At 44.5% G+C, this 57,671-nt stretch carries 55 protein-coding genes and 2 pseudogenes (1 of these 57 running past the window's edge); 36 read left to right on the top strand and 21 right to left on the bottom strand.

Annotation, left to right across the window (positions count from 1 at the left end; genetic code table 11):
• From E4665_RS08645 to E4665_RS08630, 4 genes are all read left to right on the top strand, one after another.
• On the top strand, window positions 1-455 hold the 3' portion of the coding sequence (locus E4665_RS08645; protein WP_135348393.1) for an ABC transporter ATP-binding protein. The gene continues 331 nt to the left of window position 1, outside the view; only the last 455 of its 786 coding nucleotides appear in the window; its start codon lies beyond the left edge, outside the window; it ends in the stop codon at window positions 453-455.
• 22 nt (window positions 456-477) lie between these two features.
• Entirely contained in the window at window positions 478-1,485 is a 1,008-nt protein-coding gene (locus tag E4665_RS08640) for an ABC transporter substrate-binding protein (RefSeq protein ID WP_135348392.1), read from the top strand.
• A 118-nt stretch (window positions 1,486-1,603) separates the two neighbouring features.
• Window positions 1,604-2,188, top strand: a complete 585-nt coding sequence (locus E4665_RS08635) for a cysteine hydrolase family protein (protein WP_241654766.1) — start codon at window positions 1,604-1,606, stop codon at window positions 2,186-2,188.
• The gene (locus tag E4665_RS08630; RefSeq protein ID WP_135348390.1) at window positions 2,185-3,012 is read left to right on the top strand and encodes an MBL fold metallo-hydrolase; all 828 of its coding nucleotides are present in this window, start codon (window positions 2,185-2,187) and stop codon (window positions 3,010-3,012) included. The genes E4665_RS08635 and E4665_RS08630 overlap by 4 nt, the downstream gene beginning before the upstream one ends.
• A gap of 79 nt (window positions 3,013-3,091) precedes the next feature.
• Here the strand turns inward: E4665_RS08630 and E4665_RS08625 are convergent, their stop codons facing one another.
• Window positions 3,092-3,991, bottom strand: coding sequence for a GNAT family N-acetyltransferase (locus E4665_RS08625; protein WP_135348389.1), 900 nt, complete (start codon window positions 3,989-3,991; stop codon window positions 3,092-3,094).
• 222 nt (window positions 3,992-4,213) lie between these two features.
• Between E4665_RS08625 and E4665_RS08620 the strand changes: the two genes are divergently transcribed.
• On the top strand, window positions 4,214-4,393 hold the full coding sequence (locus tag E4665_RS08620; protein ID WP_135348388.1) for a MarR family transcriptional regulator: 180 nt from the start codon (window positions 4,214-4,216) through the stop codon (window positions 4,391-4,393).
• A 76-nt stretch (window positions 4,394-4,469) separates the two neighbouring features.
• Here the strand turns inward: E4665_RS08620 and E4665_RS18130 are convergent, their stop codons facing one another.
• The 5 genes from E4665_RS18130 to E4665_RS08595 all read right to left on the bottom strand — a co-directional run bounded on the left by E4665_RS18130 (window position 4,470) and on the right by E4665_RS08595 (window position 11,169).
• The gene (locus E4665_RS18130) at window positions 4,470-5,594 is read right to left on the bottom strand and encodes a GGDEF domain-containing protein (protein ID WP_167815163.1); all 1,125 of its coding nucleotides are present in this window, start codon (window positions 5,592-5,594) and stop codon (window positions 4,470-4,472) included.
• Between the two features lie 39 nt (window positions 5,595-5,633).
• Window positions 5,634-7,682 (bottom strand): putative bifunctional diguanylate cyclase/phosphodiesterase, encoded by a 2,049-nt coding sequence (locus tag E4665_RS08610; RefSeq protein WP_135348387.1) that lies wholly within the window; start codon window positions 7,680-7,682, stop codon window positions 5,634-5,636.
• 191 nt (window positions 7,683-7,873) lie between these two features.
• Window positions 7,874-8,284 (bottom strand): hypothetical protein, encoded by a 411-nt coding sequence (locus tag E4665_RS08605; protein ID WP_135348386.1) that lies wholly within the window; start codon window positions 8,282-8,284, stop codon window positions 7,874-7,876.
• 139 nt (window positions 8,285-8,423) lie between these two features.
• The gene (locus tag E4665_RS18495; protein ID WP_422067250.1) at window positions 8,424-9,866 is read right to left on the bottom strand and encodes an MFS transporter; all 1,443 of its coding nucleotides are present in this window, start codon (window positions 9,864-9,866) and stop codon (window positions 8,424-8,426) included.
• Window positions 9,867-9,945: 79 nt separating this feature from the next.
• Window positions 9,946-11,169, bottom strand: a complete 1,224-nt coding sequence (locus E4665_RS08595) for an alkaline phosphatase family protein (protein WP_135348385.1) — start codon at window positions 11,167-11,169, stop codon at window positions 9,946-9,948.
• 265 nt (window positions 11,170-11,434) lie between these two features.
• Here E4665_RS08595 and E4665_RS08590 point away from each other — a divergent pair, with 265 nt between their 5' ends.
• From E4665_RS08590 to E4665_RS08575, 4 genes are all read left to right on the top strand, one after another.
• Window positions 11,435-11,986, top strand: a complete 552-nt coding sequence (locus E4665_RS08590; RefSeq protein ID WP_135348384.1) for a DUF1697 domain-containing protein — start codon at window positions 11,435-11,437, stop codon at window positions 11,984-11,986.
• A 78-nt stretch (window positions 11,987-12,064) separates the two neighbouring features.
• Window positions 12,065-12,541 (top strand): flavin reductase family protein, encoded by a 477-nt coding sequence (locus E4665_RS08585; protein WP_135348383.1) that lies wholly within the window; start codon window positions 12,065-12,067, stop codon window positions 12,539-12,541.
• 216 nt (window positions 12,542-12,757) lie between these two features.
• Window positions 12,758-13,801 (top strand): threonine aldolase family protein, encoded by a 1,044-nt coding sequence (locus E4665_RS08580; protein WP_135348382.1) that lies wholly within the window; start codon window positions 12,758-12,760, stop codon window positions 13,799-13,801.
• A 135-nt stretch (window positions 13,802-13,936) separates the two neighbouring features.
• Complete coding sequence (locus E4665_RS08575; RefSeq protein WP_135348381.1) at window positions 13,937-14,725, top strand: class I SAM-dependent methyltransferase; 789 nt, start codon at window positions 13,937-13,939, stop codon at window positions 14,723-14,725.
• Window positions 14,726-14,925: 200 nt separating this feature from the next.
• On the opposite strand, the gene E4665_RS08570 is transcribed toward E4665_RS08575, so the two are convergent.
• From E4665_RS08570 to E4665_RS08560, 3 genes are all read right to left on the bottom strand, one after another.
• Window positions 14,926-15,432, bottom strand: coding sequence for an O-acetyl-ADP-ribose deacetylase (locus tag E4665_RS08570; protein WP_135348380.1), 507 nt, complete (start codon window positions 15,430-15,432; stop codon window positions 14,926-14,928).
• Window positions 15,433-15,690: 258 nt separating this feature from the next.
• Entirely contained in the window at window positions 15,691-17,034 is a 1,344-nt protein-coding gene (locus E4665_RS08565; protein ID WP_135348379.1) for a serine hydroxymethyltransferase, read from the bottom strand.
• A 154-nt stretch (window positions 17,035-17,188) separates the two neighbouring features.
• Entirely contained in the window at window positions 17,189-17,836 is a 648-nt protein-coding gene (locus tag E4665_RS08560; RefSeq protein WP_135348378.1) for a GntR family transcriptional regulator, read from the bottom strand.
• 153 nt (window positions 17,837-17,989) lie between these two features.
• Between E4665_RS08560 and E4665_RS08555 the strand changes: the two genes are divergently transcribed.
• From E4665_RS08555 to E4665_RS08540, 4 genes are all read left to right on the top strand, one after another.
• The gene (locus E4665_RS08555; RefSeq protein ID WP_135348377.1) at window positions 17,990-18,415 is read left to right on the top strand and encodes an SRPBCC domain-containing protein; all 426 of its coding nucleotides are present in this window, start codon (window positions 17,990-17,992) and stop codon (window positions 18,413-18,415) included.
• A gap of 15 nt (window positions 18,416-18,430) precedes the next feature.
• Window positions 18,431-18,757 (top strand): ArsR/SmtB family transcription factor, encoded by a 327-nt coding sequence (locus E4665_RS08550; protein ID WP_135348376.1) that lies wholly within the window; start codon window positions 18,431-18,433, stop codon window positions 18,755-18,757.
• 55 nt (window positions 18,758-18,812) lie between these two features.
• The gene (locus E4665_RS08545) at window positions 18,813-19,712 is read left to right on the top strand and encodes a DMT family transporter (RefSeq protein ID WP_135348375.1); all 900 of its coding nucleotides are present in this window, start codon (window positions 18,813-18,815) and stop codon (window positions 19,710-19,712) included.
• Between the two features lie 150 nt (window positions 19,713-19,862).
• A complete protein-coding gene (locus E4665_RS08540) occupies window positions 19,863-20,348 on the top strand; it encodes a Dps family protein (RefSeq protein WP_241654760.1) in 486 nt (161 codons plus the stop codon).
• A 469-nt stretch (window positions 20,349-20,817) separates the two neighbouring features.
• Here E4665_RS08540 and E4665_RS08535 read toward each other — a convergent pair whose 3' ends face one another.
• On the bottom strand, window positions 20,818-22,062 hold the full coding sequence (locus E4665_RS08535; RefSeq protein WP_135348374.1) for an MDR family MFS transporter: 1,245 nt from the start codon (window positions 22,060-22,062) through the stop codon (window positions 20,818-20,820).
• Between the two features lie 542 nt (window positions 22,063-22,604).
• On the bottom strand, window positions 22,605-23,534 hold the full coding sequence (locus E4665_RS08530; RefSeq protein ID WP_135348373.1) for an aldo/keto reductase: 930 nt from the start codon (window positions 23,532-23,534) through the stop codon (window positions 22,605-22,607).
• Between the two features lie 256 nt (window positions 23,535-23,790).
• Here E4665_RS08530 and E4665_RS08525 point away from each other — a divergent pair, with 256 nt between their 5' ends.
• The 6 genes from E4665_RS08525 to E4665_RS08500 all read left to right on the top strand — a co-directional run bounded on the left by E4665_RS08525 (window position 23,791) and on the right by E4665_RS08500 (window position 28,680).
• Window positions 23,791-24,018 (top strand): AbrB/MazE/SpoVT family DNA-binding domain-containing protein, encoded by a 228-nt coding sequence (locus tag E4665_RS08525; RefSeq protein WP_135348372.1) that lies wholly within the window; start codon window positions 23,791-23,793, stop codon window positions 24,016-24,018.
• Entirely contained in the window at window positions 24,015-24,749 is a 735-nt protein-coding gene (locus E4665_RS08520) for an ABC transporter ATP-binding protein (protein ID WP_135348371.1), read from the top strand. The genes E4665_RS08525 and E4665_RS08520 overlap by 4 nt, the downstream gene beginning before the upstream one ends.
• On the top strand, window positions 24,746-25,483 hold the full coding sequence (locus tag E4665_RS08515; protein ID WP_135348370.1) for an ABC transporter permease: 738 nt from the start codon (window positions 24,746-24,748) through the stop codon (window positions 25,481-25,483). Before E4665_RS08520 ends, E4665_RS08515 begins: the two co-directional genes overlap by 4 nt.
• Before the next feature lie 157 nt (window positions 25,484-25,640).
• Window positions 25,641-27,581, top strand: coding sequence for an ABC transporter ATP-binding protein/permease (locus tag E4665_RS08510; protein ID WP_135348369.1), 1,941 nt, complete (start codon window positions 25,641-25,643; stop codon window positions 27,579-27,581).
• A 160-nt stretch (window positions 27,582-27,741) separates the two neighbouring features.
• Window positions 27,742-28,293 carry a GNAT family N-acetyltransferase gene (locus E4665_RS08505; RefSeq protein WP_135348368.1) on the top strand — a complete coding sequence of 184 codons (552 nt, stop codon included), beginning with the start codon at window positions 27,742-27,744 and terminating at the stop codon, window positions 28,291-28,293.
• 60 nt (window positions 28,294-28,353) lie between these two features.
• Window positions 28,354-28,680: a DsrE family protein gene (locus E4665_RS08500; protein WP_206663571.1), complete on the top strand. Its 327-nt coding sequence runs from the start codon at window positions 28,354-28,356 to the stop codon at window positions 28,678-28,680.
• 117 nt (window positions 28,681-28,797) lie between these two features.
• Here the strand turns inward: E4665_RS08500 and E4665_RS08495 are convergent, their stop codons facing one another.
• Window positions 28,798-29,673: a helix-turn-helix domain-containing protein gene (locus E4665_RS08495; RefSeq protein ID WP_135348366.1), complete on the bottom strand. Its 876-nt coding sequence runs from the start codon at window positions 29,671-29,673 to the stop codon at window positions 28,798-28,800.
• A 128-nt stretch (window positions 29,674-29,801) separates the two neighbouring features.
• Here E4665_RS08495 and E4665_RS08490 point away from each other — a divergent pair, with 128 nt between their 5' ends.
• The 6 genes from E4665_RS08490 to E4665_RS08465 all read left to right on the top strand — a co-directional run bounded on the left by E4665_RS08490 (window position 29,802) and on the right by E4665_RS08465 (window position 34,398).
• The gene (locus E4665_RS08490) at window positions 29,802-30,290 is read left to right on the top strand and encodes an NUDIX hydrolase (RefSeq protein ID WP_422067249.1); all 489 of its coding nucleotides are present in this window, start codon (window positions 29,802-29,804) and stop codon (window positions 30,288-30,290) included.
• A 38-nt stretch (window positions 30,291-30,328) separates the two neighbouring features.
• Window positions 30,329-31,540, top strand: coding sequence for an MFS transporter (locus E4665_RS08485; protein ID WP_135348365.1), 1,212 nt, complete (start codon window positions 30,329-30,331; stop codon window positions 31,538-31,540).
• Between the two features lie 139 nt (window positions 31,541-31,679).
• A complete protein-coding gene (locus tag E4665_RS08480) occupies window positions 31,680-32,303 on the top strand; it encodes an HD domain-containing protein (RefSeq protein WP_135348364.1) in 624 nt (207 codons plus the stop codon).
• Between the two features lie 63 nt (window positions 32,304-32,366).
• Window positions 32,367-32,822 (top strand): HIT family protein, encoded by a 456-nt coding sequence (locus E4665_RS08475; RefSeq protein WP_135348363.1) that lies wholly within the window; start codon window positions 32,367-32,369, stop codon window positions 32,820-32,822.
• A 48-nt stretch (window positions 32,823-32,870) separates the two neighbouring features.
• On the top strand, window positions 32,871-33,536 hold the full coding sequence (locus tag E4665_RS08470; RefSeq protein WP_167815162.1) for an HAD family hydrolase: 666 nt from the start codon (window positions 32,871-32,873) through the stop codon (window positions 33,534-33,536).
• 88 nt (window positions 33,537-33,624) lie between these two features.
• The gene (locus E4665_RS08465; RefSeq protein WP_135348361.1) at window positions 33,625-34,398 is read left to right on the top strand and encodes an SDR family oxidoreductase; all 774 of its coding nucleotides are present in this window, start codon (window positions 33,625-33,627) and stop codon (window positions 34,396-34,398) included.
• Window positions 34,399-34,955: 557 nt separating this feature from the next.
• On the opposite strand, the gene E4665_RS08460 is transcribed toward E4665_RS08465, so the two are convergent.
• On the bottom strand, window positions 34,956-35,972 hold the full coding sequence (locus E4665_RS08460) for an alpha/beta fold hydrolase (RefSeq protein WP_167815161.1): 1,017 nt from the start codon (window positions 35,970-35,972) through the stop codon (window positions 34,956-34,958).
• A gap of 471 nt (window positions 35,973-36,443) precedes the next feature.
• On the opposite strand from E4665_RS08460, the gene E4665_RS08455 reads away from it, so the two are divergent.
• Window positions 36,444-37,346, top strand: a complete 903-nt coding sequence (locus E4665_RS08455) for a LysR family transcriptional regulator (protein ID WP_135348359.1) — start codon at window positions 36,444-36,446, stop codon at window positions 37,344-37,346.
• A gap of 529 nt (window positions 37,347-37,875) precedes the next feature.
• Here the strand turns inward: E4665_RS08455 and E4665_RS08445 are convergent.
• Window positions 37,876-39,636 (bottom strand): GGDEF domain-containing protein, encoded by a 1,761-nt coding sequence (locus E4665_RS08445; protein ID WP_167815160.1) that lies wholly within the window; start codon window positions 39,634-39,636, stop codon window positions 37,876-37,878.
• Window positions 39,637-39,906: 270 nt separating this feature from the next.
• Between E4665_RS08445 and E4665_RS08440 the strand changes: the two genes are divergently transcribed.
• The 3 genes from E4665_RS08440 (at window position 39,907) to E4665_RS08430 (ending at window position 42,130) form a co-directional block, all read left to right on the top strand.
• Window positions 39,907-40,815 (top strand): aminoglycoside phosphotransferase family protein, encoded by a 909-nt coding sequence (locus E4665_RS08440; RefSeq protein WP_135348356.1) that lies wholly within the window; start codon window positions 39,907-39,909, stop codon window positions 40,813-40,815.
• 96 nt (window positions 40,816-40,911) lie between these two features.
• The gene (locus tag E4665_RS08435) at window positions 40,912-41,424 is read left to right on the top strand and encodes an RNA polymerase sigma factor (RefSeq protein ID WP_241654758.1); all 513 of its coding nucleotides are present in this window, start codon (window positions 40,912-40,914) and stop codon (window positions 41,422-41,424) included.
• Window positions 41,417-42,130: a hypothetical protein gene (locus tag E4665_RS08430; RefSeq protein WP_135348355.1), complete on the top strand. Its 714-nt coding sequence runs from the start codon at window positions 41,417-41,419 to the stop codon at window positions 42,128-42,130. Before E4665_RS08435 ends, E4665_RS08430 begins: the two co-directional genes overlap by 8 nt.
• Before the next feature lie 317 nt (window positions 42,131-42,447).
• On the opposite strand, the gene E4665_RS08425 is transcribed toward E4665_RS08430, so the two are convergent.
• From E4665_RS08425 to E4665_RS08400, 6 genes are read right to left on the bottom strand one after another with little or no spacing between them, the layout of a single operon-like run.
• Window positions 42,448-42,969: a shikimate kinase gene (locus E4665_RS08425; protein WP_135348354.1), complete on the bottom strand. Its 522-nt coding sequence runs from the start codon at window positions 42,967-42,969 to the stop codon at window positions 42,448-42,450.
• A 3-nt stretch (window positions 42,970-42,972) separates the two neighbouring features.
• Window positions 42,973-44,073, bottom strand: coding sequence for a prephenate dehydrogenase (locus E4665_RS08420; RefSeq protein ID WP_135348353.1), 1,101 nt, complete (start codon window positions 44,071-44,073; stop codon window positions 42,973-42,975).
• Window positions 44,070-45,383, bottom strand: a complete 1,314-nt coding sequence (aroA, locus tag E4665_RS08415; RefSeq protein WP_135348352.1) for a 3-phosphoshikimate 1-carboxyvinyltransferase — start codon at window positions 45,381-45,383, stop codon at window positions 44,070-44,072. The genes E4665_RS08420 and aroA overlap by 4 nt, the downstream gene beginning before the upstream one ends.
• A gap of 19 nt (window positions 45,384-45,402) precedes the next feature.
• Window positions 45,403-45,939 (bottom strand): hypothetical protein, encoded by a 537-nt coding sequence (locus E4665_RS08410; protein WP_135348351.1) that lies wholly within the window; start codon window positions 45,937-45,939, stop codon window positions 45,403-45,405.
• Window positions 45,940-45,953: 14 nt separating this feature from the next.
• The gene (gene aroC, locus E4665_RS08405) at window positions 45,954-47,120 is read right to left on the bottom strand and encodes a chorismate synthase (protein ID WP_135348350.1); all 1,167 of its coding nucleotides are present in this window, start codon (window positions 47,118-47,120) and stop codon (window positions 45,954-45,956) included.
• Complete coding sequence (locus E4665_RS08400; RefSeq protein WP_135348349.1) at window positions 47,117-48,583, bottom strand: MFS transporter; 1,467 nt, start codon at window positions 48,581-48,583, stop codon at window positions 47,117-47,119. The genes aroC and E4665_RS08400 overlap by 4 nt, the downstream gene beginning before the upstream one ends.
• A gap of 662 nt (window positions 48,584-49,245) precedes the next feature.
• Here E4665_RS08400 and E4665_RS08395 point away from each other — a divergent pair.
• The 3 genes from E4665_RS08395 to E4665_RS08385 all read left to right on the top strand — a co-directional run bounded on the left by E4665_RS08395 (window position 49,246) and on the right by E4665_RS08385 (window position 51,237).
• On the top strand, window positions 49,246-50,016 hold the full coding sequence (locus tag E4665_RS08395) for an acetoin reductase (protein ID WP_135348348.1): 771 nt from the start codon (window positions 49,246-49,248) through the stop codon (window positions 50,014-50,016).
• A gap of 149 nt (window positions 50,017-50,165) precedes the next feature.
• Entirely contained in the window at window positions 50,166-50,711 is a 546-nt protein-coding gene (locus tag E4665_RS08390) for an RDD family protein (protein WP_241654756.1), read from the top strand.
• Window positions 50,692-51,237, top strand: coding sequence for a GNAT family N-acetyltransferase (locus E4665_RS08385; RefSeq protein WP_241654754.1), 546 nt, complete (start codon window positions 50,692-50,694; stop codon window positions 51,235-51,237). The genes E4665_RS08390 and E4665_RS08385 overlap by 20 nt, the downstream gene beginning before the upstream one ends.
• A gap of 186 nt (window positions 51,238-51,423) precedes the next feature.
• Here E4665_RS08385 and E4665_RS08380 read toward each other — a convergent pair whose 3' ends face one another.
• The gene (locus E4665_RS08380; RefSeq protein WP_135348347.1) at window positions 51,424-52,539 is read right to left on the bottom strand and encodes a low temperature requirement protein A; all 1,116 of its coding nucleotides are present in this window, start codon (window positions 52,537-52,539) and stop codon (window positions 51,424-51,426) included.
• Window positions 52,540-52,865: 326 nt separating this feature from the next.
• Here E4665_RS08380 and E4665_RS08375 point away from each other — a divergent pair, with 326 nt between their 5' ends.
• From E4665_RS08375 to E4665_RS08365, 4 genes and pseudogenes are all read left to right on the top strand, one after another.
• The gene (locus tag E4665_RS08375; RefSeq protein ID WP_135348346.1) at window positions 52,866-53,822 is read left to right on the top strand and encodes a nuclease-related domain-containing protein; all 957 of its coding nucleotides are present in this window, start codon (window positions 52,866-52,868) and stop codon (window positions 53,820-53,822) included.
• 41 nt (window positions 53,823-53,863) lie between these two features.
• Window positions 53,864-54,286: pseudogene (locus E4665_RS18825) on the top strand (DUF6978 family protein); the annotation flags it as partial.
• Between the two features lie 12 nt (window positions 54,287-54,298).
• Window positions 54,299-55,015 (top strand): annotated as a pseudogene (locus tag E4665_RS18820) (DUF3387 domain-containing protein); the annotation flags it as partial.
• Window positions 55,005-57,584, top strand: coding sequence for an SIR2 family NAD-dependent protein deacylase (locus E4665_RS08365; protein WP_135348345.1), 2,580 nt, complete (start codon window positions 55,005-55,007; stop codon window positions 57,582-57,584). The pseudogene E4665_RS18820 and the gene E4665_RS08365, both read left to right, overlap by 11 nt.
• The last annotated feature ends 87 nt before the right edge of the window (window positions 57,585-57,671 follow it).

Genomic DNA, 57,671 nt, shown 5'->3' with positions numbered 1-57,671 from the left:
GTTTGCGGCTTAAAAAAATGTCAGCCAAACAAAAAAAGGAAACCTCCGATTATTTTCTGAAGATGGTTGATCTGGAAAGGTTCGCCAATGCCTATCCCAAGGAACTTTCCGGTGGTATGAAGCAGCGTGTGGCCATAGCCAGGGCGCTTGCGAATAATCCAAAGGTTCTGCTGATGGACGAACCATTCGGTGCGTTGGATGCCCAGACCCGGTCGGACATGCAGCAATTGCTGCTGGAAATTTGGAAGCGGGAGAAGACGACCATTGTCTTTATCACACACGATATTGAGGAAGCGATCTTTCTTTCACAGCGAATCTATGTGATGCATTCACATCCTGGAAGACTGGCGGAAGAGATGAACGCCGATCTGGGATTATTCGAGGGCAGTGAGCTGGTGAGGCCTAATGAGTTCCTTCAAATGAAGGATCACATAGTTTCTTTATTGAAAAAATAAACAATCAGGGGGGCATTTTAAAATGAAGCATTTAAAGCTTACAAAAGTGTTAAGCGTGTTAATGGCGTGTTTTATGGTTCTGGCATTGACGGCCTGCGGTTCTTCTTCGAGCAAAGGTTCAGGATCTCCTTCCTCTAGCGGGCCGATCAAACTTGCGTTCAGTCCGTTGCCGACATGGTATTTCTGGTATCTGGTACAGGATAAAGGCTTTTTCAAAAAACACCATGTCAATGTCAAACTAGTCTACTTCCCGACTTACAGTGATTCCATATCGGCACTGAATACAGGCAAGGTGGATGGGAACAGTGAAGCCCTTATTGATTGCATCTCACCGCTGTCCAAGGGTATTCCTATTAAATCCGTTTTTGCGACGGACTACTCAGCCGGCGGTGACGGAATTGTGGCTAAACCGGGGATCAAAACGGTTAAAGATCTGAAAGGTAAAAAAGTAGCCACCGAAGTCGGCACTATCGAGCATTTCTTCCTTCTTACCGTATTAAAAGATAATGGTATGACCGAAAAAGATATTAATTTAACAAACATGACAGTGCAGGATTCAGGAAACGCGTTTATCGCCAATAAGCTGGACGCTGCGGCACTTTGGGAACCATTCCTTTCCGAAGCGCAGACTAAGGGTAATGGAACAAAAATTGCATCGTCTAAAAGCTACCCAGGATTGATTCCAGACATGTTTGTTATGAATAGTAAGGTGATGCAGCAAAGACCAGAGGATGTAAAGAATATTGCTGCTGCATGGTTCGATGCGATGAACTATTATAAAGCGCACCCGGCTGAATCCATTAAAATTGTTGCCAAGGCTGCCGGTATTACCCCTGCCGAGCTGAAACAAGGCCTTGACGGATTCCACTTGCTTTCGCCTTCAGCTAACAAACAGTATTACAAAAAAGGAAACACATTCCAATCTTTCTATTATAGCGGCGAACAGAATGGCAAGTTTTTGAAGAGCCTGGGCTATATACAGAAGGTTCCAAGTTTCAATGATTTCCTGAACAGTCCTTATATCAAATAATTGAATAATAATGCAAATAACCTATGCCTGTTTCCTGAAGCTGAATATCAGCCTAGATTTGGGAAGACATGGGTTTTTGTTTTTCCCGTACTTTAAAAAATAACGGGGAGAGATGAAAATGGTTGAATTTATCGGGAGACCTGCCCTTCTGATCATTGATGCACAGAAGGAATTCCTGTCTTCAGTCACCGACTCGGTACACTCTGTTCAGATAATCGGTGAGGTGCTTCAGGCCGCAAGAAAGAATCAGATTCCAGTCATTTTTTCAAAAGAGATACATCGCCGGACAAAAGTGGATTTTGGCAGAGAATTGGATGGGGATGAATCCATTCACTGTCTCGAGAAGACAGAAGGCGTAGAGATCGTGGATCCCCTTCAGCCGATTGAAGGAGAGTATGTTATAACAAAGCGGCGGTACAGCTGCTTTGTTGGCACGGATCTACAGATTCTCCTGCAGGGACTGCATGTTCAGACACTTATCGTCTGCGGTTTTCTGACGGATGTGTGTGTCCATTATACTTGTGCTGACGCGCACCAGTACGATTATTTTGTCAGGGTAATCTATGACGGGGTCAGCGGATCCTCAGAAGAAGCGCACGCGGCAGCTCTGAAAGCAATCAAGTATCTGCAGCATGACTCCGAAACAGATTCAGAAGAGGTCATTGCGTTTTTAAATGATGCTCGAAACAGGGAGGTCGGATGAATTTGCTCATTTATTCAGATGAGAATATTAGTATTTTTCGCAGCAGTCTGCAGGAAACAGCCAGCACCGTCATAAAATCACAAGACTCGGTTATCGTTGTCGATCCGACCTGGCTTCCTTTAGAGATTGAAGAAATTAAGGAATATGTCGGTAGCCTTCTGGGCCGGAGAAAGCTTTATCTGTTGTTCACACATTCAGATTCTGACCATATAGTCGGCTACAAGGCTTTTCCCGAAGCTAAAGTGATTGCCAGCCGTGCTTTTGCGGTCAGCAGTGTTCAAAAGAAAAAACGGATTATGGAGCAAATCAGCACTTTCGACAGTGAGAATTATCTGACAAGACCCTACGAACCCTCTTTTCCGAAAGTCGATTATGCGATAGAAAACGAGGGGGATACATTGACTCTCGGGGATCTTCAATTAATTTTCTATAACGCCCCGGGCCATAACGACGATGGTATGTTCACCATCATAGAGCCGTTCGGCATCATGCTGTCAGGCGATTACTTCTGCAGCGTCGAATTTCCATATATTTATTACAGCGGAGAACTCTATGAAGAAACATTGGCGAAACTTGATCAGATTATGAATTTGTATGATCTACAGCTGCTGATCCCCGGACATGGAGATTTCACGAGGGACAAGTGGGAGATGAAAAAGAGAAAATCAGATTCTGTAAATTATATAAAATCCATGCGACAACTGATTAAGGAACATAATCCGGATGCTATTGACCGTCTGATTGACGGTTACAAGTTTCCTGATTTTATGAAAAAAATGAACAAAAATAATATGCTTTTACTCGAAAAAGAGATGGGACTATAGTGTACGTGAATTGTCCCGAATGAAAAAAAAGCAGGGCTGTTTATGGGTCAAACCATGAACAGCCCTGCCTGTTTCCATCTTATTTTTCCAGATCATACGTATACGCGGCGACTTCTTCAACTTCTTTGAACCCCTCATGTTTGTAGAGCGTTTTTGCCCGATCGTTTTCGCCGTTGACGCATAGGATGGTCCGGGTGTAGCCCTGCTGCTTCGCAAAATTGATTGATGCTCGGAGCATCATGCGGCCGAGTCCCCGTCCTTGATATTCGGGTATAATAGCCAGAGGGCCGATACACATAATCGGTGCGTTGTCATATTCGTCATCCAGGCCCTGAACAACACCGACGGGGCGCTCCCCGTGATAAAGGATCAAAGCACCGTTTTCAAGGTAATCGGAAGCAAGTGTCCGTTCATGGATAATTTCCTCGGTCATCGGCGTCTCGCTGCCGAGCAGTTTTGCAAAAGCTTCGTTGCGAACCGCACACCACACGGATTCGTCTTTTCCCGGAACCATAGGCCGAATCGTGTAACCTTCCGGAAGACTCAGAGGATATTCTGAAATATTTTCTTTGACCAGTAAAAAAGAGTAGCGCCAGAGCTTGAAATCCAGGCTTTTCACGATACCCAGCATCTCTTTATTGACAAGTTGGACAAACACAAATACATTCTCCATGCCTCGCGCATGCTTCGAAACAGCCTGCAGCAGGTTCCGGTAATCTGATACGTCCCCTGTTTCTGTGTGGAAAATTCTGAAACGGATTTTCTTCCCCGCCCGGTGATAGTCATCCATGATTAGAGAAGCCGCGCCTTTCATTTTTCCCACATCATCCGTCAGAATATAGGTCGGATTCTCATCGTCCGGCACAAATTTTTCAAGATCATCACCATACAGATAGGAGTCATCCACTTCGCTGCGATGCTTCGTACAATAGTTCACAAAATCGTTGATTCTATCTTTCTCCAATTTTACGATGTCCATCGATGCCGTCACCTGTTTCTATGCTCATTCAAGAGACTGTTAAATCGTTGATATAACCGCTTTTTCCGAATGGTCGGATGCTGAAAGAACATCTGTCTCAGACTCATCTTACATGATATTCGCCTGAAACGCCAGATGGCACAGCCTTGAATGTGTCGGCGCAATTTGTATAATGAAGGTGTTTCTTAATGCACCGAAAAAAAGGTAGAGAAGGTGATTTATATGGCAAGTTATGATGCAGTTCTTGACTTTTTTACAAAAGCGGATGAGCCGGCAAATGCGGGTAAAGTGGCTGAAACAACAGGTATTGACAAAAAGGAAGTCAATAAGGTTATGACGCAGCTGAAGAAGGAAGAAAAAATTGTTTCCCCAAAGCGCTGCTACTGGGAATTGAAAAAATAACAGCGGCAAAGGGTAAGAAAGTGCATAGGGACCGGATCAGAAAGCCTGCGGGTTTTCCGATCCGGTCCTTATTCTTCTAGATGTCCATGTCCGGACGCCAGACAAAGTGAGTGTTTTTGCCCGGCGTGCGTTTGGCTTTATACAGAGCTTTATCTGCGGCGGCAAAAAATTCATGTTTTCCGAAAAATACTTTTGAGTCAAATTCGCAGATGCCGGCACTTGCCGTCAGATGAATCGGGAGATCGAAGTATTTGCCCTGTTTCTCAAAGACACTTCTGATCTTCCGGGTCAGGAGCTCCGCTGAGGTTGCATTCTTATGGGTGAGGATCGCAAACTCTTCCCCACCGTAACGGAAGGCTGTTTCGTATTCATTCAGGCAGCTTTTCAGTGACGTGACAAAACAGAGGAGCACTCGATCGCCGATGATATGCCCGAATTGGTCGTTAATTTGTTTGAATCCGTCGATGTCCCAGATAATCAATGAAAAGCCAGTTTCTTTTTCTTTGTAAATTTTGATCAAGTCATCCAACTGGTCGTAAAAAGATGCATGGTTCAGAAGCTTTGTCAGGGAATCCTGTTTTACCTGTATGTTTGTCGCAATAATACGGTTGGCCAGATCAGACAGACAGGCAAGAACAATGCTCGCCAGAAAAAACAGAACCATAAGCACGATCATGATGACAACAATCTCCATGTAGCCCTGGTCTGCGAGCACTCTTCCTGAGCGGTGGGGCAGGATGATAAAGCAGAAAGAAAGGTAAGATGCCAGACTTGCGAGCGTTGAAAATATGAGAGGCTTCATATCAATATAAAACAGGGAGATCATGATCGGAATACAGAATACAAAGTAGATGGAACTGATCACATAGTGGACATAAACGACATTAAAGCAAACGGATAATGTGGCCGTAAGCAGGATAATGGCTTGCATATACAGAAGCTCGCGCCTGATAAAATATTCGATCAAGAGCGATGCGGCACTCATAATCAGAACATTAATGATGCTGGGGGTAATGATGTAATTCATAATATAGCTGCGGACGGGCGGCTCGGAGGCCGGGAAACCGATCGCAAAATACTTAATACAAAAAACAACAAGTTCGCCAAGAAAAATGGCGAGCAGACAAAACCACAGATAGAAATAGAGCGAACGGCTCCACTTGGATAAGTTCATGACATGTTCATATTTCAGATGAAGCACTGGCTGATCCCCCTGGAAATAGTTGAGCATTTGACGCATTTACCCATTCTCTGATAAATGATCATCTTTCTGTGAAACTACGAATTGGTTGACGGCGTTTTCCGGCATCGGTTGGCCAATCAGAAAGCCCTGAATGATATCGCATGAACGGCTCTTCAGATAATCCAGCTGCTCCTGATTCTCTACCCCTTCTGACACAACCAAAATTCCCAAATCATGCGTCAGTGCAATAATGGAACCGACAATTTTCTTTTCGACTGTACCAACATCCAGCCCCTTGATCAGCGACATATCGATTTTCAGTGTGTCAATCGGGAGAACTTTCAAATAATTAAGTGAAGAATAGCCCTTTCCGAAATCATCGAGAGAGATGTGCACCCCTGTTTCCTTCAGCGCTTTGATCGAAGCGACGGCCTGATCAATATTCTCGATTAATATGGACTCTGTTATTTCGAGCTCGATCAGGTCAGACCGAATCCCTTCATCGGCAAGAATATCTTTGACCTGCGAAGAGAAATTCACGTCACGCATTTGTACAGGTGAAACATTGACCGCGATATTAATCTCCTGATGAACCTTCTCTTTCACATCCCTGATCTTTCTGCAGGCTTCTTTCAGCACCCATTGGCCAATATCCGAGATCAGGCCAGTCCGCTCGGCGATGGGGATAAAAACCGAAGGGCTGATGATTTCGTGATCCGGACGCTCCCACCGGATCAGTGCTTCAAAACCGCTGATCCTGTTCCGGCTGATATCAAACTGGGGCTGATACTGAAGAAAAAATTCACCGCGCTCGAGAGCTGTTTTGAGTGCGGACTCAATTTTTGTCACATAGATTAGTTCTTCCTGCATCTGATCATCGAAAAACTGAATCTTGCTTTTCCCGATTTCTTTTACTTTGTATAAGGCTGTATCCGCGGCCTTAAGAAGCTCGGCGGCGTTGACGGCATGATGCGGGAAGATAGAGATGCCGAAACTGGCACTTGAGGTAATCTTGTATTTGTCAATCTGAAAGGGTTGTTCCAGAATATTCAGCAGATGATTGACTTTTTCAAGAAGGGATTCTTTACCGGAATAATCGGGGACAATCAAGGCGAACTCGTCTCCGCCCAGCCGGCCCAGAATATCTTTTTCGCCGATCACTGCGGTTGCCCGCTTGGCAGCTGTCTTGAGGAAACGGTCGCCGATATAGTGACCCATCGTGTCGTTAATTGCTTTAAACTTATCCAGATCAATGAAGATAACTGCGAAAGCAGAGGATGCCTTTCTGCATAGCCGGACGAGCGACTCCATGAACAATTTTCGGTTTGGGAGATCGGTGAGATTATCAAAATTTGCAAGATGGATCAGTTTTTTCTCATTTTCCTTGATTTGTATAAAAGATTTGGAAAGCTGGCTGTTTTTTGATTTCAGCGCTTCCTTTGACTGAAGCAGATCCTGATTCAATTGGGTGATTTCTTCATTCCGGGCATGTAACATGGTGACTTGGTGAAGATCTCTTTTCAGAAGATCCGCATAGATCTTCTGAACGATGATGCCGACAATGAAAACAACGCCTACCAGAATAAATCGAAGGACATTGATGGGAGTATCTGCAGATCCATTCAGGAAAAACTGCTGGACTGAAGAAAGGACGCAGAAACTGATTGCCGTGATACCTGTATAGATTAGAAGAATCCTATCCACTCGGGTGACAGCAATCAGTGTCATGATGAAAAGGAAAAACCAGCCGGGCATACTTCCGATTGTACTGAAGTCAGGGAAAATTCTCAGCAAAACAAACAGAGAGCCAAATGAGCAGAGGAGGTGGATACGCATCCGGTCGGTCAGGTTCAGTGCGATGGTCATTATTGAGGCAAAACCGAGCGCCGCCATGAGTAAGGTTGTGGTCCAGGTTAACAACCACGGCTCCCGCTCTGTCAGGCGAAAGTAAAAATTGGTCGCACTCCCGATCAGTTCAATCGGGAAGACACAGCAGGCGGTCAGAATCGTTTCATAATGAATGAGTTCATGAAGATCAATTGTGCTTCTGATTTTTTGAACTAAAGACCGGACCTCGCCCCAGGGATGAAAAATCTGATCTTTCATGCCGCTCACTTCCTCCCGAATGATGGCGAAATCAACTTTACTATTATTATCGTTTTACGTCTATCAATCTTCAACCCTTTTAACCTGAAAATAGGATGATATACCGCTTACAATTGACTTATTTTAAAAAAAGCCGGGTTTTATCCCGGCTTCGGATATCTGCTGATTTGCTTTTGCTGAAAAAATGCCCTTTACTCCTGACTGACCAGCTCTTTCCTGTTCTTTGCGTTTCGTCGTGCAACGATGGCGGATGCCACGAGTCCGGCAACAGAAAGAATCAACGCGATGATATTTGCGATCAGGCCATACACGGTAGTTTGAAAGTTCCTTGCACGCCTCATGTTTCCAAATTGCCTGAAACGCTGGCCACCGTTCTGAAAGTTGCCGCTGCCCCCATAGGGCGACTGGCTGTTATTGCTGCCGGAGCCGCTTCCCTGGAAACCGCCCTGGAACCCATTGGGCATATTCTGGGCAAATGACCTTTGGGCATTCTGTTGATCACTCCCCAGAACATACATATAAATTCCGGCCGCCGATTCAGCAAGCAAGCCTATTGCGATAATGATGCCTAACCAGAAATGGATTCGATTCATACGCTGCATTACTTTATTTCTCCTTTCAAATCCCTATTGGGTTCACTTGGTCTCATTGTAGCGGGCAATTCTTAAAGAATGATTAAAAAAGAGTGAAAAAAAAGCCCGGGCATAGGGAGCATGCTCGGACTCAGCATTATTAAGAATATTATTGGGCCTGCTTCTTGCTTCTGGAAAGTGCGGCGAAGCCGATACCGAACAGCAGCAGCAGACTCAGGATACCGATTGAGGACCGGCCGGTGACCGCCGCAAAAAAGGAGTAGAGGAAGGGCCCAATCACCGAAGCAAATTTTCCGAAAATATCAAAGAAGCCAAAACTCTCATTGGATCGCTCGGGCGGTATCATTTTACTGAAATACGAGCGGGAAAGTGCCTGGACGCCGCCCTGGGAAGTGCTCACAAGGATCGCAAGCATCCAGAAGAGGATTGTGGAAAAATTAATCGCGTCTGTAAAGCCTTTCGCCTGCTGTTCATCTTTCAGAAAAACGGTGACGGAGGACTTCAGCTTTTCCAGACGGGCCTTTTCAGTCGGATTTTTTCCAAGGGACAGGTCATCGATCATAGAGGCAAACGCTTCGGCGCGGTCCGGACGAGATAAAAGTGCCGAACCTTTTACTTTAATCGCGCTAAGCGTCGCCTGATCCAGTGGAACATCGGCCTGTGTGACAGCATTATTATAGGCATTCTCGTAAGCGCGCTGATGCGGTTCCAAGGAAAAACCCATGTAAAAGCCCAGAAGGCAGATGATCATATAGATCAGGACGCCGCCCTGAATCATTTTCAGCGTGCCGATTTTGCCTGACAGCCGGCCGAAGAGTATGGAAAAAGGAACGGCAAGAAGCTGAGTCAGCATCAGAGCGAGAATCATACCCGTGCTTCCCAGCCCGAGCGTACTCCCGTAAGAAGTGGACATCGTGATGACCGTCCCCACCCCGTCGATATAGAAAAAATAAGCGATCATGAAAAACAGAAGTTTTTTGTTATGGAAAATTTCCGATATGGTTTTTCTGAGATTGGTCAGCGAATGGCGGACCAGACGGGCCGGAGGGGTATCCACATAGTGAATCTGCTTCACATGGCGAAGGAGCGGCAGGCTGAATAAGGCCCACCAGACAGCGGTCATAACGACGGATATTTTGACCGCGAGCGCGCCGCCGATACCGAAATGTCCGCCGAACAGGATCAGGGCGATTGAAATAATAAAAGGAATCGTGCTGCCGCCTATGTACCCCATCGCATAGCCGTAGGAAGAAACTCTGTCCATCCGATCACGCGTCGTGACGTCGGTCAGGAAGCTGTCATAAAAAAGGATGGAGCCCTCAAAACCAATAAAAGAAAAAATGTAGCCGACCAGCATCAGCACCGGGTGATCGGTTATGGCCATAAGCAAAGTGAAGATAACGCCGACAGTCAGGAAAAAAGCCAGAAGGCGTTTCTTCATGCCTCTGAAATCACCGATTGCGCCGATAAAGGGGGAGAGTGCCGCGATCAGCAGTGAAGCCGCGGAAGTCGCGTAGCCCCACCAGACATCGCCGGCGATGCCGCTTGATTTTGCGACACCGGCAAAGTATATCGGGTAGACGGCCGACATGATGATCGTCGCGTAGACCGAGTTGGCCCAGTCGTACATAATCCAGCTTTTTTCCGTTTTTGTAAATCGGTTCACGGTTTCATCTCCCAGTCAGTCTGTCCTGTCCGTCCATTGCCCAAAGCGGGAGGTCGAGAATATTCGCCGCGAGCGGACAGATATCGGTCACACATCCGCCCTTTATCACTTTGTTTTTCGCGATTCCGCTTCCCGAGGCGAGATAAAAGGGCCAGTAATTCTTTCTCAGAAGGCCGTATCCGTGCTGCCCTTTTTCCTCCTCACCGAAACAGTAGCCCTCAGACGCTTCAATGCCGCAATAAAACTGAGCCGCCATGCCGCTGATTTGCATCTCCTCTTCGGTCAGCATGCGTTTCACGGGAAGTTCCTGTAATAAAGCAGATACGGCGCGAACCGCGTCCGCCTTCTTTTCAGAATTCACGATTTTTAGAAAAGAGGTGCCACCGGCGTTATGGAAGAATGCGTCGAAATCTTCGGGCTGCCGTGCCGCGCCGTGAATGAGCCCGTATTGCCTGAGCCAGTCATTGGGATCAAAGTTTGAATGAACCTTCAGGCAGCCGTGATCACTGAAAATAAGAAAAGAGACTTCCTCATCAGGCCAGGTGTTCTTGACCGCGTCAATCAGCAGACCGAGCCGGTCGTCATGACGGCGCAGCGCATCATGAACCTGGGGGCTGCCCGGTCCGAAACGGTGCTTGTGGTCATCGACATCGATCAAATGCAGCAGCAGCAAGTCCGGGTTGTTCCGGTGGATCGCCCCGCAGGCCGCCTGAGTTGTAAAATTGTCCAGGTACGGTTCCGATATATGGCGGAGGTACTTTCCGTAATGGAGTAGTGAAGAGAGAATAAAGCCAGGGGTGCCACCTTTAAATATTTTGACGGCACGCTCCAGAAAGCTGATTTTTCCTGGTACTTCAGGGAAATTCCAGCGGATATTCGCCCCGCAGGTGACTGGATAGAAGATGGAGCAAACCGAGAGCCCCGCCTCATCGGCTTTTTCATAGAGTGTGGGCACTTTAATATCCGCACTGTCCCAATGCCAGTCCGGGTTATCTTTTCCCGGCTGTGTCAGCAGATTTTCCGTAATCCCGTGACTGTTCGGATACCTTCCGGTGATGATCGAGCTGTGCACCACATATGTATTTGAAACCAATACGGATTCGACTTCCCTTGCCAGTGTGCCGCGCTCACACAGTGAAGAAAAGTGAGGCAGCTGCATCAGAAAATCAACATCCGAGTTATCGACCGCGTCAAGCGATACCATGAGCAGGTGTTTTTTATTGCCCAATCGGATACCCCTCCTTTTTCCAGCCGTTACCTACAGAATACTGCGCGTTTATTTTTAAGACACCCGCTTTTTGTAAAATGTCTGTAAAAATCATGTGAAATTCAAGCGAACTAGGATGTGTCCTGTAAATACGAGATCATTCACCGCTCTGTTATACTTAAATTGACAACTCAACGTTCAATGGAGGGCTCATGCTCAAATTGGATAGGCTGCCTCTAAAAAATGACCTTCACTAATAAATGAACCAAAGACAGGGGGATTTCGGATGACTATATACATTGCCTTGCTCCGCGGAATCAACGTGGGCGGGAAAAATAAAATCAAAATGGCTGATTTAAGGGAATCGCTCACTGAAGTGGGGTTGACGCAGGTCCGGACCTATATTCAGAGCGGAAATGTTCTTTTTCAGTCATCAGAAACAGAACCCAGGCTGAATGATCTTATCGGGAATAAGATGGAACAAGATTTTGGATTTCCTGTTTCGGTTATTCTGAGGACAGCTGAGGAACTTCGGAAAATCATCATCAGCTGTCCCTTCTCCGAGGATGAGATAAAAGCTGCGGAAGCGACTTCTGTCGGTGAAAGCCTCTATGTTTCTTTGATGTCGCGTGAACCGATACCGGAAAAAGTGGAATTTTTTAAAGCGCGGGATCAGGGAGGGGACAAATACAAGATGGTCGGCCGCGATCTTTACCTTTTATATCATCACAGTATCCGGAACGCTAAACTCTCGGCCAATATTCAGAAGCTGGCAGTCCCATCGACGGTACGCAACTGGAAAACGTTAAATAAACTCCATCAGTTGGCGGAAGAATGATTCTGAACTGGATTTCCACTAAAAAAAAGACCTATAATTATTTTGTGGCAAATAAGTGAACGAAAAGAGGAACTAAGGATGGATCCTAAAGCAAAAAAGACAGCATTGCGTGGCATTACATATGGTTTATACCTTGTCGGTACGAAGGATGACAGTGGCTTGAACGCCTTTGCCGGAAACTGGCTCACCCAGACATCATTTGAGCCCCCGATGGTCGCACTCGCGGCCAAGGCCGGCACACGTTCCCAGCAGCAAATCGCCGCAAGCGGTGTGTTCAGCGTTAACGTCCTTGAATCGGGGCAAAAAGATATGGTCACTGCGTTTTTTCGCGCCCTGGAGCCGGAAAAAAATAAACTGGCGGGCTATGAATTTGAGACAGGAGAAACCGGCTGTCCGCTTTTCAAAGACGCGCTCAGCTGGTTCGAATGTAAAGTCGTTGAAAAGGTTGAAAAAGGCGATCACTTCATCTATATCGGAGAAGTGATTGATGCCGGTGTGCATCGCGAAGGCGATCCGCTGACGATGAAAGAAACCGGATTCTATTACGGCGGCTGATTGCACCATTTTTTACAAGTGGCTGGATTGAAGCCCAAAATCGCTGCAGCAAACCTGATAGTCCAAGATTAAAATGGAAGGATCTTCAATGAATGGAGAAATCCAGGCTCTCTCTTGAAATTCGACGGGCCTATTTTTCATAAATTCAGGGCATCCCATGAAATTTTGTTTTAAAATAGAGGAATTAGGACAAATCAGCTGAGATGGGGGAAGAGAATGTATAGCTTTAAGAATGATTACAGTGAGGGCGCGCATCCGAGAATTCTGGAAGCTTTGGCGGAGACCAACCTTGTGCAGGAAGAAGGATATGGCGAAGATCATTATTCACTGGAAGCCGCGGATCTTCTGAAAAACAAGATCGGGCGGACAGACGTTGACATTCATTTTCTATCCGGTGGGACACAGGTGAATATGACAGCCATCGCAACTTTCCTGAGGCCGCATGAAGCGGCCATTGCGGCAAAAACCGGGCACATTAATGTGCACGAAACCGGCGCGATTGAAGCAACCGGCCATAAAGTCGTTATCGCTGAATCTGATCAGGATGGAAAACTCGGCCCTGCGGCGATCCAGAAGGTGCTCGATATCCATGAGGACGAGCATATGGTCAAGCCCAAATTAGTCTACATTTCCGACACAACGGAAGTCGGAGGCAATTATACAAAAAAAGAACTGGAAGATCTGAAAGCGTTCTGCGGCGAACATGATTTGATTCTGTATATGGACGGAGCTCGGCTTGGCTCGGCGCTTACCGCTGAGGGAAACGATCTGAAACTGGAAGACCTGCCTCAGCTGACAGACGCATTCTATATCGGCGGCACAAAAAACGGCGCGCTGCTCGGCGAAGCACTGGTGATCATCCGTGATTCGCTGAAAGAAGATTTCCGTTACGCCATAAAGCAAAAAGGTGCCATGCTCGCCAAGGGAAGACTGCTGGGTATCCAGTTCCTCGAACTTTTCAGGGATCATCTGTACTTTGAACTGGCCGGACACGCCAACCAAATGGCTGACAGACTCAGAAAAGGCATCAGTGAAGCCGGATTCGGCTTTCTGACCCATTCGACCTCCAATCAGATTTTTCCGATCCTGCCCAATCCACTGATCGCTGAACTTCAGCAAAAATTCGGCTTTTTCATCTGGTCCAAAGTGGACGAGGACCACTCTTCCATCCGACTGGTCACTTCATGGGCGACAAAGGAAGAAAAAGTGAACGAACTCGTGGAAGTTGTCAAAAACAGTGTGAAAAGTAGAACGCATTAACAAACTTTTACCTTATAGCAGAGAGCCTGCTCCGAACACGGCAGGCTCTCTCTGTTTTTCATTTCTGTTCGACCCTTCATGGCGTTTCTATGATATTCTTAAGCTGTTTATAACGGCTGAAAAGGAGAATACATAATGGAAGAAGTAGAAAAACAGTATCGGAATTCAGCTAATCTGGATATCCGGATCAGAATACATCAGCAGTACAGTGAAAATAAAACGGACTGGCATGAATGGCTTTTTGATCAGTACCGGATTGGATCAGGCAGCCGAATCCTCGAACTGGGCTGCGGAAACGGCCAGTTCTGGCTGAAGAATAGAGATCGTGTGCCGGACAGCTGGGTGATCACATTATCGGATTTTTCTTCAGGTATGCTGGCGGATGCCCGGAAAAATTTAGGAGATGTGCCGAACATCTGCTTTAGGGAGATCGACATTCAGAAGATTCCCTATGAAGATCATCAATTTGATGCAGTCATCGCAAACCATATGCTCTATCATGTACCGGACAGGCCGCGGGCCCTTCAGGAGATCCGCAGAGTATTAAAACCGCAGGGTGTTTTTTACGCATCCACCATCGGGAAAAAACATATGTTGGAGATCAATACGTTGTTGAAAGGCTTTGATCCGGAACTGGGTGACGTCCTGACGAATGTTCAGGCCGCGGCGTTCGGCCTTGAAAACGGGGCGAAGCAGCTGGCACCTTTTTTTCACCAGGTACGGTTAAAGGAATTTCCCGGAGGACTGCGGATTGATGATGTGCAAGCAATTGCCGATTATATTTTGTCTTCGGGAACGGAAATAAAGAAAATCCTGACCGGTGCAAAACTCGAAGCTTTTATTCAATACCTGGAAAAAGAAAAAGAGAAGCAGGGCGGATGGATTCATATTACAAAAGCAACGGGACTGTTTGAAGCGAGGTAGTGAAGAAGTGCTCCGGGATCGGGTAATACTCGCCATGTGTACAAGAATCCGTATTGGCTCATATTCCAGCTGAATCGGCCGATACTTTCCGGTAACTGCTTGATTTACGGCTGGGAGAATCCTGCGGCGCGACCCATATCAGGCTTCAGGCTATTTTTAAGAATTACGCGCCCGATCCGGAGGGGACAAAACCAAAAATATCACTTTTCCAATACTTTTTCATACGCCGCCTTTGTCACTTCGTCAAAACAAACCATCGTGACTTTTTCCACATAAAGGGAGTACGCCAAAAATTCGCGGATGGCGTGAATAGCAATCCCCGATGCCTGATCGAGCGGGAAATGATAGACGCCTGTACTGATCGATGGGAAAGCGACCGTCCGGCAACGATGCGCATCAGCCAATCCGAGGGAGTTCATGTAGCTGTTCTTCAGCAAATCCGCCTCATGATGCGTGCCGCCCTGCCAGATCGGTCCGGGTGTGTGAATGACATATTTCGCGGGCAGACGATAGCCCTTTGTGATTTTTGCCTCACCGGTCGCGCAACCGTGCAGGGCCCAGCATTCCGTGAGAAGTTCCGGACCCGCCGCTCGGTGAATGGCGCCGTCCACCCCGCCCCCACCAAGTAAGGTTGTATTTGCGGCGTTGACGATGGCGTCAGCCTTGATTTTTGTAATGTCGCCAAGAATAATATCGAATGATTTCATGGGGACACCTCCGGAAAAATGATTACTTCTATCATAGCGCATTGAGGGAATCAAGCATAACTTATAAAAACACGATTCTGCTTCAAAGAGGGGAGCAGATCGTGTTTTTATTTCCTCAGAAAAAATTTTTTCTCAATGTCATCAAAAAAGGCGTGCGCACCAGAACGAAATTTTCTTGCTTTACCGTCGCCAGTTTATTGCCGCCGGTCAAAATCGAATGGCAAAGCTTTGTCATTTTGTATCGATCCATCCACCTTTTTAATCAAAGCAGTAATGAATTTTCTGGTAGGAGGAACGCAGATCGATAACCTTTTTCTTAATTTCATCAGTTGTTTGCTTATCTTCAAGGACAGAGACAATGAGATCGGCAATCGTATCCATTTCAGTTTCCTTCATGCCAAGACGGGTAACCTCAGTCGTGCCGATACGCAATCCACTTGGGCGATCCCAATCTTCCGGCTTATCACAGGGGATCAGATTTTTATTAGTAATGATGTTGGCTAATTCCAGCTTTTTTGCCATGGTCAGCCCATTACCGTAATTTCTGACATCCACAATAATTTGATGCGTTCGGGTAAAACCCTTGTCCGCACCTAGTACAGTGACTCCCCGGTCATGAAGAGCCTGACCGAGAGCCTGGGCATTTTTCACAATTTGGGCCATATACTCTTTTCCAAATGCCAGAAATTCGGCGGCTGCGGCAGCCAGGGCCGCGACTCGGTTCACCTGATGAGTGGCCGCGATCGCGGGAAAAATCGTATCAGTAATCGGTTTGGTTAGTTCAGGATCATTCCAGACAATGATTCCGCTCTGAGGTCCGCTGAATGTCTTGCCGGCGGATCCGGTCATCACGCAGGCACCTTCATTTAACGGATCCTGAAATTGTCCGCCGCCGATTAATCCGAGCTGGTGTGCCCCGTCGAAAAAGATTTTCCCGCCCCATGCATCAACAATCTGAGCCATTTCTTTAATCGGGAATGGAAACAAGGTCATGGAAGCGCCAAGAGTCACCAGCTTCGGCTTGATTTTCTTTGCTTCTTTTTCAAATTGGTCTAAATCCACTACCAATTCTACGGGATCCATCGGGATATCATAAATAGCCAGTCCTCGGATTCCAGCGGGACCGTCAAGCCGGTTTGCTGAATGTCCGCCTGTGGGCTGAGGAAGGGTCATAATGGGGTCACCGGGTTTTGTCAGTGCCGCGTAGACGGTCATATTGCCAAGCATGCTCGCAATCAGGCGGTGATCCGCATAGTTTGAATGGAAAATTTTTTTGAGCAGTTCAACACAAAGCGATTCGATCTCATCAATGTACTTTGTCCCGGCGAACCATCTTTGAGTGGATCCTATATGCCCTTCAGCGGCGCGTGTGCCGACCTCTGCGGACAACAGTTTACGAACGGTCGGACTGGTTGGAGCCTCGGGAGCCAGAAGGTTCAGACACTCTTCACCTCTCCAGATTTCATTGCGCTTTACCGCGTTTACGACTTCCTGCTGTACAAGTTTTAATGAAGGGGACTGATCAATGATTTCTTTTGCATGGCTTAATACACTTGGGTCGTGTGCTTCGTAGCCTGTAGTATTTTTTCCTGTTAAGCTCATTCTTTCATCCTCCTAAAGTTCATTTCACAGTTCATCGGACGGCGCAACGGTGATCAGGATTGTGAAAAGCCATCGCCTCCTTAAAAAATGATATGTAAACCAATATATCAATTTATTAGTAAACCAATATATTACTTTTGTAAAAAAATATCGGTTACCGATCTGACCATTCGCTTAATGTCAGCCAGTTCTTTTCGACAAGAGAAGCGGCCTGATCAATATCATTATCGGCGCACGCCTGGATAATGAGTGCATGCTGGCTGACGGACTCATTTCCTTTTAATAAGAATCTGACCCTTTCAAGACGGTCGATTTTCGGCGTGAGCCGCTTCAGCACGTTCAGTATCTCGGGATTGTCCGTCCGGTCCAGAATAACCTGATGAAACGCCGCATCTGACTGAATGGCGATGCCTGCATCCTTAACATCCAGAGCCTGCTTCAATCGCAGATTAGACGTTTCCATATTCCGAATATCATCACCCGTCAGTACTGGAACAGCGAGGCGGGCCGCCAGCGCATGCAGCACGGCGACGACAGTAAAGGCGTTTTTGGCTTCTTCGCTACTGATATGGGTAACGCGTGTCATAGAGCCGGGAATTGATTCAATCAGGCCATCATCCTCCAACCGCTTAATTGCTTCCCTGACCGGTGTGCGGCTGACGCCGAAGTTTTGAGCCAGTTCCATATCACTGATTCGTTCTCCGGGTTTAAAAACCATTTCCACAATCGCTTTTTTGAGTTCAATATAGATTTTTTCACTTAAAGACTGACGATCAATTTTTTTTATCATATTTTTCACCATGAAACCAATATATCACATATTTTTCCGAAAGAAAACAATAAGTCCAGATATTTCTATTAATTGATTGAATGATCTTTTAAAATGCAACTACATAGTTGCACATCAAATTTCTATATGCTACCTTTTAGTTGCACATGAAAAGGAGGAATCAGAATGTCAGAAAACCGGATCGAACGGGACATATTCATACATGCACCACTACAGAAAGTGTGGGACTTAGTCAGTAGGCCGGCGTGGTGGGTTGGTGAGGAAGAACCGGATCACGTTGAGATTGATGTAAACCGAGTGGTTGCCACGTGCAAGTACGGGGATTTCCCGGTGCTGACAGAGAAAGTCGATGCACCGACCTATCTTGCCTGTCGCTGGGCCAGCTCTTATCCGGGAGAGGAACCAAAAGAAGGCAACTCCACTTTGGTAGAATTCAGCTTGGCACCGGAAAAAGGCGGGACGCGACTGCGGGTCGTCGAAACAGGTTTTGCGTATCTCAACGCATCCGAAGCAGAACGCCGCAAGTTCTTTGAGGACAACACTCAGGGATGGGCGCAAATGCTTGATTATATCCATCATCAGGCAAAGTAGGTGATGGCCGTGAACATGGATGGCGAGACTGTTGACAAAGTTCTGGTGGCGCTGGCCAATCCGGCGCGCCGCGGGATTTTAAACGAAATCGCGGCGAAAGGTCAGGTGACGGCGACGACCCTGGCGGATCGGGTCACGATCTCCCGTCAGGCAGTGATCAAACACCTGGATGTGTTGAAAGACGCCGGTCTGGTCACGGGAAGGCACATCGGGCGGGAAGTGCGCTATAGCGTTCTTCCGGAGCAGCTGGGTGTCACTGCTGCGTGGATGAAGAATTTGTCTCGGCAATGGGACCGCCGCCTGGTATCCATCAAACGACTTGCGGAAGGTAAAAAGGATTGACGCATCATACATTGTCGTTTAGATTGAGAAGAGATCATATTAAAGGGTGCTGTTCATGAGTATAAAAGATTTTCTGATACTAAATTTGCTGGGCGCTTTGTGGGGCGGCTCCTTTTTATTTATGCGCGTCGCTTCCCCGGTGCTGGGTCCCTTTCTTCTCATCGATCTGAGGGTTCTCATTGCCGGTCTTGTTCTCTTGCTCTATGCATGGGGAATCCGCCAGCTTCCGGACTATAGAAAAAAATGGAAGCAATACATTGTCCTCGGAGCGATCAATGCGGCAATCCCCTTTACGCTGATCGCGGCATCGGAGCTTTACTTGACGGCCTCCGTGTCGTCCATTCTTAACGCTACGACACCGCTGTTTGCTCTGATTATGGCGAGGATCTTTCTGGGTGAGGGACTGTCTTTGAAAAAAGTTACCGGGATCCTGCTTGGCATTGCGGGCGTTGGTATCCTCGTCGGCTGGGGACACATGGGCCAGTCGGTCATGGTACTGCTCTCAGTTCTCTTCTCGCTCCTCGCTTCACTCAGCTACGGTGTTGCCGGTGTTTATATCAAAAGGCGCTTTACCGGTGAACCTTCGCTGACTCTGGCAATCGGCCAGCAGCTGGCCGCGGGGCTTGTTCTTATTCCGTTCAGCCTGCCTGCCTCCGGACGCATTCCATTCATGGGTACCGGGATTTTGACGGCTGTTCTGAGCCTGGCAATCCTGTGTACGTCCTTTGCCTACCTGCTTTTTTTCTATCTGATTAAAAATGTCGGTCCGACAAAAACGCTGAGTGTGACGCTTCTTGTTTCCATGTATGGCGTTCTGTGGGGCGCGCTGTTTCTTGGTGAACGGCTGTCGCTTGGAACCTTCATCGGGCTCGTGATCATCCTGAGCAGTATCACAATGATCACCGAAGTGAAGATTGGGGCAGGGTTCATTCATCGATTAAAAAGGTCCCGTTGAGGCACGCCTTATTCGGAGCAATTCATTGGACAGGGTCAGTGTTCACAATCGATTTGAATAAGGTTTTCAGGTAGACAAAGAGGTTAACTTAAATTATAATAATTATTGTTAAATAATAATTATAATTTGAATTAATGAGGAGTGGAACTTTTGATCATAACACAAAGTAAAACAACGAAAACATTTCTGAACCAACAGGTAGCAAATTATGGACTGTTTTATACGAAACTCCACCAATTTCATTGGTATGTAAAAGGGCACAACTTCTTCACACTTCATGAAAAATTTGAAGAGTTATACGACCAAGTCACGCTTATTCTTGACGATATCGCCGAACGTCTCCTTCAAAATAACGGTCAACCTTATTCAACGCTGCAGGAATTTCTTGAACATGCGACATTGAAGGAAAGACCGTACACAAAGGCAATGACCGAAGACGAAATGGTGCAGACGGTGATCGATGATCTTGTCACTCTGAGAGACGAACTCGTTGAAGGGATCAAACTGACGGATGAAGAGGGTGACGATGTCACGAACGACATGCTGATTGCTGCGAAGAGCAAATTGGATAAAGAGCTGTGGTTCTTCAGCTCATTTCTTGGCAAAGATCAAGTCCCTCAGACAAACGCTGACTAAGAAGGAATGTTAAAAAGCGGAGTGCCCATCACAGGCACACCGCTTTTTTTTTAATAAGAAAGCAGACGAAAAGGAGCGAGACTCCTGCGGGATCATCGAGCGCCAAAGCGCATGAATCTTGCACCAAAATCTTGGTAAATCAAGATTTAGTGGAACCGGGAGTTTGAGACTTGTGCCGATCAAGATATATTCCGCCTTTGTGTTTACCAGCCATCATCAAAATTGCTGTATCTTTTCGCTAAATCAGAACATCATAGTCCATGTTTGTTGCCCACAGCTTCATTTGGAATATCTTTTACACGCAGCTGTGCGCTGTTTGCATATTTAACCGCCCTATCAGCGAGCTTGGAGTCATTATCAATAAAAATTGGACGCTATCAATAAAGATCCATCATTTTTCGATGAAAGCCAACGCACTATCAACAAGAATGAGAGTAATATCAATAAACCTTGATATTACTGTTCAACATTACTTAATGTTCTCTTCTTTTCCATACAAAGTACGAAATAACAACCCATAGAGCAGGGCGCCGATTAATGCGCAGATCAGGATGAATCCGAAAACACTACTGGAGGGTACCCATCCTGACAGGATCATCGTGACTGGTGCAAAAAAGTTGCCGATGGTGTTCTGAAGCGTGGCGGCGCCCATATATTGGCCGCGTTTTTCGGCCGGTGCGTACTTGCTGACAAAACTGTCTGAAACGGGCGACTGCATCAGTTCTCCGAATGACATCGTTGCCATCAGAAGGAGCAGCATCCAGACGTTCGTGGTGCAGCCCATCAAGAACAGGCTGGCACCGACGACACAAATGGAGAGGATCAGCAGAGTCCGGTCATTGATTTTTTCAAACATTCGTGCGACAGGAACTGAAAACAGAACAAAGATGATCCCGCTCAGCCCCATCATCCAACCAAATACGCCGACACCGCCGAGATTCGGTGACCAGCTTTTCCATGAAAAAAGGGCCTGTTCCGGGACATGCGCACTGATGTAAATCGGCAGATAAGTATTCTCCTGCCTGATGACGGTCATCACGACAATGCCGGCCAGAATAAAGAGTGCAAAGACCTTATCGTAAAAAATCACTTTATAGCTCCGAATCTGTGCTTTTAAAACAGATAACAGCGATCCACTTAATCTTTTTCCTGATTCAGCTTCGGGCACAGTCTCGCGGATCAGGAAGAAAATCGCACACAAATAAAGAAAGGTCGCGGCCGTGCATGACCAAAGCAGCTCGCTCCTGTAGTGAAAGAAGAAAATTGAACCAAGCATAGGACCCAATACGGCACCAATATTAAATGCCGTCAGAAAAACTGCGAATACCTCGCGACGGTCTCTCTCAGGAGTCAGATCCGCGACCATGGCGGAGCTTGCCGGATAGTAGATCGTCCGGCCGAAGCTGATTAATATATAAGCGATATAATTGATCCAGTCTGACAAAGACAAAGCAAACAAGGCAAACATGACGACCTGCACCAATGAACCGAGCAGCATCGTCCGGCGGCGTCCAAGCGTGTCCGAAAGGTAGCCGCCGAGAAGGTTCGCAATGATTCCGACGAGAGGCGGGACAGACATCAGGAGACCCGCAACACTTTGCCCGAAACTGTCACTGAAATAGATGGTGAGAAATGGATAATACATCCAGAAGAGCAAGTTAAACAGCGTCTCGCCAATCAGGCGGACTTTCAGATTCAAATCCCATGTGCGCATGTTAAAAGCAACCCCTTATTGAAAAGGAAGGCAACAAGTCATGCAGCTGCGGAATGATTGTTATCCTTTCATCATAAATATCCCGGCCGGATGCTCTCAGACTACAATAAAATTTTTGAAAAATATAGACTTATAATGAGCGGTCGTTTAAAATAATATTATAAGGGGCAAGCACATTACCCCTTGCTTGAAAGAACCCATTTTACGGAAACGACACATTTAGGTGTCTTTTTTTATTGTCTGGAATAAAAAATCGACCTGTGGATTAACCGATTTGTTGGATTTTTAAGGGGATCAAGCTATGGCTAAGCGGCAAGCGGAAGATCTTACGAAAGGCTAACTAGAAATTTCTAAGTTTCGATAAAATCGTTTGAGTTCTGATATATTTTGCCGAGTTCCGATAAAATCGCCTGAGTTCTGATATATTTTACTGAGTTCTGATAAAATCGCTTGAGTTCCGATATATCTTACTGAGTTCTGATCTGTTTTCTTGTTGCAAAAAAAGGAGGGGCCGAACAATTTCGGCCCCTTCTTTTTTTAGATTAAGGTAGTTTGTTGCCAGCTGCCAGATAAATTTCGTACCATTCCGGACGAGTCAGCGTAATATCGGCGCCCTTGGCCGATTCAGCAACACGCTTCACGTTTGTCGTGCCAAGGATGACCTGGATCTCGGCCGGATGGCGAAGAATCCAGGCGACCGCTATCGCATTGTTGCTCACACCGTACTTTGCCGCGATTTCATCGATTTTCTTATTCAGCTCAGGGAATTTCGGGTTATCAAGGAAGACACCTTCGAAAAATCCATATTGGAACGGAGACCATGCCTGGACCGTGACATCATGCAGACGGCAGTAGTCGAGAATACTTCCGTCACGGACATTCGAACCGTCAACCGTCATGTTCACATTAATGCCGGCGTCCACCAGACCGGTTGCTTTAATACTGAACTGAAGCTGGTTGACTTCAAGCGGCTGTTTAACGCTCTTCTTCAGCAGCTCCATCTGATAGGGATTCTGGTTGCTGACCCCGAAGTGAAGCACTTTGCCTTCGGAATGCAGTTCGTCAAACGCCGCCGCCACTTCTTCAGGCTCCACCAGAGCATCCGGACGGTGCAGCAGAAGATAATCGACGTGATCCGTCTGCAGCCGTTTCAGGCTGGCGTTCACCGTTTCCAGCAGATGTTCTTTTGAAAAATCATAAAGCGTATACTCCGGACCATGGACAATCCCGCATTTCGTCTGCAGGGTGATCTTGTCCCGCAGATCCGGGCGTTTGGCCAGCACGCGGCCGAACAATGCTTCGCACGCCCCTTGGCTATAACAGTCAGCGTGATCAAAAAAAGTAATCCCGTTTTCCAGGTCTGTCTCAATCAGTTTTTCCACCGCAGCCTCAGACATCTCCGAGATGCGCATGCAGCCCTGAACAACTGCTGACGCCTCATTTTTCTCCGGCCCAATTGCAACTTGCTTCAAAGTGATCCCCTCCAGAATAGTTGGCCATATTTGGAAACCCTTCCGAAATCCATGATAGAACGAATGACACTAAAATTAAAGCGTTTTACTTTTAAATCGGTGGCGTTCAACCATAAAGGAGTCTGAGGGCGTTTTTTGCTTTGATTTATATTGACAGTTGAAAGTATGCAAAGTATGATTAGTTATACAAAGGATACAAATAATATAAATTATAAAAGTTGCATAATTGACACAAAATTTACGACGGAGGCATTTTATGGCAAACCCGAAAGGCAAGTATATTTGGACAGCAAAAGTTGGGGAGAAGGGGCAGATTGTGATTCCAAAAGAGGCCCGGAATGTTTTCAACATCAAGCCTGGGGACACGCTTCTTTTACTAGGGGATGAAGCACAGGGGATTGCGATTGTAAAAAATGATGATTATATAAACTTTGCACAGGCGATATTTGATGCGCAAAAACGATCGGAAGATGATGAAAAGTGAGCGCCATTCAAACCAGGGATTTAACAAAAAAATATAAAGAGAAAATCGCTGTTGATCAACTAAACCTGTCTATTGAACAAGGCGAACTGTTTTCCTTGCTCGGTGTAAATGGCGCGGGAAAAACAACAACGATTAAGATGCTATCCTGCCTGAGCAAGCCAACAAGTGGTGATGCTGTCTTGCTTGGTGACAGTGTTGCTACAAGTCCAATGGAGGTCAAGAAGAAAATCAATGTATCGCCTCAGGAGACCGCGGTCGCGCCGAATTTAACTGTGAAAGAAAATCTGGAAACCATTGCGGGTCTTTATGGCAGTAACAGGAAAGAGGCAGTGAAGAAGACAAAAGAAATGATTGAAAGTTTCGGGTTGTCGGAAGTCGAAAAAAGCAAAGCAAAGACTTTATCGGGTGGTTGGCAGAGACGGCTGAGCATCGCGATGGCACTCATTTCTAATCCGCAAATCCTTTTCCTGGATGAGCCGACACTTGGACTGGATGTTCTTGCCAGGCGGGATCTTTGGCGCACTATAGAACAACTGAAGGGCAAAGTGACTATTATTCTCACAACACACTATCTTGAAGAGGCTGAGGCGCTTTCCGACAGAATAGCCATTATGGCAAAAGGCCGGTTGAAAGCGGTCGGAACAGTGAAAGAGCTGATGTCGCACACACACACAGATAAATTTGAGGATGCTTTTATTGCTCTTGCATCGGGAAATGGGGCTTCATTATGAAAGTGTTGGCGTTCGCTTCACGCAATCGTAAAGAACTTCTCAGAGACCCTTTAAACCTGGCTTTTGGCATTGGTTTTCCAGTGGTTTTGCTGCTGTTGCTTTCCGCCATTCAGTCCAATGTTCCGGTCAGCCTGTTCAAAATCAGGAGCCTTGCCCCGGGCATTGCTGTTTTCGGACTGTCTTTTATCTCGCTTTTTTCCGGGATGTTGATTGCTAAGGACAGAAGTACATCATTTTTAATCCGGTTGTTCGCTTCACCGCTTTCAGCGTCCAATTTTATTCTTGGGTACACCTTGCCGCTTTTGCCCATGGCGATTGTGCAAAGTATAATTTGTTTTATCGTTTCCTATTTCCTTGGGCTGTCAGTCAATGTTAATTTGCTGCTTGCCCTCATCATATTGATTCCTGCCGCCATTCTTTTTATCGCGATTGGATTGCTTGCTGGAAGTCTGCTTACCGACAAGCAGGTGGGCGGTGTCTGCGGTGCACTGCTGACGAATCTTGTCGCGTGGTTGAGTGGGACGTGGTTTGATTTGAATCTGGTCGGCGGCGCATTCAAAACTGCTGCGAACGCATTGCCTTTTGTCCACGCAGTCGATGCCGCAAGGGCAGCAGTAGCCGGAGATTATGCTTTAATTTTACCTCATCTTTTATGGGTTATTGCCTATGCGGTGGTTATTCTTTCTCTCGCAATCTATGTTTTTAATGAAAAAATGAGAAGTGACGCGAAGTAAGATCCAGCCATGCAAAAGGTAAGGCTAAAGGCTTAGTGAAAGTTAATTCCCGGAGCGGGTTAAATCAATTCGTTTCATTGTTAAGATAGAGCGGTAAAGACAAATTCTGGGATCCGGACACCTTTTCGGTACAGATTCCACAACTGGAGGACATCACGTGAGCTATATCGAACTGAAAGACATTCATAAGTCGTACAAGCTTTCCGGTAAGCAAAAATTTCCGGTACTGCATGGCATTGATCTCAAACTGGAACGCGGTGAATTTGTTTCCATCCTCGGGGAATCCGGCGGCGGAAAATCTACGCTGATGAATATCATCGGAGGCATGGATAAAGATTACACGGGCGATGTGCTGATTAATGGCAAGGCGCTGCACCAGATGAAAGAGAAAGAGCTGGATGATTACCGGAAGACGAATGTCGGCTTCATTTTTCAGAGCTTTAACTTGATCAACCACATGACCGTTCTGAATAATGTATTGGTCACACTGAAGATGACCACGATGTCGGAAAAAGAGCGAGTAGCTCACGCGAAGGAGCTGCTGACAACTGTCGGGCTTGCGGATCACATACATAAGCGGCCGAATCAGCTGTCCGGCGGGCAGAAACAGCGCGTGGCGATCGCGCGGGCACTGGCCAATAATCCGGACATCATTCTTGCGGACGAACCGACCGGGGCGCTTGATAAGAAGAACAGCGAACAAATCATGGAGCTGCTGGACAGCATCGCCAAACAAGGCAAGCTTGTCGTGACGGTCACTCACTCGCAGAAGGTTGCTGATTATGGTACGCGGATCATCAAAATTGATGACGGGCGTATTGCCGACGATATTCGACTGAAAGACGCTTATCCGATTCCTGAGCATCGCGAAGAGCCGAAGACCAAAAATCTGAGCGTTCCTGCGACCTTTAAAATGGCACTTGATAACATCAGCCACAATCTGAAGCGAAACATTCTGGTCACAGTTGGCGGAGCGATCGGCATTTTCAGTGTGATTATCATGCTTTCGCTTGGAAGCGGCATACAGTCGTACATTCAGGATCAGATTATGAAAAATGTCAATCCGACCGTGGCCCAGATGACAAAAAAAGAACTGACTCAGCAGGACGGAGAGACGAGTCAGATCAAGAAATCGGCCACAATTTCAAACAACGATCTGGCGAAGATGAGGAAGGTCGCGCACGTTGTTTCTGCTGAAAAAGTGCTCTGGCTCTCTTCCGCACGGGTGAAGCTCGGCAGCAAGCTGGCTATTCCACAGTATTTTCAGACGATGGACGGCGCTATACCGGATACCGATTTAGCGAAGGGAAGCCATTTGCCGGGGACAGGAGAAATTGGGCTGAGTAAAGACGTCGCCAAACAGCTGACGAAAAATCCGGACAGCCTGATCGGCAAAACAGTCACTTTTTACGTCACGATGACGGATAAAAATCAGTTACCAATTGTAATGCAGAAGCAGCTGAAAATATCCGCAATTTTCAACGGAAGCGCGCAAATGGGCCTTCTCACGGCTGACTATGCGACACTTCAGGAAATGTATAACAAGCAAAAGATCATGCTGCAACCCAATATGGCGACCATCAAGATCGACAAAATTCAAAATGTAAAAAGCGTCCAGAACTATTTTAAAAAACATGGCTATGATCTGAACGGAGCCGGCGCATTCCTTGATTCACTGAACTTATATATTGCTCTGGCATCCTATGTTCTTGCGGCGATCGCCGGCATTTCACTGCTCGTTTCGGCCATAATGATCATCGTCGTCCTGTATATCAGTGTGACGGAACGGACAAAAGAAATCGGTATTCTCAGAGCGCTTGGCGCCCGGCGGAAGGACATCCGCCACTTGTTTTTCTCAGAAGCGAGTCTTCTTGGCCTATTCAGCGGTGCTATCGGCATTGTGCTTGCTTTCATCGCGGCAGCGATTGGCAATCACTTCGCCCGTCCGCACATGCACGTAGCGCTCTTAAATGTCACACCAGGATTTGTGCTGTTCGGCCTGATCGTCAGTGTCGGCATCAGCGTGATCGCCGGACTCGCGCCATCTGCCAAAGCGGCGAATCTCGATCCAGTCGAATCTCTGAGAAAGTTTGACTAACCGCGATTCGTTGATCTTACAAAGTATTTGAGGTATCACAGGTCTTGTTACTGTGGTACCTTTTATTTATGGAATAAAATAGTTTAAGAGATTCGACGAAGGCGGACTGCGCTAACTATAAAATAAGTACATCAATCCATTGGATGGTGGTGTGAAGGAAATGATGATTAAACAAAAGGCGTTTAATGTCAATGGAATAGGCTACATCATTAGGTCCGCATCACCAAAGGATGCAAAATATTTGTCCAAGGTTAGAGTCCAAATTGATGGTGAGACGCAAAACATGGACCGAGAGCCGGGTGAGGCTTTCCTAGATACGAAAGAGTTTATAAATCTGATTGAGAGAGATACAGAAAATAATCATTACCTTTTTCTGGTTGCATTAGTTAATGACACGCTTGTTGGATTCTCGAGATGTGAAGGAAATCCGTTAAAACGGCTGGCCCATAAAGTTGAATTTGGTGTCTGCGTATTAAAACAATACTGGGGTTTGCGAATCGGGACAAATTTACTCGAAGAGTCGATTGCCTGGGCAGAATCCAATGAAATTAAAAAAATGACACTCAATGTCTTAGAAACGAACGAAAAAGCCATAAAGCTGTATCAAAAATATGGCTTCGAGATTGAAGGTATTTTAAAAAAAGATAAACTCTTATCTGACGGCCGATTTTACAATACGATTGTCATGGGGCGATTAGGTGGGTTCAATTGAACAATTCAGCACCCACTTGACGCTGCAAATGAAGAAAAAAGCAGGAAGGGGATCCTGACCTTGTATCACGTTATATTCCATATCGACGAAGAAGAAAAGTGGCCTTTGCTGCTTGGCAATGTGAAAAATCTCCTGAAAGAAAATATGGCTATTGAAATAGAAGTGTTGGCCAATGCCGTGGCTGTCAGCGATTATCAGCTGGAACCGTTCATCGATCAGATGAGAAATCTAAGCCAGCAGGGTGTTCAGTTTGTTGCCTGTCAAAATGCTTTAAATGCGCAGCATATCGTGAAGAATGATCTTCCGGCATTTGTATCTGTTGTTCCGGCAGGAGTGGCAGAATTAGTGAAAAAACAAAGCAGCGGTTACGCGTATATTAAGCCGTAAAATAGGTCGGTTCGTTTTTTTACTCTACGTATCATTTTCGTCATGTGTCCTATTCATCGATCGGTGTTGTGCAGCATGGCGATTATGGGTTTGGCTATCTATCCGTAAACAACTAAATCAAATCGCGCGCAGACGCCAATTTAGGTTTATTTTTAATTCGGCACACAGGTTATGATAGTAGTCGGCTGTATCTTCATAACCAAGATGAATAAATAATTGCAAATCCTTAACAATCTCATCTTCTTTCCCGATCAAAAGAATGCAGTTTGCCATGTGAGCCGTTATATTGCCGATGAGCTGATTATATAAGTCATGGTTTTTAACTGTATAGCTGCGTGAAATGGCGCAATAGTTCAGAGCGTTATTCGGTTCCTGATTCATCAGTGCCATTTCAGAGAGATTATTAAAAAACACAGGTATTTTATGTGCCACGGAATGGTTCCAATCATTATGGAACTTTGTTAGAAACTGCTTGGCAAGCACCTTCGCGACAAAGTATTCAGCGAGAAAAATCGCATTGCTCAACAAAGTGACTTCATAGCTCCGCCAATTTTGGCATTTTAATAGATAGTTGAAAATGGGCTGATAAAGGTCACTATTTACCTGCCCTTTATGTTGAACATAATCAACCAGCCCGAGCATGTTCAGGCGTTTGTGATACAAACGAAGCGAACGGCTGGCGATTTCTTCTGTGAACTCATTTTCGAGAAAAGTCGCGAGTTCATCAATCTTACTTCGGGTCGAAAGATCATTGGTCCGTTTTATGTAATAATCCTCAAAATAAAATTCTTTCTGGTGAAGCTCGTCCTCAAATTCTTCCAATGATAAACCCAATCGGTTAATAAGCAAAATCATTTTGTCATATGTGGGATAGTAGTTGTTATGCTCCAATTCCGATAAGTGGGATCGGGAAAGAATTCCTTTAGAGGTTTCACTCTGCGTCATACCCTTATCCATTCTGATTTTTCTGATGAGTTCACCAATTGCGGCCATAAATACGCCTCCCCATAATATGTCGATATAAGTGACACGACGCTAAACCCATTATGCCAACAGTCTAAAATGTTATCAATACATGAGATGAATCAGACGTCATTAAAAATAGTTGTGGGGGATTGTCTATGTTACCGGATAGGGAAAAATTGGATTACATAAAATATTTGAGATCAATGGTAGGTCACGAAAAGGTTTTAATGGTTGTTTCAGGTGCGATTGTCTTTGATAAAGAGAAGCGTGTACTGATGCAAAGACGTTCGGATAATGGGCAATGGGGCTTTCCAGGTGGATTTATGGAATTGGGTGAAAGCGTTCAGGATACAGCCAGGAGAGAAGTGTATGAAGAGACTGGACTTCGATTAGGAAAACTTGAATTATTCAGTATTTATTCGGGCCCACAGTATGAAAAAACTTTTTCTAATGGCGACCAGGTTTCATTGATTTTTATTTCTTTCATTTGTAAGGACTATAAAGGTGAATTAATTGAAAGCAACGAAGAGTCCATGCAAAATAAGTTCTTCTCACTTGAAGAATTACCCGACACTATATTTACGGAACATAGGATGTTGGTCAACGATCTGTTATCAAAAAAACCTCGTCCCATTATTGAATAGAATCAAATAGCGCGGCGGGATGAGAGAGGTACAGGGTATTGATAAACAGAGAAAAAAATTTAGTTTCGTCAAGCCGTGCGGATTGGCGGAAGCTGATGCTTATTTTATTATTCGGAAACATTGCAGCAGGGATTGCCTTCAGTGAAGTGATGCCATTCCTGCCTTTTTTTCTGCGGAGTTTAGGGCATTATTCAACCAAGCAGTTGAATCTGTATACCGCCCTGATCTTTTCATCAACGTATTTTGTCGCAGCTTTTCTTTCACCAATTTGGGGGAAGATAGGGGACCGGTATGGAAGAAAACCCATTTTAGTGCTAAGCACATTGGGGGCTGCATTCGTTCTTGGCGCTTTATCTTTTGTCACAAATGCGGCGGAACTTATTGCTCTACGTTTTCTGCAAGGTGTTTTTGCCGGTTATTTTACGAATACCAATGCGCTGCTTGCCGCAGAAGTACCTAAAGAGAAAAGCGGCAATGCCTTAGGGACCCTTTCAACCGGCTTTATTACCGGTTCACTCTTGGGACCGACTTTAGGTGGAATAGTGAGCTCCCTTTTAAATTATCGAGCCACATTTCTAATTACTGGTTTTTTATTGATCATTGTATTCTTTATTAATCTCTTTTTTGTTCATGAGTCACACGGCTCATCTTCAGATTCGGCTTCAACGGGGGAAAAAAAGCAGTCCTCTGAATATAAGAAACAGGCAATTATTTACTGTCTGTTCCTCAACACCTTGCTGATTCAAATGGCCAACAATTCAATCAGGCCGATTCAGTCCTTTTATGTGGCTCATTTGATGCATCACACGGGAAATGTGAATTTGATGAACGGACTGGCTGTTTCTGCTCCTGGAATCGTCTGTCTCACGACTTCTTCATTTCTCGGCAAACTAGGCGACCGGATAGGGACTGAGAAAATACTTAAAGCGGGGTTGTTCATGGCCATCTTAATTTTAATACCGATGGCGTTTGTAACAAATGTGTATCAGTTCATTAGTTTGCAGCTTCTCATGGGGTTTTCTGATGCGGCATTAATACCCGCGGTAAGCATTCTGCTTGCCAAGTTTACAGCTGTATCTCATTCAAGCAGTACATTCAGCTGGAATCAATCCTTTCAATCTGCCGGAATTGTAATCGGACCATTTATTGGTTCATTAGTAGCCAATTTATTCGGGTATCAAGCAATCTTTCTCATGGGGGCATCTTTATTATTTCTTTTACTCGTAGTGAACCAAATGATGAGTCGTTAAATTTGTTGGTGTATCATTTAATGTCGGAATAAGTAACATACCGCTAAACCAATCAGGCCATCGTTTAAAATATTATCAATGTGTTGGATCAATCATGCGCAGTTAAAAAATGGGTTATGTTTTTGCAGGGGGGACATCTATGTTACCAGATAAAACAACGGCAGAAAAAGAATTAGAAATTGCCGGGCATTTAAATCCAGGTCCATGGACCGATCATTCATTGAATGCTGGGCGGGCGGCTAAATATATTGCAGAAAAATGCGCAAATATGGATGCTGAGAAAGCTTATGTTTTAGGAGTTCTACATGATATAGGCCGCAGGGTCGGCATTGTGAATGTTCCGAAACATGTATATAAAGGCTATGTTTATTCGATGGAAAAAGGATGGGACGAAGTAGCAAAAATTTGTATGACTCACTCTTATCCAATAAAGGAAAAAGATTTTGTTGAAGAAGTTCAGGATGAAGAGCTTTTTATTAAAGACTATATTGTAAACTGCACTTATGACGACTATGATCGACTCATACAACTGTGCGATAGTTTAGCGCTGGACGGTGGATTCTGCATGTTGGAAAAAAGATTTATTGATGTAGCGAGAAGATACGGTGTGTCGTCGACATCCGTTTCACGATGGAATACGACTTTTGGAATCAAAGAGTATTTTGAAAAGCAGATGAAATGCTCCATTTACGATGTTCTGCCTCATGTGAAGGAAACCACTTTTATGGATATACCAGTCTGGAAGCAGCCGCCCATAAAGTAATGGTATCTACATATCGATGCGTTTATTAAAAAGGGATCATTTAATATATTGGAGGCTATGCATATGGACTGGCGAGAAAACAGGATTCAATCAGCAAAAAATGGAACAAATCCAATGGTTCTGGCAGAGATGAAAAGTGGATACGCGGTAATCGGAGATACTCAGTTTTTGCCTGGATACTGTGTGCTGCTCCCCAAAAAAGAAGTATCCAGCCTTAATGATTTAACTATTTCTGAACGCTCACAATTTTTAACGGATATGAGCTTAATTGGTGACGCTATTATTGATGTTTGTCATCCGGTCCGTGTTAATTACGACATTTTGGGAAATACCGACGCATTTTTACATGCGCATATTTTTCCAAGGTATGACTGGGAAAAAGAAGAGAGAAGAAAAATGCCGGTGTGGCTATACGATTCATCAAACTGGTTTGATGAGGAAAAACATTTTAGCCTCGAAAGACATGGAAAGTTAAAAGAAGATCTGTCTAATTATCTTCTAGCAATCTACGAAAAATAAAGAATTGCACGGTTAAGACCTGTCTCCATAAGAGAGGAGTGTTGCGATTTGAAAACAAACGAATGGATTTTTTTCGATCTGGGCTGCACGTTGATTGATGAACAAGCTCAAGAGGACTATATCATCAGAGAAATAAGTTCGGCACTCGCAACACTCGGATTCACGCATTCTATTGAAGAGATCCGTCATCTTAGGGAAGAAGCATGCAAGGCGTATAAACATACGTTAAAAGATGTCATTCCGCCTTTGGTAAAAACAGAGGAGCAATATGCATTTGTGCGAAGTAAGGCCGTATATTTGCCGGAGCAGGAGTTCCTATATCCTAACGTTATTAAGTTATTGAAGGATTTATCCCAAAAATACAACTTGGGCGTGATTGCCAACCAATCGGCTGACGCTCAGGACCGAATGAAGAAACTGAACATTCATGAGTACTTTTCAGTGTTTGCCATCTCCGATGAACTTGGTATCAAAAAACCGGACGTGCGCATTTTTAACTATGCTTTGGAGCAGGCCAAGTGTTCACCTAGTCAGGCCTACATGGTTGGTGATCGACTGGACTTTGATATTTATCCGGCGAACATGCTTGGCATAAGAACCATTCGAGTACTGCAGGGCACGGCTAAGCTTCAAAAACCGAAAAATTCGGATTACGTACCGACGATGACCATCGCAACAATAGATGGCTTAAGGTCACTTTTGAGCACTAATTAGAAATAGTTGTTTAAAACCCTATTAGCGAATCGCTGTAATGAATAGTAGACGAATAATATGCAATAACACCACATGGAGGACAATGTTTATGGCTCTTTTATCAGGGAAAATAGCTATTATAACCGGTGTCAGTCGTAGTAAAGGTATAGGAGCAGCTATTTGCAGAGAATTAGCAGAAGCCGGATGCAGCATATTTTATACTTATTGGACTGCTTATGATAAAGAAATGCCTTGGAGTGTCGAATCAGATGAGCCTGCGAAATTAAAAAGCGAGCTATTACAGAAAGATGTTAGAGTTTCTTGCATGGAACTAGACTTGACTAGCGTGAAAGCCCCCAAAACACTTTTTAATCGTGTAGTTGAAGAAATCGGATATCCAGATATCCTAATAAATAATGCGGCATACTCAACCAATAATGATTTTTCTAATTTAACTTATGAAGACCTAGACAAGCATTATAAGGTCAATGTGCGGGCAACGACACTTTTAAGTATTCAATTTGCCCGATTTTTCAAAAAGAAAAAAGGTGGAAGAATCATCAATCTCACATCGGGTCAATTTCGAGGCCCTATGCCGGGTGAACTTGCATATGCGACAACAAAGGGTTCAGTCGATGCTATGACAATTACATTATCAGCAGAACTCGCACCTCTTGGTATTACGGTAAACGCAATAAATCCCGGTCCAACTGATACAGGGTGGATGACAAAAGCAATTAAAGATGATCTTATACCCAAATTTCCATTTGGCAGGATAGGAGAACCAAGGGATGCAGCTAAGGCAATAAGATTTCTTGTGAGTGATGATGCAGAATGGATAACAGGTCAAGTTATCCATTCAGAAGGTGGATTTATCCGATAAAGCTTTGTTGCTTGGTCCGCATTTTACTGCGTGTTATTTGAATAATGCGCAGCAAAAAATACCATCAGTTCTTATTTAGTGCCCAGAGATGGAGCTAACCCAAGGAAATAGATCGGCTGAAATTACGATTCGGTCGATTCAGAGAGCCATATCAACGAACTTGGAGTCGTTATCAATAAAAAAGCGGTACCATCAATAAAAATCCATCATCTATCGATGAACACCAATTTTTTATCAATAAAAATGAGAGAAGTATCAATAAAACTTAATATTCAGAACATAACTATCCATGCATGATAAAGATTTTTCCTTTTTTGACAGAGCCAGCAGATTCCCTAGTTCACCACTCACGTTTTATCAACAAAAACGATCAGAATATCGGCCTAACCATTTTTTTCGTGCATCGTATCTTGAACAACAGGAACTTGGCTGCTTCGCAGTACGACCCTACTGCGCAAAATCACCAGCCCTCAGTAAAGGACATTTTTGTCCAGTAAACAACTTTATTGTCTGGATACGGCTGATCTATGGGTGCTTGGACATCAATGCCCTCACTGTCAAAAGACCCTATATGCCTCTTCGTTGCGGAGATTAAGATCATTGGCTGACCTCAACTCGCTGTTCACGATGGAAGCTACGACACGGGGCGCATCATTCTGGAGATAATGATTCGCTTGAGGTAACCGCCAGTACGTCGAAACGTGGTTCCTAGATTTCAGATATGTCGTCCAGACATAATCAGGAACACGAATCGGTGAAATTTGATCCTGTTCCCCCCAAATGATTGTGGTCGGCACATCGCTTTTATGCAACGTCTCAAGCCAGCCTACTTCGAATTGTGAACGCTGATTGAGATATTGAATGACATCGTGTTGAACATTGGCTCCGTCCTGATAATCAAAGATGGAAGCGAGAGATGCGATTTCGTCAGAAGACAAGGTTTTCGAATGCGTCAACGTTGCAAGAGCTTGCGCCAAGATCGTGCCGTTGAGATTGGAGGACAGGGCCGGGCCGGACACCGGATCGAGTAGCTGTATTTGAAGCTGCGTGAGTTGCGCCAATGGCAGATAGACATTGCCATTGGTGATGAAATGATGAGTAATCTGATATGGACATTCACTGTATTTCTGATACAGCGCCAGCAAGGCAAAGCCCACGGTGTCTCCTTTATCATGAGTGAACAGGGCAAACTTATCGAGCTTCAACACTTCTCGAACGACGTGATCCACCAAACGTGCGTCATCGTGGATGGAGTATACATATCCGTCTCGAGGCTTCGAAGAAAACCCGTAACCAGGTGTATCAATCGCACAGACGTAATAATCCTGACTTAATTCCTCGAACAACTCCCGAAAGTCAAAACTGCTTGTGGGATAACCATGAATGAAGAGAATGGCAGGATTGTCTATGTTGCCTGCGCAAATTGTAAACACATCGAGAGGCCCAAAACGAGCATTTTCAGGCACTGTAGAAGTCCAAGTAGTGTATTGCCCTCTATCGGCCCACTCCTTTGCTAAATTCGGTACGGTGGCCATAGAAGTATAGTATTGTGAAGCATGGTTCAGACTGCTCATCATTGTACCTCCTTAATAATTTACTGTTTCAATACTGTGTCGTTGAAACTTACGAGTGGTCATGGCTCTCGTGACTGCCCTTGGCTGGATTGAATATGGTCCATTGGTCCTTGAAAGCATCGTAATCTACTTGAACACATCCGTATCTGTCTACAATTTGGTTCACCATCGCACGTCGTCCTTGGAAACATCACAGCGGACCATAAGTGCCTCTCCACCCAGAACAAGAATGTTCTGTACTGTCTCCTCAGCGTCATCTGCTGATTTACAGCCACGACAGCACCACGCTTCGGAGTGCTATACTGGTTGCGCTGCCAATGCCCGTGCCGCATCCTGTAACGAGCGCCACCTTCCCCTCGAAGTTCATATCTTCATCCCCTCTCAAAAGATATTGTACACTTCGTTCATGTATCTGTATAATTGAACTTATTGATAATAAAGTTCAATTAAATTGAACAAAGGATGGTGACCATGGACCTAAAATCACTGAAAACATTCCACAGGATTCTGAGCTCAGGGAGTTTTCACCGGGCGGCTGAGGAGATGAACTACGCCCAATCCACTGTCTCAATGCAGATACAGAGGCTGGAAGCAGAGGTAGGTCTGCAGTTGTTTGACAGGACTCAAAAATCCGTTGGTTTGACTGAGGCAGGCAGAGTGTTTTATGAACAGAGCATTGATATTATGAAACGGATCGACCAACTGAAGTCGACAATGATAGAGGTGGCCCAAGCGGAATCCGGAAGTGTACGCATTGGTGTCACGGAGCCGTCCGCGAGCTTTCGATTTCCAGCAATTCTTGGTAAATTCTTAAACACCCATCCCAATGTGCATGTGAGCGTACATATCGCCAACACCCCCATACTCAACAACTTGCTACATACAGGGGAGATTGACATTGCACTTTGTTCCACTCCTGAAATGGGTACCAGTTTATTCTTTGAACCGTTATTCCAAGAAGGGTTTGTGGTATTACTGCCGGAGCATCATCCCCTCAGCGAACAATCCACCATTTCACCTGAGGATTTCGTCGGACAACGACTGCTTATCACAGCCAAGGACTGCCCGTACCGCAAGAAACTTGAAGTGGTTGCCCAAGAGTGGAACATACCATTAAACACGCTAAACACACTCGAAATCACCAGTATGACAGCCCTAACGAGTTACGTTGAGCACGGAATTGGCATTGCGTTGGTTCCTAGGATAATGACTGAGTCACCGGTACCGGGTACAATAGTACGCGAAATGGGATCGCACTCAATTAATATGACAACCGGCTTTCTATATCAAACTGATAAGCTTCCGATGCTTCCAGCGAGCCGTGCATTGTACCATTTTCTAAAAAACGAATTATTGACATCCATCACACCCTAACTGAAAAGTTTTTTCACACACTGCGATGATAAATTCGCTACATCACTTAAAAGCTGCATTCTTACGCTGAAGTGAGAAGCGATCAAAGAAAATGGTTGTTTACTCATGCTGTCGTCCTGTTATTCATACATAGATTTCATGACAAAAAAGTTCTTTACTGCCTTATAATTAAAGAAAATACACTGTTGCACAGTTGACGCATACTGCGCAATAAAATATGGCTGAGGTGGAATATATGAAAAAGATTAACAATTATTTTGAACTGGGATTATTTTTCAATGGAATTTGGATCCTTTCAAATTCTTTTAATTTGTTACCGAGTTTTATTGAAGGACTATGTTGTGGGGTGGGGTTGACTCTTATACTAATAGGAATGTATGCACAGAATCATGATATATCTAAATTGAGAATTTATAAAAAACGGTTATTGAAAAAAGTATTTCATTTTTAAACCTTTAACACGCAGTTCGTATTCTAATGCGCAATAAAAGGTCTTTATCTCCTGCAGTGAATTCGTTCCATTTGCCAATCACGCCTGAATCAGAAGGCAGTTGCTGTCTTTGAGTTTTTTACTCTCCTTCTTCAGCCGGGCGAGTTTCTCAGTGAGATCGATCATTGTGGCGAAATCCTGGCCGCTCGCGCTGATTCCGGCGACGGCGACGGTCATCAGCGCGAATTTTTCAATAACGCCCCATCTATTTTCAGTGATAATATAGCCTTTTTCACGGTCACTTGAATTGTAATGTTCGAGGACTTTTTCTTGGAATTCGGTGCTCACCTGGCTGCAGAAGCCGGTCAGGTCCTCCTTATCCAGAATGGCGACGAAATCATCGCCTCCGACGTGGCCGACAAATTGCCCGGGAGGAAGATGGGTCAGCAGTATATTGGCGAGCAGCTTGATTACGCAATCGCCGTTCTCAAATCCGTAGACATCATTGTATTCTTTAAAATGATTGATATCCAGATAGAGAATACCGAATGTTTTTCTGGGTGAAAGGCACTGTTTCATCTTTTGCTCAATGACCAGATTGCCAGGCAGGCCGGTCAGCGGATTTTCATATTTAGCTTCGCTAACTTCAATTTCTGTCGCCTTCTCCAGAAGGTTCTTGATGGTGACGGTACCGAGATAGCTGCCCTTCTTATGAACGACGATAAAGTCGTACAGTTTCTCCTGAGGACGGGCCATCGCCGCGCCAGACACTTCATTGATCGGCATCCTGTAGTCCACTGAAATGAATTCTGTATCCATTAATCTGGAAATCGGCTGATTCTGATAGAGGCTGAATCCGAACCGGCCGCTGATCTGCAGGGCCAGATTGGATTTAATGACAATGCCGATCGCACGGCCTTCTTCCACAACACAGAATCCTGACACATCAGGATTTGTTTTGAACTTATCCCAAACCTCCCCAACCTCCATATCTTTTGAAATCGTTTCGGTCGGCAGGCAGATGTTGGAAATATAACTGTTTGTATTCGAATAACCGAGCGTATTATTTTTCCATTTATTATGATCGGTGATTAATTTTTTGATAACGGGATCAATGGCAGGTTTGATTTGCTCCTCCGGTTTTTGAAGCAGATAGCCCTGCGCATAGGGGACACCAAGATCCATCAGGATCATCAGCTCGGACTGTGTTTCGATACCCTCAGCGATCAGGTGGATGTTCGATAGGCGGCAGAATTCGATCAGGCCTTTGATCAGCGCGAAGTTAAGCTTGCCGAGATCAATATCCTGGATCAGGCGCCGGTCCAGCTTGATGTAATGAGGATGTATATCATTGATCAGATTCAGCCCGGAGTACATCGACCCGGCGTCATCAATGGCGATATAGAATTCCTCAGATTTAAAATGTGTGATGGACTCGATGAACTGATTCGCGTCTGAAATTGAATTCCGCTCTGTGATCTCGAAGACGATCTGGTTCGGCTCGATGCCGAACTGCCTTAAATACTGTCTTGTAAAGGTAAAACGGAATGGATCACTGTTCAGAATAACTGGATTGATATTCAGGAAAAGCCTTCGGTCCCTATATTCCGGATACTTATCTTTGATTGTGTGCAGCGTAATGGATCGGCAAAGCGAGTCCAGCTCCCAGAGGCGGCCGCACTTGCCGGCTTCGCGGAACAGCAGTTCACTGTTTGACAGCGGAGATGCGCAGGTCACCCGGCTCAGAGCTTCATAGCCGAGAATATTGCCGCTCCTCAGAGAAACAATCGGTTGGAAAACGGTTTTGATGTGCCGACCTTTGATGATTTTATCAAGTTCCGGTCTGAAATCCTGTCCCATGGGCCTATTCTCCTGCATCGTTCGCATTCTCGATTTCCAATGTTTTCAATTATAACGTCCAAAGGCAAATCTGACAGATCAATTATGTAAAATTTATGTAAAATTTTTCTATAGTGCTGATTAAAAAAGTGACAACTGAGAATCTCTTAAAATGGAGATCAGTTGAATTATAATGAGATTACGAGTGCGCACGAATCGAAATGCTCGGCCGTTTCATAATCAGTAGTAGATGCTACTGAGATTTTTTCGAAAAAATAAGAGGTGAATCTGATGAACGATCTGTTTTGCGAGATACCCGGATCGAATGATTGGAAGAAGGTAAAACCAATCCAAAAAGGGTGGTCGGGGGATCATAAATATTATGTTGAATCTGCGGATCATAGAAAATTTCTGCTTCGGGTCTCTATTATTTCCAATTTTGATCGAAGGCAGAGTGAATACGACACCTTGAAGCGGTGCTACAGTAACGAGATTGTCATGCCCGAACCCATAGGCTTTGGCGTTTGCAGTAGGGGACAGAATGTTTATACTCTGCTGACCTGGGTTGATGGTGATGATGCCGGAAGGGTCTTGCCGGCACTTTCTGAGAAAGAGCAGTATAGGCTTGGCTACTCTGCGGGGCAGATGCTGAAACGTATTCATCAAAACCCGGCGCCGGATGAACTTCCGCCATGGTCGGAAACATTCAATCGGAAAATCGACAGGAAGATTAAAGCCTATCGGGACTGCGGCATCCGGCTGGATTATGACGGTCGACTCATCAAGTATATCGAGTCAAATCGTCATCTTCTGGATTACAGGCCGCAATCCGTTCAGCACGGAGACTATCATTGCGGCAACATGGTGATCAGCAGCGAGCATCAAGTCGGCATCGTTGACTTTGACCGGCTGGATTATGGCGATCCATGGGAGGAATTCAACCGGATCACCTGGAGTGCGGACGTCAGTCCGGCTTTCGCCTCGGGGCAGATCAACGGCTATTTTGACGATGATGTTCCTGATACATTTTTCAGACTGATGGCACTGTATATCGCCGTCAATCAGGTTTCCTCCATTCCTTGGGCCATTCCGTTCGGACAGTCGCAAGTCAACGTGATGATGGATCAATCAAGAAAGGTTCTAGAGGCATATGATCAGTATCAAAACTACATTCCTAAGTGGTATAGTTTTAGAAAATAAAAATCATGCAAAAATATTTTTTCTCGAAAGTGCGATAAAAGGGATAACTCATTCGTCTAATCATTAGCGGCAGAGGAAAATGGGGTGGCAGTCTCCTTGATCGATAAAAGAACCTTGTCTGAGTGGTTTAATTTATATAGTGACGACTTAAAGCATTATCTGGTTTACAGAATGGGGACGGCAGATGTAGATGACCTTGTCCAGGAAACATTTATTAAAGTCATCAATGCTATAGATGCCTTTCAATTCCATTCTTCTCCGAAGACATGGCTTTTCAGCATCGCCAGAAATGTGGCTATTGATGAACTTAGAAGAAGAAAGCGTTTGAAATGGCTGAGCCTCGTTCCTGATTTCTCGAAACATGAGCCAGAAGGCGGGGAGATGCCGGAATCCGTCCTTGGCTTAAATAATGAATCCGCCTTAATTTACAAAGCCATTTTGAAGCTAAGGCCGAACTATCGTGATGTTGTTACTCTCAGAGGCATCAAGGAACTGTCTGTCGGTGAAACCGCGCAGATCCTGAACTGGAGTGAGAACAAAGTGCGGTCAACGTACCATCGGGCACGCAAAGTATTGAAAGAGGAGCTAGGAGGTATTCTGAATGAGTGACCTTGATCAACGGCTAAAAGATATGCCCAAATTCGATATTTCGAGTCAGCAGAAGCAGGAAATGCATCGTTCAATTATGGCTTACTATGATAAAAGAGTGAAAAGATCTACGCGGAGCAACCGACTTAAAAAGCTGTCAGTGGTACTTGGAAGTTTAGCCGCTCTGGCACTACTTTTCATAATCATCACGGCGTCGCTGAATCAGAAAGTGGAAAACAGGGCCGTTGATGCGATCAAGGCACCCCAGAACAGCCAGACATCATCCGTACAGGAAAACAGTGGATCCACCGCACAATCCCAGCCTGACCCGATACTCAAGACCAGCCTCACTCTGCCGAACGGAAAGATTGTAACTCAATCTGCGCAGTGGAAAGGCCTGACTATCCAGCTAAACGTTTCGAGCATTTCTCCAGATGAGGCAGCTGATCCGGAAATGTTTAAAGGTGTCATAGGCAATCACTCCACGATTATCAGTCATGAAATCGTGCCGACGTCAGCCGGGGAGGCAATTCTGGCACTTAATAAAAGGACCAAACCGGCAGCCGCCCAATCAAGCGAAGCAGCTTATGAATACTGGGTGATCGTCCACGGCAGCCAGTATGCTTATTCCATAGAAGTTTCATTTTTCGGCAACCCGAGCATTGAAAAACATCAAGTCGAGCACCTGCTTGGACAATGGAAAGTGCCGAAGGAAGGCCTCAAGTAATCAACACTGAGTTTTGATCTTGTAGGCTATCAGCGGATCTGAACTCCTTATCAGCTGAATCGAATTCAAAATATTATCAGCGGAAACCCACGGAATATCAGCCAAAACTTTTTCATGTTAACTTGATCATGATCAAAAATAATTTGACCGTTGCTTCGTTCATGTTAACCGCGCCATAACTAAATGCTGAGAAATCTATGATCGGATTTGATGATTGTAGAGTCGACTGGTGATGTAAAAAGGCGCATATAATCTACCCGGTATCAATAATTAAGATACGGGGTAGTTGCTGCATTCCAGCCAGGATTAGAAACGCGCTAATCGCGGGCAACATTCATCTTACGGATATTCACCTTGATTTCGTGGACAATTTCTGAGGGCGTTTTTTGATCCGTAATCACTTGAATGTCTGCAGATTGCTCGTAGTAACTTTCCCGTTCCTGGAAAAGTTCAATCAACCTGTTTTTGTCCAGCGTCCGAAACAACGGCCGGGTGTGATCATCCTGTAAACGTTCCAGAATGATTTCCGGAGAGGTTTTTAAATAAACGACCGGTATATTGGCCTCATGGAGTAATTGACGATTGGTCAGACTGACGGGCGTGCCACCACCTGTTGATAGGACACCATCCTCACTGAGCGCTGACGCAAGAGTTTTCGATTCCAGTTCGCGGAAGTATCTTTCTCCATGCTCCGTAAATATCTGATTGATTGATTGACCCGAGTGGGCCACGATCATTTGATCTAAATCTAAATGAGGGCGGTGAATGAAATCGGCTAACAAATGTCCGACTGTTGTCTTGCCGCTTCCCATAAAACCGACTAATATAAGATCGACCATTAGTTACTCACCTCTTACTACTGATAGCCCATGCTGGCGTAATTCATCTTTTGCACGGGTCAGATCTTGCTGATTTGAAAAAGATAACTGCAAAACCCCATCCACTTCTTCTCTGATTTCTAGAATATGGATATTAACTAAATTAATCTTTGCTTCTGCCAGAATATGAGTGACTTGAGCGATGGCACCTACCCGATCGGGAATGTTGATAAATAAATCATAAAAATTTGGATCGTGCGCCGCAGCCTGGGCATTAATACTGTCCCGAGTGATTTTTGCTTGATGAAAATAATCATGAATCGCTTCATGATCGGATGAAACAATAGCCTGTCTGATTTGCCCCAGCCGGTCGCTGAATTTATCGATTTTATCAACAATAGTATCGCTGTTACTTAATAAAATATCTGTCCACATCTCCGGATCAGAAGACGCAATTCTCGTGATGCTTCTGAAACCCCCCGCGGCTAATCTCAAGGATAAAGGTGATTGGCTGAATTCATCCTGAGACATGTTGACTAATCCGGAAGCAATGATATGCGGCAAGTGACTGATCTGAGCCACGATCCGGTCGTGCCGAGCGGCTGAAACCAGTTGCCATTTGACGTGCAATCCGGACAATAATGACTGCAAATCTTTTACCGCATTCTGATCTGAAAGGGTGTCCGTGATCAGGAAATAGTAGGCACTTTGAAATAAATTCGCCCGGGCTGCGCTAATCGTTGTTTTATGTGAGCCAGCCATGGGGTGGCCGCCAATAAAATTAATGCCCTTACCAGTTAACCTTTTCGCTTTCACCATAATTTGTTGTTTCGTACTGCCCACGTCAGTCACGATAACTCCGGGCTTCAGTCGCATGTCGGCCAGCTGATCCATGTGGTCCAAAATAATACGGACCGGGGTGGCTAAAATGATGACATCGGCCGCCGCAGCAATATCCTGCAGGCGAGGAAAGCCGCCATCAATTATACCGCTGCTTTGCGCCGACACCAATGAGTTATGGTTTACATCGACGCCAAAAATTTGGTGATCCGGCCATTGTTTCCGTATCACCAAAGCAATTGAGCCCCCGATGAGCCCTAAGCCGTCGATAACGATTGTTTTCATAGCGCCGCAAACCCTTTCGCAGAGATTAATTGATTCAGATCAGTGAAAAAGTTTGGATAGGAAATATTAATCGCCGATTCATTGGCTAGTTTAAGCTCGCCCTTAATTAATAGTGCGGCCACTCCCAGCATCATCCCGATCCGATGGTCACCGTGCGAGTCAACGCGATCCGTATCTTGAGGATTCAATGGGGTTGCCCCGTTAATAATCATCCCATCCGGTAATTCAGTGATATCCGCACCGAGTTTGATCAATTCTTCTGTGACGACAGCGATTCGATCCGTTTCTTTGACCCGTAACTCCTCGGCCCCGGTTATTTTTGTTGTCCCCGAAGCCTGGGTTGCCAGTAAGGTGATAAGCGGCAGTTCATCAATCACGTTTGGAATATCCTCGCTGGATATGCAAATGGCGTGCAGTACAGAACTTCGTATCAACAGATCTCCGGAAGCTTCGACCTGATTCGTTTCGTTTTGAATGGTAATATCTGCACCCATTCGTTTTAAAATAGTTAAGAAACCGGTACGTGTCGGATTTAAGCCTACATTTTTCAGCCGGATCTCGCTATTCGGCAGCAAAGTCGCGGCAGCGATGAAAAATGCGGCAGACGACATATCGCCGGGAACCGTGACGCTTTGGCCTATAAGATTTGGCTTTCCTGTCACTTTGATGGTCAAGCCCTGCTGCTCGATCTCACCGCCAAATGCTTTCAACATTAATTCGGTATGATTTCTGGTTTGTTGTTTCTCGATGATCGTTGAAATGCCATCGGCTTGCAGTGCAGCTAAAATGAGCGCACTTTTCACCTGAGCGCTGGCGACTGGCAGCCGGTAGTTAACCGTACTGAGATTAGAATCACCATGAACGGTAATGGGCAATGTTCCGTTACCGGTAACCCTGAATTCCGGTCCTAATTGAGACAGAGGTTCGGTGACCCGCTTCATGGGCCGCTTGCTCAATGATTGATCGCCAATCAAATCAGTTGTGAAGTTCTGCCCACTTAATAAGCCTAGCAATAGCCGGGTTGTCGTTCCTGAATTGCCCATATTCAGCGGATGCTGCGGCTCACTCAGACCGTTCATTTTAACCCCGTGCACTAAGACATGATCATCCTGACGTTCAATGTTTACCCCCATATCCTGAAAGGCTTGGATTGTCGTTAAGCAATCTTCAGATGGAAGAAAATGAGTAATTTCGGTTTCACCAGAACTGATGGCACCCAGAATAATACTGCGATGGGAAATACTTTTATCACCCGGTACACTGAGTTCCCCGTGTAACCCCTTCTGAACGTTCGTTGTTAAGGTTTTCAAGTTCAATTCACCTTGTTTTTTAGATTATTTGATACACACACCAAACCATGTCGGGCGTGTAAGTCCGTTCAATTTTTTCATCAGAACTCAGTTGAACATTTTGCTGATTGGTTAGAACAAAACGCGCCTGAGTTGTCGCATATTTTTGATACGCCAGGTATTTACTATCCGCGTACTTAATCACTGCGTGACCCGGAATGAATTTTAAATAATTGTCCAGCAATGTCGCTGTTGACGGGTGGGTATAGGCAACATTGTTGGTGGCAGTCAGCCGCCGGATTAAAACCAGCGGATTAAGCGGATGACGAAAACAGTCGATCAGCTTTAACTGATCCAAATGAGCATAATGAAAATCAGCCCAGTCCATGTGAACATGGCATGATTTGAAAGCGGCAGGAATGATCAGATAGTCACCCGGATAATCATTCAAATGATTAATAATTTCTTCAAAACGCCCATGGAGCACAATGTGGTTCACGCCGGGCATCTTCCGCAGATAATATTGGGCGGCGCTATTGCTATCGGTCTCCTCAGGCCCAAGGGTATGGATAATCATAGGCATAGAACTCCTTAATAGTTCTTAAGCTCATTACAATAATCGCTGTACTGTTTTTTCAGGCGCTCCATGTTATTGTAGTCAAAAGTATCCAAAATTGCTTGGCATAACTCAATGGCTACTGCGGCTTCAATGACGATTGATGCTGCAACAATTGCTGTGACGTCCGAGCGTTCAATGCTTGCTTTATGCTCTTCTTTGGTGTCAATAGAAACACTGTGCAAGGGCTTATAAAGCGTGGGGATTGGCTTCATCGCGGCATTGACGATGATCGTCATGCCATTCGTCATGCCCCCTTCAAATCCGCCAAGATGGTCGCTGCTCCGGTACCAGCCTTTGTTCGGATCCCAATAGATTTGATCCATGACCTGGCTGCCTGGTTTGGCGCTTATGTCAAAACCGTCGCCAAATGAAACGCCCTTCATAGCGTTAATACCCATAACAGCCGCCGCAATTTTAGCGTCCAGCTTTTCATTCCAACTGATGTAGCTACCAAGGCCGGCCGGCACATTTTCAGCAACAATCCGAATGACTCCGCCCAGGGTATCTCCGTCTTTTTTCGTCTGATCAATCAATTCATGGATGGGGGCGACTTTATCTTGTTTGATAATTCTCAAGTCATTTTTGCTGATTTCCTCTTCTATCTGAGCGGTTGATAATAATTGATTGCTGTCCGCGTCGATGGTTCCGATTTTCTGAACATAGCCGGCAATTTGAATACCTAATTGATTCAGCAACTGAATACAAATGGCGCCAATGGCCACCCGCATCGCTGTTTCACGCGCGGATGAACGTTCCAGCACATTGCGCAAGTCCCGATGACCATATTTCATCCCGCCTACCAGATCGGCATGGCCGGGGCGCGGATTCTTGACCTCCCGCATCGCGATGTCCGGATCAGGTTCACCTACTGGCTTCATGACTTCGCTCCAGTGGCTGTGATCGATGTTAGCAATCCGTAACGTGATTGGGGATCCCAGAGTGATGCCATGACGCACGCCGGAGGTAATGATCACTTGATCCTTTTCAATCTTTTGACGATAACCGCGTCCATAGCCGCCTTGCCGCTCGTGCAACTTGTGATTGATCTGATCGACCGATAGTTTTAATCCGGCTGGAAACCCTTCAATTAATCCGGTTAATTCCGGTCCATGCGACTCTCCCGCAGTTAAGTAAATCATTTAGCTCTTCCTTTCTCTTGTACCTGAGATTGACAGTCCTTTGAACTTGTTAAGATGGTTTGAAAAATGGCTTGGTAATAATCAGCGTTCTCACGATCTGAAATCTGCTGATCGATCTGACTCATGATTTGGCTTTCACGATTCGGATCAAAGATCGGCCCATGCTGGCTCATTTTCTTGATCCCGATCGTCTTGATTAATTTAAATCGCCACTGCAATAATTTGAGGATCCAGTAGTCAATAAAATTAATTTGATTGCGCTCTGTTTGATAATCTGCGGTGTCAGCGGAAGCAGCCATTAACCGATAACCGATCACCCAAATGGCAAATGAAACGAGCGCAATGATAATATCTGAGCGTAGCGCGGCTGCCGTACTGATCGTGGACAGCATGCCGGTAAAAATAGGAACAGTGAATGAAGCAATACTGCCAAACGAGAAATAGATACCGGTAGCGCGTCCCTTGGCCTGAGGGAACAAAGAACTGAAAATATTCAGCCCCACCTGCATGACACCACCGGCGGCTGTCGCTCCGAAAATAAACGAAGCAATGCTGACAAGCCAGGTGCTACCTGAAAAGCCGATCACCAAAAGCATGAGGAGCGACAAACTATTCAGACTGACAATCAATTTGACTTCTCGGATTAATGACCATTTGAGAATGGCGAAAATCAGCAAAACGCCGGTTATCGATCCGATACTGTAGAGCGATAGCAGAAAGTGAGCCTCGATATTGCTCATATGCAGGACATCAGTCCCGTAAAGGGTGATCCACTGTGTGAATAATATCATCAGCGCCATCGATGTATAACCATAGATTGAGAAAATGATGAGTAAACCGATTCTTGATCCTGAACGTTTATTCCCGCCAAAAAGCCGATGATTGGTTTGCTTGCCCGTTTTTGCTTTTTGAGGAAATTGAGTTCGGCTGAGCAGTACAAAATTAATCAGCAATATCACGCTGGCAAAGATAAAGCTCAAGCCATACCAGCCGCCCAGATTTTCATTAAGCCCAATGAAAAGAGGCAATACGAATTCCCCGATGGACATCGCGGCTTTGATCAATATATTGGCCGCTCCGTTTTTACTGTCCATCTCAAGAAACGTCGGATACGTTCCGGAATCAAGCGCCGAGTTGGCCACTCCTGCCAGAATGGCTAGTAAGTAGGCCACTCTGAAATCTTTCGTCAGAATGATACCTATAAAAAAGATCAGGTAACTCAGCATGCCTACATATACAAAAGTCTTACGGCCGTATCTGTCCGATAGGCTGCCCAGAAGATAGTAGGCCAGCAGCCGGCCGATCCCGACTCCGGAAACAACATAGGAAACAGTTGCGAGCGGTGTGCCCCACGCGCCGCCTAAGGCTTTCATATTTTGAGTCAGAATCAATAATCCGATTCCATGAACAAAATAGTTCAGATATAAAACAAAACTTAACCTGATTCTGTTTGCTTTCGTCATGTGTTCCAAACTCCTTCTCCGAAAAAAGTGGTAAAAAAATAACCAGTCAGATTCTTAAATCTAACTGGTTACGGGTTATTCATAGGAAATTACATCATCCGGATTGAAATGGCAACCAATTAGATTGAATCGAACGCATCTAGTTGGTCAGACCATTATAGCTTCCCAACTCTAGATACCAAACGCAGACTTGCGTTCGTATCCGGAGTGGATACGAACGCTATCTAAAGTAATAGAAGCTATAATAATAGGATTGAGCCATTTGCAACTGATTCATCGGTGATTTTCCTCTCCGAGTGGATTAGGTATCATTAAACCACTAGAACGTTATCATGTCAATCTCAATTTTTCTTTTGCCGATTATTCTTGCTGATGTGAGGACAGGATAATGGCTTTGCAGAAACGTTAAGGCAGCCATTATCCATTTTTTCGCGTCATGGCAGAGGGAGAAAAAGGAAATTTTTTAAAAAAGTACGTAAGCGTTTACAATATAAAAAATCTGTACTAAAATAATCGTGTTGTGATAACTGTCACAGTTTGTTCACAAATCATCTAAAAAATGGCAGGATGTAAGAACAACACCGACATTCAGCACCATTTACGCGGGATCATGAAAATGCCAAGCCTGTCCGAACCATCTGCCAAATAGGAGGCATCAGGTTATGTCAAAGGGTGTAGCAGTCATTACAGGAGCCGGACAAGGAATAGGAAAAGGGATTGCCAAACGGTTGGCAGACGATGGATTTGCGATTGTTTTAGGTGATTTAAACAAAGAAGTGCTTGAGCAGACGGAAGCAGAATTTAATGAATCCGGGTATCAGGTTGCGTCATTTGTCGGTGATGTGACAAACCCTGACGATCAGAAAAATCTTGTCCGGAAAGCCGTCGATACATTTGGAAGCGTTGACGTGTTTGTCAATAATGCGGGTGTTGACCATGTCGGACCGGTTTTGAGCGTTCAGCCTAAAAACCTGGAATTTTTATTTAAAGTGAATGTTTTCGGAACGGTTTATGGTATTCAAGCGGCAGCGGAGCAGATGCAAAAGCAAGGCGGTGGCAAGATCATCAACGCCTGCAGTATTGCCGGACAGCAAAGCTTCCCGATGATGGGACTTTATTCAGCGACGAAATTTGCCGTTCGCGGATTCACTCAAGCGGCTGCGAAGGAACTGGCCAAGGACAACATTACTGTCAATGCTTATTGCCCGGGAATTGTCGGGACCGGCATGTGGGAACGGATTGATGACGCGATGGTTAAATTCCAAGGTGGAAACAAAGGCGATGCATTTAAGAAAGCCGTTGAAGGGATTGCGCTTGGAAGAAGCGAAACGCCAGCGGATATTGCCAATTTCGTCTCTTTCCTTGCTTCACCGGATTCCAATTATATCACCGGACAGTCGGTCAGCGTTGACGGCGGCATGGTTTTCAGTTGACGGAGCGACAGGTGAGTACAAATAGAGAAAGGGCTGTCTCAGTATGAGGCAGTCTCTTTTTATTTACGCCAATTGCTCCATAAAAATAAAAATGGTACGTTATCAGTATAAGTTGATGATCACGTGTCCCGGATCAAGGAGGAAAAATGGTGCAATCTGAGCCGTGGATGTATGCGCCACTTAAAACACGTATCTGTGCATTCCTGCTCGATTATCTCGTCATCGCTGTCTATGGTGTACTGGTCTTAGGCACTCTTTCAGTAGCCTTTCGGTCATTTTTCAGACCCCTATTTACCGGATCTCCGGCCATAGCGGAGCTGACAGGCTTCGCACTGATTACACTACCCGTTTCACTTTATTTTCTCTTATGTGAACGGTCGGACTGGCAGGGGACATGGGGCAAAAAGAAAATGTCTCTCCGTGTGGTTGATGGTAGTGGCCGACGCATTGGGCTTAGCCGCTCAATCCTCCGTACGGCGATTAAATTTCTTCCCTGGGAAATGGCGCATTTCGCTGTATGGCACATGATTCTGCCATCGAACTTTTCCGGGGGCGTGGTTATTGGCATCCTGATTATGGTCTATCTCGCCGTGATCAGCTATGTGCTGAGCCCATTGTTGAATAAGAAGAAACAAACCATTTATGATCGGATTGCGGGGACAGCAGTAATTCGTAATGAACAGAGAGAGGATTGATCGAGAAATGGGAGAAAGTGGAATAATAATAAGGGAAGCCATTGCGGACGATGCTGAAAAAATGTTGAACTATCTGGAGAAAATTGCGGCTGAGTCCGATTTTCTGACATTCGGCCCGGGGGAATTTAAACTGACGCTCGAGCAGGAAAAAGACACACTTGACAGCTATTCAATCAAAGATAATGCTTTATTTCTAGTTGCGGAAATCAACGGAAAAATAGTTGGTAACCTAGATTTCCAGGGGGGTTCCAGACCAAGAACAGCCCATACCGGAGAATTCGGCATCAGTGTCCTGAAAGACTACTGGGGACAGCACATTGGCAAAGTGCTGCTGAAAACACTGATTAACTGGGCCAAAGGAACCGACCTCATCAGGAAAATTAACCTGCGTGTCCGCAGCGACAACGAACGGGCAAAGCATCTTTATCAATCCGTCGGTTTCATTGAAGAAGGCATCATCAGCAGGGATCTGCTGGTAGACGGTACATTTTATGACAGTATCCTGATGGGCTTGACGATAGACTGATCTTTCCTCTTTTTGAGATCGACCGAAAACCTGTCCGGTTTGGACGATAATTTGTCCGATTCCAGCGAAAACCTGTCCGATTCAGCCGAGAACTTGTCCGGATACACTGAAAATCTGTCCGATTTTGAGCCGATACACCACAAATTTTCGATCTGATCGCCATGCAATGAGTCCGTATTTATACACTCACTTGATGACGCGCCACCAGTAGAGCGCCAGAATCATCAGAATAAGTGTCAGGGATCCTAAGAAAAAGACGGTACTGTTTCGAAGCAAAAAACTCAGGACAACCCAGACTAAGCTCAACCCCGTGACGGCACTGAATTCTTTTATTGTGATCCATGTGTTTTTTCTCGGATAAGCGACGAGCAGTGCCAGCACGGAATAAACGAAAAGGAACGCGCTTAAGTCGAAGAGAATCGCAAAAAATGTTGTGCCTAGTTCCTTCAGGATAAATAGTTCCAATAGGGCCGTCATTAAATTAATCCCGACAAAAATAAAATAATGCACATGAATTAAAACTAAACCGGCTGTTCGAGCTTTCCGATTGATGCCCCGTTCATAGCTGATAATATAGATTGTGAAAAGCAGGGCAATAATCATGAAATAGAAAACACTTTCAAGCCTCAAATGGTGACTATTAATGGTCTGTGCTACGGCAATTACGGCTTCACCGAACAGCAACAAGGTAAACAGTGAATAACGTTCTGTCAGATGATCAAACTGCGTCGAAAAATTGGTCAGCGTCCGTTTCATGAACAGCGGATAGAAAGCGACGGTGAAGATCGACGCAGCATAGATGGCGAAGCGTACGGAATAAGGCACTGAAAAGGGCAGGATGGTCACAAAGCCGACCAGACTGATTACCGCAAGCAGCACAGAAAAATGAAAGGTCAATTTTTTCCCCTCAGGTGCATTTGCCCGTCTTGACTGTAGGTAGTACTGAAAGGCGATGCTTAAAAAAAGAACGGACGTAGATCCGGCAAACGTGAAATGAGTGGACGCAAAGTCTTCATTCAGAGACTGTGACAGAATCACAACCCAGAACATATCAAAAATCAGAAACAGCGAATTGCCGAGATCCTCTTTCAGAAAACGATTCGCGTAAACCGTCTGATACGTCCAAATTGTCCAGAACACAAGCATCATCATCAAATATTCTGCCAGATCAATCAGCGGTAGAGTATGATTGCTGACGAGATGCAGCACCTCGGTCATCCGGCTGATGGCATAGGCAAAGATCAAATCGTAAAACAATTCCAGCGTGCTGACTTCTTTCTTCCCAATCAACTTTTCCACCATTTTTCAACCTCCACCCACGAGCTCCTCTGCTCTCATTTCAGCATAAAAGTAAGAAAAAAGCCAACCTGAACACGCTTTGGCAAAACAGAGATCATTTAACCTCAAAAGTTGCCGTCAGATGATTGGCGATCTTCGTCACATACGTGACTTTCACATTCTTTGAAATGGCTGTTGTTCTAATATTAAATGATTCCCGATAAGTATCATGGATCAATTGCATAAGTAAAATATTTGACAAAATGAGCAAAAGGAAATGATTATATAGTCTCAAAATAAGTTATAATTAGGCAAATAGTTTGAATTTTATTCACCACTTTGGAGGGCGTATGCTGCAAATCTATTTGCTTTGTGCGATTCTAGTCACTATTTTTTGGGCTGGGTTGGGAATAATTATCCTTTCTGCAAGTTTAATCTATCGAACAACCCACTATTTCCATGTCACCCACCAACCGTACTTAAGAATGCTCCGCTCAAAGGGTCTTCTGGGTGAATATCTCACTTATAAAAATTTGCGAAATGTAGATGGGAATGCGCGCTTTCTTTTTAATTTGTATCTCCCGAAGGAAAACGATGAAACGACCGAAATTGATGTTTTGATGATTCATGACAGCGGCATTTACGTCTTTGAATCGAAGAATTACAGCGGTTGGATTTTCGGTTCGGAAAATCAGAAAGTCTGGACGCAATCCTTGCCTCAGGGCCGAAAAAGTGTCAAAAATCATTTTCTCAACCCAATCATGCAAAATAAGCTTCATATTAAGTATCTCAAGCAGTATCTCAGCGATTTTCCCAACGTCGTTTACCATTCTTTTATGCTGTTCAGTGACCGGTGCGCTTTAAAGAAAATAACGATTACAGATGGTCAGACACAGATTATGAATCGCCGGTACGTACTAGAAAAGGTGAAGGGCAGAGCCAGGCAAGTCGGATTTGTTCTGTCTGCGGAAGAGATCAAGGCTATCTATGATCTTCTGTATCCGTATTCTCAGGCTCCGGAAACACTGAAAGAGGAACACATTAAGAACATTAAAGCAAAAATTGAACCTCAAAAGCCTGATACAGAATTGAAAATCAATGGGAATCCCGAGATACAGCAGGCAAAAAGTGAAACGGGAGCCGCATCAGTAACGCAGGAAGATGTAAAAGTTTGTCCTAAATGTGGCAAACCCATGTTACTCAGAACTTCTAGAAGAGGTCAGCATGCCGGAGAAAAGTTCTGGGGGTGCTCGGGGTACCCATACTGCAGGTATATCGAGAAAGGTGAGGGGCAAACGAAAAAATAAGAAATAAAGATAATAGTTCTCTATCATCGGGAGGATATCTAATGAAAAAACCTTCAATAACTGATATTCAAGCGGAAAAACTAATTAAAATGCTAAAGTTGGTCTTAAAGCGTTACCTTGTTAAACTTGACCTTGGAGCAGCAGGAGAAATTAATCTTTGCGACGAATTGAATAAATACCGTTTTACCATATATTATGAAGTTTCGAACAAAGTACCTAGTAAGATGCATATACATATTCGTGAAAAAACAATTGGAGTTAACTTGTTTCGTGTGAACATGGACCCCAATGGATTTCATAAGAATAGCAGTGGTGAAATCATCAAAGGTAACAGGATCATGAAGTATTCGATGAATGAGTGGTATGCAAAAGACGATGGAGTTACCTATTTTAAGGCATATCCACTCCCTGTGGAAGCATTCCCTATAATTGATTCGCTTGTTGCTATTTTTAAATCATTTCTGAGTTATACTAATGAGCAGCGCGTCAATCAAATGCTGGAACGCTCAATTATTTCTGAAGACGTGATAGATGTGTTTGATACGCTCGGCCTGAAACAGCCGGAAATCTCGCTGCTTGATGAACAGTTCCTGCAGGAAGTCCGGACGATGAAGACGAGAAATCTTGCAAGGGAAATGCTGAAGAAACTGCTCGAAGGCGAAATCAAATCCATGGCCCGGACGAATCTGGTCAAGTCCGAACTGTTCTCGGAGAAGCTGCGGAAATCACTGAATAAGTATCGCAATCAGTCGATCACGAACGCCGAAGTGATCGAAGAACTGATCCGGATGGCCGACGAAATCCGGAAAATGAGCGCAGACGAAGCCAAACTCGGCCTGAACAAGGATGAAATCGCCTTTTACTATGCCCTCTCCAAAGATAAGGTTGTCCGGGACTTCTATACGGACGACACACTTAAGAAGATCGTGCAGGAGTTGACAGCCACGATCCGAAACAATGTCACGATCGACTTCAACATTCGTGAGCAGGCTCAGGCAATGATGCGCATCCACATCCGTCGGTTACTGAAGAAATATGACTATCCGCCTGAACAAGCCAAAAATGCACTTGAAATTGTGATGAAGCAGGTTAACCTGATGTCAGGCAACGAAGCACCAGATGAAGAGACTTATGATGGGATGCTTGGAGCGCAGACGGCGGCGGAGGATAAGGAAAATTATCATGCAGAATGAAAATATTCACTCCTATATAAAAGATATAGCAAATCATCTTTGGCAACCTACTATTTATGGACATGCATCGGTAATGGTAGGTGCTGGCTTTTCAAAAAATGCAATTTCTAGTGTTCATGACAAAAGTTTACCAAATTGGGGTGAATTGTCTTTATCTATATTCGACAGGCTTTATACCAGGGACACAAAGACAGATGTTGTTGAACAGTGGAATACAAAAAGGGTCGGAAAGACATTCGGTAGAAATGCTCTCAATATTGCCGAAGAGTTCAGGGTTACTTTTGGACGATCAGCGTTAGATAAGCTTATTGAAATTAATTTACCAGATTTAGAGTACCAACCTGGTCCTTTGCATACACAATTACTTGAACTCCCATGGAACGATGTATTTACGACGAATTATGATACCCTCTTAGAAAGAACGATATCAAAGATTAATATCAAAAATAGGAAAAATTATAAAATTGTCAGAACGCAAAATGATTTACCAGGGAGTACGCGCCCACGAATAATTAAATTACATGGAAGTATGCCTACAGCGAAACCATATATTATTACTGAGGAAGATTATCGCACTTATCCGAAAAAATTTGCTCCATTTGTGAATACTGTACAGCAAGCAATGCTAGAAACCCAGCTTTGTTTAATAGGGTTCTCCGGAGATGATCCTAATTTTACAAGTTGGCTCGGATGGCTTAGAGATAATATGCAAGAAAATTGTCCGAAAATATACTTGTGTGGAGTCTTTGACGATTTAAATTCTTCAGAGAAAAAACTATTGGAACAAAGGAATATAGTTATTGTTGACATTGGATCTTTAATAAAAGGAGAGACAAGTAATAGGTATAGTGATGCTCTAGTTTTGTTTTTCAAGGAACTAAAAGAAAATAAGATTACAACTAAAGATATCTATCAATTACCTAAGGAATTAGATAATTTAAAACATCTAATTTCTAAGATCCGCTCTCAAAATAGAATTTGGAGTAGATACGCAGCACTGCCTGAAAAAATACGTGCCAAAGCAAGCCTGAATCTTGATGCTCACTTAGATAAAGTCCTATCCGATAAAACTGGTACATATGAAGACAGATTGCTTTATGTTTCTGAACTATGCCAAAGAAAATGCCATTGTTTATTGCCTTTCACTAATAAGCAAATAACTCAACTTGAAGAACTAATAAATCATATCAACGATTCTAAAGAGAATGACAATGAAGCTTCTAATACTTGGGCTGAATTGTGCTTGTCTTTATGTCTAAATTATCGACAAAATAATCTGCGAGATAGATATATAAGATTAATGGATAAGTTGGAACATAAATTAAACGAATTTAATGAAGAAGTATCAATGAGGTTCTTTCTGGAAAAAAGTATCTTTGCATTACAAAGCTTCGATTACATTGAATCTCTTAAATGGATTAGAAGGATTGGTAGTACTTCACCAATTGTAATAAGAATTAAAAAATGTTGTATTCTAAGTCAACTAGGATTAGAAAAAGATGCAAAACAAAATCTTAAAGAAATTTCAATGGATGTAGCTCAACAATTTATGCCAAAAGAGGTTTATGCCTCTTTAATTGGCTATATTAACCTCTGCTATAGGAGCTTAGGAATTTGGGAGAATAATGAGTTCGATATTTTCTCAGATAATGAATCTTTAGATTCAAAGTATAATACACGAAATATCCTAAATGGAATGCAAGAAATACTCTTCTCAAAATTACAAGACGCTGAAGGAAAAGATAAAAAAATAACGAAATCATTTTCTCCAAATACATTTGTTCACCATTTTGGAACTGGAAGTAAAGAGGTAACAGAAGCAAGAACTGCAAGTTTCCAATACTTAAATCTTATTGATTCGTTATGCTTACCGGTCTTTGGTGATCACAAATCATCAATTTTTGGAGCAATCCAACATATTCTTGAAAATATTAAATGCCCATACTGGGAATGGTTTTATATTATTCAATTTCATGATAAGGATTATTATGATAGATTTTTCACCAGATCTTATGTCACTTTTTGCGAGAAAGGCTTAGTTGAACCAATCCTAAATAATCTTATTTTGTTGTTAAAAATTTTTAATACAAATGAAGATTTCAATAGATCAAGAAAGATATTAACTGAGAAAGAAATTATTAATTTGGCATCAAGGTTTGCTCTGCATGCAAATAAAGCAGAGATTAATTTATTGCTAGAAAAATTTGTAGAAATTAATAATAAAGGTCAAATAGCTAATAAATACGAGATAGAGGACGCCCTGAATAATTTCAGTTATGCTTTTGACAAAGAGAAATTGATAGATAATTTGGAATTAATACTATCTTCACCATATAATGGTTTGCATCTATCAAGTCATTTCAATTCGGTAAAAGGACTTCCAGAAGATTTAGTCAAAAAATATTTTCCTGAAATTTTAGCAAACGTAAGTTCATTAGATTTAAGTGTTCGTGATGAGGCCATTTTGAGGCTATTATTGATCAAGAAATCACACACATTTAGTGAGCATGAATCTGAAATAGCCACATCTGTATGTAGTAATTTAAAAGTACCCCACCAAAGTCATTAAAAATTCCCCCACTCTAGTATAAATAAACCCACAATAAGTAATGTGATGTCTTGTTGTGGGGAGATTGGGATGATGATGACTTTGAAG

Source organism: Sporolactobacillus shoreae (genome assembly GCF_004684935.1).
Lineage (GTDB): Bacteria > Bacillota > Bacilli > Bacillales > Sporolactobacillaceae > Sporolactobacillus > Sporolactobacillus shoreae.
Note: the sequence above shows the minus strand (reverse complement) of the source record. Positions and strands in the feature narration are given on the sequence as shown.

Bases quoted from the DNA above. Each gene is read 5' to 3' on its own strand.
- E4665_RS08395 (WP_135348348.1), top strand. From the start codon at position 49,246: ATGTCAAAGGGTGTAGCAGTCATTACAGGAGCCGGACAAGGAATAGGA.
- E4665_RS08425 (WP_135348354.1), bottom strand. From the start codon at position 42,969: ATGGTCGATCTTATATTAGTCGGTTTTATGGGAAGCGGCAAGACAACA.
- E4665_RS08515 (WP_135348370.1), top strand. From the start codon at position 24,746: ATGAAAGTGTTGGCGTTCGCTTCACGCAATCGTAAAGAACTTCTCAGA.
- E4665_RS08535 (WP_135348374.1), bottom strand. From the start codon at position 22,062: ATGCGCACATGGGATTTGAATCTGAAAGTCCGCCTGATTGGCGAGACG.
- E4665_RS08440 (WP_135348356.1), top strand. From the start codon at position 39,907: ATGAACGATCTGTTTTGCGAGATACCCGGATCGAATGATTGGAAGAAG.
- E4665_RS08575 (WP_135348381.1), top strand. From the start codon at position 13,937: ATGGAAGAAGTAGAAAAACAGTATCGGAATTCAGCTAATCTGGATATC.
- E4665_RS08375 (WP_135348346.1), top strand. From the start codon at position 52,866: ATGCTGCAAATCTATTTGCTTTGTGCGATTCTAGTCACTATTTTTTGG.
- E4665_RS08590 (WP_135348384.1), top strand. From the start codon at position 11,435: ATGACTATATACATTGCCTTGCTCCGCGGAATCAACGTGGGCGGGAAA.
- E4665_RS08560 (WP_135348378.1), bottom strand. From the start codon at position 17,836: ATGGTGAAAAATATGATAAAAAAAATTGATCGTCAGTCTTTAAGTGAA.
- E4665_RS08610 (WP_135348387.1), bottom strand. From the start codon at position 7,682: ATGAAAGATCAGATTTTTCATCCCTGGGGCGAGGTCCGGTCTTTAGTT.
- E4665_RS08475 (WP_135348363.1), top strand. From the start codon at position 32,367: ATGGACTGGCGAGAAAACAGGATTCAATCAGCAAAAAATGGAACAAAT.
- E4665_RS08430 (WP_135348355.1), top strand. From the start codon at position 41,417: ATGAGTGACCTTGATCAACGGCTAAAAGATATGCCCAAATTCGATATT.
- E4665_RS08635 (WP_241654766.1), top strand. From the start codon at position 1,604: ATGGTTGAATTTATCGGGAGACCTGCCCTTCTGATCATTGATGCACAG.
- E4665_RS08420 (WP_135348353.1), bottom strand. From the start codon at position 44,073: ATGAAAACAATCGTTATCGACGGCTTAGGGCTCATCGGGGGCTCAATT.
- E4665_RS18495 (WP_422067250.1), bottom strand. From the start codon at position 9,866: ATGTCGGCCGTCTACCCGATATACTTTGCCGGTGTCGCAAAATCAAGC.
- E4665_RS08465 (WP_135348361.1), top strand. From the start codon at position 33,625: ATGGCTCTTTTATCAGGGAAAATAGCTATTATAACCGGTGTCAGTCGT.
- E4665_RS08605 (WP_135348386.1), bottom strand. From the start codon at position 8,284: ATGCAGCGTATGAATCGAATCCATTTCTGGTTAGGCATCATTATCGCA.
- E4665_RS08490 (WP_422067249.1), top strand. From the start codon at position 29,802: ATGTTACCGGATAGGGAAAAATTGGATTACATAAAATATTTGAGATCA.
- E4665_RS08525 (WP_135348372.1), top strand. From the start codon at position 23,791: ATGGCAAACCCGAAAGGCAAGTATATTTGGACAGCAAAAGTTGGGGAG.
- E4665_RS08565 (WP_135348379.1), bottom strand. From the start codon at position 17,034: ATGAGCTTAACAGGAAAAAATACTACAGGCTACGAAGCACACGACCCA.
- E4665_RS08505 (WP_135348368.1), top strand. From the start codon at position 27,742: ATGATGATTAAACAAAAGGCGTTTAATGTCAATGGAATAGGCTACATC.
- E4665_RS08495 (WP_135348366.1), bottom strand. From the start codon at position 29,673: ATGGCCGCAATTGGTGAACTCATCAGAAAAATCAGAATGGATAAGGGT.
- E4665_RS08380 (WP_135348347.1), bottom strand. From the start codon at position 52,539: ATGGTGGAAAAGTTGATTGGGAAGAAAGAAGTCAGCACGCTGGAATTG.
- E4665_RS08445 (WP_167815160.1), bottom strand. From the start codon at position 39,636: ATGGGACAGGATTTCAGACCGGAACTTGATAAAATCATCAAAGGTCGG.
- E4665_RS08480 (WP_135348364.1), top strand. From the start codon at position 31,680: ATGTTACCAGATAAAACAACGGCAGAAAAAGAATTAGAAATTGCCGGG.
- E4665_RS08625 (WP_135348389.1), bottom strand. From the start codon at position 3,991: ATGGACATCGTAAAATTGGAGAAAGATAGAATCAACGATTTTGTGAAC.
- E4665_RS08580 (WP_135348382.1), top strand. From the start codon at position 12,758: ATGTATAGCTTTAAGAATGATTACAGTGAGGGCGCGCATCCGAGAATT.
- E4665_RS08570 (WP_135348380.1), bottom strand. From the start codon at position 15,432: ATGAAATCATTCGATATTATTCTTGGCGACATTACAAAAATCAAGGCT.
- E4665_RS08455 (WP_135348359.1), top strand. From the start codon at position 36,444: ATGGACCTAAAATCACTGAAAACATTCCACAGGATTCTGAGCTCAGGG.
- E4665_RS08585 (WP_135348383.1), top strand. From the start codon at position 12,065: ATGGATCCTAAAGCAAAAAAGACAGCATTGCGTGGCATTACATATGGT.
- aroC (WP_135348350.1), bottom strand. From the start codon at position 47,120: ATGATTTACTTAACTGCGGGAGAGTCGCATGGACCGGAATTAACCGGA.
- E4665_RS08550 (WP_135348376.1), top strand. From the start codon at position 18,431: ATGGATGGCGAGACTGTTGACAAAGTTCTGGTGGCGCTGGCCAATCCG.
- E4665_RS08365 (WP_135348345.1), top strand. From the start codon at position 55,005: ATGCAGAATGAAAATATTCACTCCTATATAAAAGATATAGCAAATCAT.
- E4665_RS08555 (WP_135348377.1), top strand. From the start codon at position 17,990: ATGTCAGAAAACCGGATCGAACGGGACATATTCATACATGCACCACTA.
- E4665_RS08410 (WP_135348351.1), bottom strand. From the start codon at position 45,939: ATGATTATCCATACCCTTGGGCCTGAGGAGACCGATAGCAATAGCGCC.
- E4665_RS08640 (WP_135348392.1), top strand. From the start codon at position 478: ATGAAGCATTTAAAGCTTACAAAAGTGTTAAGCGTGTTAATGGCGTGT.
- E4665_RS08385 (WP_241654754.1), top strand. From the start codon at position 50,692: ATGAACAGAGAGAGGATTGATCGAGAAATGGGAGAAAGTGGAATAATA.
- E4665_RS08545 (WP_135348375.1), top strand. From the start codon at position 18,813: ATGAGTATAAAAGATTTTCTGATACTAAATTTGCTGGGCGCTTTGTGG.
- E4665_RS08630 (WP_135348390.1), top strand. From the start codon at position 2,185: ATGAATTTGCTCATTTATTCAGATGAGAATATTAGTATTTTTCGCAGC.
- E4665_RS08620 (WP_135348388.1), top strand. From the start codon at position 4,214: ATGGCAAGTTATGATGCAGTTCTTGACTTTTTTACAAAAGCGGATGAG.
- E4665_RS08400 (WP_135348349.1), bottom strand. From the start codon at position 48,583: ATGACGAAAGCAAACAGAATCAGGTTAAGTTTTGTTTTATATCTGAAC.
- E4665_RS08460 (WP_167815161.1), bottom strand. From the start codon at position 35,972: ATGAGCAGTCTGAACCATGCTTCACAATACTATACTTCTATGGCCACC.